The following is a 56,987-nucleotide window of genomic DNA, read 5'->3' as shown; positions in this document are numbered from 1 at the left end:
TGGGCTGACCACCTCGAAGCCGAGCTCTTCAGCGACCTGGGCCATCCGCTTGTCGTAGGTCACCACCTGCTCGACAGCCTCTTCTCCTTCGGCTTCATCAGCCAGCAGAAGCGCGGTGCCGAGATGGATGGCGTCGAGCGACTTGAGTGCCTGCTTGATGTCCTTCGCCGACTCGACGACTTCAGGAAGGATGCCCATGAAATGGACGTCTGAACAGACTCGTTCGACGTCAGCCGGATCAAGGTCCAACCGCACGCAGAGCCGAGCCAGCTCGATGTCGAGGAGGTCTGACGAGATCAGCCGATCGCCACGCTCCAGGACTTCGTCCAGGTGGTCCTCCAACGCCGGCCTGTCGGCATGGTTCAGCAGGATTCGACACAGCGCCGAGGTGTCGACGTAGACCAGCATCAGATGCTCTCCTCGCGCAGCTCTGCAAGGACCTCGTCCGGGTCCTCGTCCCGCGAAACGCCTTTCACGGACCTCCACCCCCCGCCAGTGCCCGTCGGCATGCGGACCTGACCGAGAGCCACCATCTGGTCGAACCTGCTCTTCGGAGCGGGCGAGATCACCGCGATCGGACGGCCGTGATCCGTGACGAGTAACGACTCGCCATTCTGGACGCGCCGCAGCACCCGGCCCGTCTGCTGGTTCAACTCCCCCACGCGAACTTCGCTCATACATTTACGCTAACTCGGCTCGTAGAACTTTTCTACAGAGTCGACCGGCGTTAAGGCGCCGCTAGCTTTCTGGCTGATCGAGGTAGAGACAGAAAGGGTGGCCCTCGGGGTCGAGCATGACGCGTACGTCGGCCTGGGGTTGGAATTCTGCGAGCTGCGCACCCAGGTCAACGGCGTCCTCGGCTGCCGCGGTCACGTCGGTGACTCCGATGTCCAGGTGGACCATCTGTTGCTGGGCTTCGGGCTCGCTCGGCCAGACCGGCCGCCGGTAGCGGCGGTCGAACGCGAAGGCGAGGTTGCTGTGAGTAGCGTTGCCTGACGGATCACGGATGAGGACGGTGGCGTACGTCGGTTCGGAGCTGCTGACCTCCCAGCCGAACAGGTCCGCATAGAACTTGGCAAGTGCGAGCGGGTCGGTGCAGGCGAGGTTGACACCGATCCATCCTGTGGTGCGGTGTCCCGAGCCTGTCGAAGGGTCGGCGATCGTCATGCCGCTCACGCTAGACCGGATTCCGGACGCAAGGCTTCCGATTAGCGGGAACCATACGGCCGTCAGGGGCTTGGGAGCACGGCAATCTGGGTACCGCGCCAGGCATGACTGACGCCACCACCTATCGGTCCATGACAGCAACGACGCTGCAGACCGCAGCGACGGTCGTGGCCGCAACGTTCCTGCTCGTCGGAGTGCTCGGGTTCATCCCGGGTGTCACCACCGACTATGACTCGATGACCTTCGCCGGCCACGAGTCCAACGCCCTGCTCCTCGGCATCTTCCAGGTGTCGATCCTGCACAACATCGTGCACCTCCTGTTCGGGATCGCCGGGCTCGTCCTGGCCACCTCGTGGCGCGGAGCCCGCGCCTACCTGATCGCCGGCGGGGCGATCTACATGGTCCTGCTGATCTACGGCGTGGCCGTCGACCACGGCAGCAGCGCGAACTTCGTACCCGTCAACAGCGCCGACAACTGGCTTCATCTGGCGCTGGGCGTGGGGATGCTGGCGCTCGGCCTGGGACTGGGACGAACAGCAGATCGACCCGGCGCACTCTGAATGGAACGCACGAGCGTGTGGCTGGCCACGGCCGAAAGGCCGCGGTCCGCCACCCCGGAAACGGGTCGGAAGGCTGATCTCGCGGTCGATGTGGCCGTGGTGGGTGGAGGCATCGTCGGAATGACGACCGCCCTCCTCGCACAGCGGCGCGGCCTCCAGGTCGCCGTGCTGGAGGCGGCGACCGTGGGTGGCGGCACCACGGGATACAGCACCGGAAAGGTGACCGCGCAGCACGGGCTGATCTACGCCGAGCTGGTCGAGCGGCACGGCGAGGACGACGCCCGGCTGTACGCCAGCGCGATGCGCGCCGGGGTCGAGCAGGTCGCCGATCTCGCCACGGAGCTGGAGATCAGCTGCGACCTGACCCGAGCGCCGGCGCTGGCCTATACCCGGCAGCCGGACCAGCGCTCCCGGATCGAGGACGAGGCGAGCGCCGCTGCTCGGCTCGGGCTCCCCGCCCGGGTGACCGACCGAACCGACCTGCCCTTCGATGTCGAGGCCGCGGTTGCGTTCGACGACCAGATCCACTTCCACCCCCGCAGATACCTGGCGGGCCTCGCCGACGCGTTCACCGCGGCCGGCGGGCAGCTACGCGAGGGACCGCGGATCATCGACATCGATGAGCAGAGCGACCGAACCGTCCAGCTCACCACCCACGCCGGGACGGTGGTGGCCGACAAGGTGGTCGTCGCTTCGCTGCTCCCGCCCGGCCTGCTCGGCGGCTACTTCGCGCGAACCAGACCCTCCCGCTCCTACGGGTTGGCGGTCCGCCTGCGCCACCCGGCGCCGACCAGCATGGCGATCGGCATCGACTCGCCCAGCCGCTCGACCCGGCCGTGGCTGGACCCCGGCCCGAACGGCCTGATCGTGGTCGGCAACGGCCACGAGACCGGTGCCGAGCCCGACACCGAGGCGATGTACGCCGACCTCGAGAGCTGGGCCCGCACCACCTTCGACGTCGAGGCGATCGACTACCGCTGGTCGTCGCAGGACTACTTCACCCCGGACCGGTTGCCCTACGTCGGCCACCCACCGACGAGCGAGATGATCCTGGTGGCCACCGGCTTCCAGAAGTGGGGCCTGAACAGCGGGACCGCTGCCGCGATGATGCTCGCCGATCTTCTCGCCGGCACCGACAACCCGTGGCTACCGGTGTTCGACGCCAGCCGGATCGGCGACGTCCGGAGCGTCGGCCGACTCATCAAGGACAATCTGAAGGTCGGCGAGGAGCTCGTCGCCGGCCGCCGCCAGGACCCCGAGGCCCGCCCCGTCTCCGAGCTGCAACCGGGCCAGGGCGGCCTGGTCGACCTCGACGGCGACACGGTCGGCGGCTACCGGGACCCGGCGGGCGCCTTGCACACGGTGAGCGCCAGGTGCAGCCACCTCGGCTGCCCCCTGCACTGGAACCAGGCCGAGACCAGCTGGGACTGCACCTGCCACGGCTCCCGGTTCTCCCCTGACGGCTCCGTCCTGGACGGGCCCGCCGTCAGACCGCTGGACCAACCCGGCACCCACGGTCCCGATCCGGCTTGACCTCAAGCCGACATGAGCACCGACGCTGGTGCCATGAAGTTCACCGACACGCAGCTCCGCTACCTCCGCACCCAGCCGCTGGGCAGGCTCGCGACCCTCGCCCCCGACGGCGGCCTGCAGAACAACCCCGTGGGGTTCACGATCGACGAGGAGCACCGGATCGTCATCGGCGGCTACGAGATGGGCCGGTCACGGAAGTTCCGGAACGTCCAGAAGTACGCCAAGGTGGCCTTCGTGGTCGACGATCTCGGGTCCACCGACCCGTGGAAGCCGCGAATGGTCGAGATCCGCGGCACCGCCGAGGCGCTCACGGACGTGGACCCGCCGATGCAGGGGACCTCACGCGAGGTCCTCCGGATCACGGCGGACTCGATCAGGGACTACGGACTCGGTGACTGACTCAGCGCTTCCGGAACAGTCGCGGCGGCACCAGCGAGAGCGGGTTGATCGCCGCCCGGATGCGCTGCCACCTCGTGCGTGAGTCGGACATCGATGATCGAAGCGTCCCGACCTGCTCCCAGAAGGCTGCGACCTCATCGTCCTGCGGCCCGGCTTCGCCGAACATGGTGGTGTCGGTGAGCAGCGCCAGCCCGGGCGCACCGTCCATGCCCGGCGACGCGGACAGCGCCGAGGCCTGCTCGCGGCGGGTGGCGCCGACGGGCACCCCCACCCCGAAGTCACGGGCGTGGTCGAGCGTCTCGCGCCAGCCACCGGAGAGACGGGCGACCGGAGTCCCGCGCGTCCGCCGTCGATGTCGCCGCCAGATCTTGGCGCCGATGATCGCCCCGCACAGGGCTGCGATGAGCAGCAGCGGGATGCCGACGTACGTGAAGACGGCGATCAGCCAGCCCGGCAGCGTGAACCCGTCGGGCCGGGAGTTGGCCTTCTGGTTGACAGACTCGTCCAGCGGGTCGCCGGAGGTCGCGGGCGGACGTACGGGCGCCGGCGGCGGGACGACCTTGCCGGTGACGAGCTCCTCGGGCTGAGGGGCGTTCTGCTCGGGCGGCTTCTCGGTGTTCATGAACTCGGACCAGTCCAGGGTGGCCCAGGACCCGTCCGACATCCGCAGCTCGACCCAGGCGTGCATGTCCTTGCCCTGGACGACGCCGTCGGAGCCGACGACGGCACCCAGGACCACCCGGGCCGGGACGCCGACCTGGTTGGCCAGGATCGCCATCAGCGCGGCGTACTGCTCGTCGTTGCCGGCGAGCTGGCCGCCCTTGGCGGTGAAGTCGGCGAGACGACGCAGGGAGTGGCCGGCCGGGTACTGCTGGTTGGGCGGCTCCCCGTCGGTGTAGGTGCCCTCCTCCTTCAGCTTCTCCGCCACCGCCAGAGCGTTGGTGATCGGCGAGTCACCACCACCGGCGTACTCGGCGGCGAGCGCCTGGAACTGGGCGGCCTCGTCGCCGATCGGCGACCCGCCCGACCAGGTCTCGCTCTTCTCCCCGACCTTCTCGTCGGCGACCGAGGCGGTGAAGGAGTATGAGTCGCCGGGCTTCAGCGCCGACGGCAGGACACCGGTGGACGTCGCCAGGTTGTAGCGGAACGAGTCGGCGTCGGGACCGTCGAACGAGATGTGCGTCAGCGCGGTCGGCAGCGGCACCCAGACGCCGCCGAAGTCCTCCCCGATCGTGATCGTGCCGCGCACCTGCTTGCCGTCGGCGAGCGGGTTGCGCAGCGTCGAGCTGATCTTCTGGAAGGTGTCGTCGGGACCTTCGGTCTCGCCGGAGTCGTTGGCCGCGCGCCAGACTGTGCCGTCGTACGAATCCATCGCGGCGACCCGGACCCGGGTGCCCTCGGGCAGGCCCGAGACGGTGAACAGGTCCTTCTCGTAGAGCCGGCGGTCGTCCTCGGGCGTCTGGTAGCCCTTGGTGTAGACGCGGAAGCCGGCCAGGGGCGACGGGTACTGGCCGACGTTGAAGGGCGGCTCGATCTCGCCGCGCAGCACGGTGCGCTCGGGCGCGAGACCCGGGAGCAGCGGCCCGGCGAGGAACGCCAGCCCGGCCGCGCCGAGGCACAGGCCGGCTCCGATCGCGGTCCGGGAGAGGCGTCGGCCGCCGGCGGCGAGGGCACGAGCCCGCATCCCGCGGATGCACAGCCAGGTGATCGCGATCGCTCCGAAGAGCGCTCCGAGCAGGGCGGTCTTGGACGGGTCCTGGACGCCGAGCAGGATCACGCCGGCCATCAGCGCGAATGCGACGAGCACCGGCGGCAGCGCCGCCTTCATCCGCACCGCCAGCGCGAAGCCGACGCAGCCGGCGACGAGACCGAGGATGTAGGGGATCGTCAGCAGCGCCCCGCCGTCGACCGGCGGCAGCGTGGTCAGCAGTCGCTTCCAGCCGTGCACGGAGTTGTCGGCGAGGGTGCCGATCGTGTCGGGGACCGGGAGGAACGAGAGGTCGCCGATGCCATGCAGCGCGACCGCGCCACCGAGCACGAAGAAGGCGGCCAGGAGCCCGACGGCCAGCACGACCACCGGCTGCCCGCGGCCGACGAAGGCGATGAGGATCCCGAGCAGCAGCCCGGCGACGCCGGCGACCAGGTAGGTCCAGCCGGCGTAGGTGTCGTCGAAGCCGAGGAAGGCGATGGTGCCGAGAAGGAACAGGAGGAGGGCGTCGACGGCGTGGTGCTTCTTCATCCGGACAACCCCTTCGACAGCACGATCGGCAGCTGGTCCAGGTCGGGCAGGGTGAGCATGGGCAGGTCGGCGACGGCCTTGAAGCCGGCGCGCTGCGAGGAGTCGACCCGTACGGCGACGGTGGTGGCATCGACCGAGAACTGGCCGGCCGCGCGCTGCAGCGCGACGAACTCCGGGTAGCGCCCGGTCACCAGCATCACCAGTGACGCGTCCGGCGCCTGCCGGGCCGCCTCGGCGGTGATCTCGATCAGGTTGGTCTGTTGCGGCTTCGCCCGGGAGCAGGCGTCCAGAGCCGTACGTCCTCCCCCGCTCGCGGCGGTGGCGCGCACCATCAGTACGTCGCCGGTCGCGAACGAGACGTCGAACTCGTCCAGGATCCCGCGGCGCAGCAGGGAGCCCGCGATCGACATCGCGGTCTCGTACTCGTCCTCGCTGTCGTAGGACATCGGCGAGGAGTCGACGATGACCACGATGTGGGAGCGGCGGGTGTCGAGGAACTGGCGCACGAGCAGCTGCCCGTGGCGTGCCGAGGAGCGCCAGTGGATGTGGCGCAGGTCGTCGCCGGGGACGTACTCACGCAGCGCGTGGAAGGCGAGGTCGCTCATCGAGGTGTTCTGTGCCGTGGATCCCTCGAGGTCACGGACCAGACCGACCCCGAAGGGCTCCAGGTGGGTGGTGCGCGGGTGGACGAACACCTCGGTGCGGTCGGTCCACTCCTGCACGCGCCGGAAGAGCCCGAGGGGGTCGCCGCGCACCGTCCGGACGGGACCGACGTCGATCACGCCGCGGCGCTGGGTCGGCACCACGAACAGCTCGGTGTGCTCGGCGCCGGGGAGCAGCATCGGCAGGTCGTACGTCACCCCGCCCGCTCCGATGGGGAACTCCAGGCTCGTCGAGACGAGCGGACCGCGCGCCTCGTTGCGGGCCCGCAGCTCGCCGGTCAGCGCCTGGCCCACGGCGACGCGCGGCGGCTCGACCACGGTCGCCACCGCGAGCCGGGTGCGTCCGATCATGAAGAAGGCCGCACCGATCACGAGGAACAGCGCAGCCATCGCCACCACGGCCGCCTCGATCCAGCCGAGCGCCGTCGCGGCGACCCAGGCCAGCGCGCCGAGGAGCAGCACACCCCAGCCGATCGAGGTCACCGTGCCGAACCACGGACGGACCCGGTCGGCGACGAACGAGTAGACCGAACCCGCCCCGGACGCTACCGGGGCGAGTCGTTTCCGCAGGTCAGCAACGGTGTTGCGGACACTGAGCCTGCTCATCTCAGGCGACACGCTCAGTGGGAGCCGGGACCGAGGTGAGCAGGTCGCCGATGACGTCCTCGACCGTGATGCCGTTGAACATCGCCTCGGGGTCGAGGATCAGGCGGTGGCAGAGCACCGGCTCGGCGAGCGACTTGACGTCGTCGGGCAGCACCTGGGAGCGGCCCTCGGCGAGCGCCCACACCTTGGCGGTGCGCACCAGGGCGAGGCAGCCACGCATGGAGGCTCCGAGGCGTACGTGCTTGTGGCGACGCGACTCGTCGACCAGTGCGGAGACGTAGGCGACGATCGCGGGGTCGATGTAGACCTGGTCGGCCATCTCGGCCATCTGGGTGACCGTCGGGGCGGTGATGATCGGGGTGACCAGGGTGGCGCGGTCACGGACCGAGGAGTTCATCAGCAGCTCGACGGTGGCGTTCTGGTCGGGGTAGCCGACCGACGTCTTCATCAGGAAGCGGTCCAGCTGCGCCTCGGGCAGCCGGTACGTCCCGGCCTGCTCGATCGGGTTCTGGGTCGCGATCACCATGAACGGCCGGCCGACCTCGCGGGTGGCGCCGTCGACGGTGACCCGGCCCTCCTCCATGACCTCCAGGAGCGCCGACTGGGTTTTCGGGGAGGCGCGGTTGATCTCGTCGGCCAGCACGATCGAGTGGAAGATCGGGCCCGGGTGGAACTCGAAGGCGCCCTTGCCCTGGTCGTAGACGGTCACACCGGTGACGTCGGACGGGAGCAGGTCCGGCGTGAACTGGATGCGGGCGTGCGACCCCTGGACCGTGTTGGCCAGCGCGCGGGCGAGCTGGGTCTTGCCCGTGCCGGGGTAGTCCTCGAGGAGCAGGTGGCCCTCGGAGAGCAGCGCGGTCAGCACCAGGCGGATCACGTTGCGCTTGCCCAGCACCGCCTTCTCGACGTTGTCGGCAAGCTTCTCGAAGGTCTCGTGGAACCAACGAGCCTGCTCGGTCGTGACGGTCATTTCTTCTCTCCTACCACGTAACGTTCTTCGAAAGAGTGGGTCGACCCGACGTCGAGCAGGTCACCCTGAACGGAGTGTTCGCGCCGACCCAGCCCCGGCCGCTGCCCGAGCCCTTGCCATTGCTCCCGATGGTCACGTTCCACCGCGAGGTCGTGGAGTTGGTGCTGCACTCCCAGGTCTTGCCCGGGAAGGCGAGGTCGGTGATCGTCGAGCCGACGTACCAGCAGGTGCCGCCACAGGCGACGTCCGGCTCCGGACACGATGCACCCGTGCACTCGCCGGCCTTGTTCACCTCGAGGATCGGGTCAGGCGGCGGATCGGTCCGCACCGTGACCGAGTCGGACTTGCTCGCCCGCGGCGAGTCGCTGATGGTCACGGTGTAGGTGTAGGACGTGTCCCAGTTCGGCGCGGTGTCCGTGCCCGAGCGGCTGCCCGCGCCGGTGCCTGTGCCGAACTGCGCGACCTCGGTTCCACCACGCTTGACGGTGACGGTCGCGGCCTTGCCGTTGGGGTCGTAGCTGACCCGCCAGTTGACCTTGTTTCCGTCGACGCTCGCCGAGATCGACGGCGTGCCCAGCGGACCGTAGGTGGTCACGTTCTTCGATGACGGGGCGCCGCAGGAGTCGCCGGCGCCGGTGCCACCGGAGGAGTCGTTGCAGGCGCGCAGCTGGACGGTCGTCGAGGTGCCGTTCGTGAAGCCGGTGATCGTCTTGGTCTGCTGACCGGCGCCCTCGGGCGGGTAGGTCCAGCTGCCGCAGGAGGAGCCGTTGCGCACGCACTCGACCCGGTTGGTCTTGCCGTGCGAGGCGCGCGGCGTGAAGACGATCTCGGCCGTGCCGTTGGCCCCGGTCGGGGTCGCGCTCGCGAACGAGACCGCGTCGGGTGTCGCGGCCGCCTCGACCTTGCCGCCGGCGGAGTAGCTGGAGATGTGCGCCTCCGGCGAACCACCGGCAGTGGTCTCGCGCGGCGAGGTCGCCTCGGCGTTGCGGGCCCTGACGGCGTACGTGTAGATCGTGCCGTCGTTGGCCACGTCGTCGCGGCAGCTGGTCTCCGTCACCCAGGAGCAGACGATCTTCTCGCCGGTGCCGCCGGTGCGGCGTACCTCATAGGTGACCGGGGCGGGGCCGTTGGCCGCGACCGGGCTCCACGAGACCGTCACGGCCTTGCCGGAGTTGTTGGCCGTGTTGGCCCACTCGAAGGTCGGGGTCGCCGGGGTGTCCGGCTTGCCGGCACCCATCCCCTCGACGGTCGCCGTCGGGCCCTTGTTGGTCTTGACGCCCTTGTCGTTGAGCGGCACCACCGTGAACTGGACCGGATCGCCGTTGGAGCTGACCGCCGCCGCGTAGGTCGTCTGACCTGCGGAGATGTCCTTGATGCCGCCGCCGGGCCAGCTGATCCGGTACTTCTGCACGTCCGAGCAGTCGCACGGCGCCGGCTTGCTCCAGCTCAGCTCGACCTGGTGGTCACGCTGGCGGGTGACGCGAAGGTTCTGCACCGGACCGGTGTAGGCGTCGGGCTCACCCTCGGCCGAGTTGCTCCACTCCCGGCTCGGGCCGACGGAGTTCACCGCGCGCACCCGGAAGTCGTAGACGACGCCGTTCTTCAGGCCGGTGATCCGGCACGAGGTCGACGGGCAGTCCTGGACGTGGTCGCCGTTGGCCTCCACCTCGTAGCGCTGGATCGGGTCGTCGCCGTTGTCCTTCGGCGCGTTCCACGACAGCGCGACCACGTTGGAGAGGAAGTCGGATGTCGTACGCAGCCCCGTCGGCGCGCCGGGGACGTCGATGACGTCCACCTCGATGACGCCGGTGGCCTTGACCCGCTTGGAGTCCTTGCCGGAGTCGCTGACCTCGATCGCGTAGCGGTAGTGGCCGTGGCCCTCCTCGGGCGTGTTGAAGGTGATCTTCGAGCCGCTGGCCTTGCCCATGTCGGGCGAGTCGCCGTCGACCGGGTCGAGCTTGGTGACCACGATCTCCTGCGACTCCGACGGCACCGGTGTCTGCAGATAGTCGGCCAGGTCGATGGCGACCGTCTTCCCCGCCTCGGTCTGCAGCGGCTTGATCGGAGAGAGCGACGGGGCCGGCAGCGCGATGACGGTGACCAGGAGCTGTCCGGTCGCGTCCGTGCCCTCGACGCCGATCTCCAGGGCGCCCTGGGCGCCGGCGTCGGCGTGCTCGGCGGTGAGCCGCAGGCCACCGTCCTCGGGCTTGACCTCGACCCCGTCGAGCCCGTCGCCGACCTCGGCGGTGAAGTCGAGGTCGTCGGCGTCGCCCGGGTCGGCGGTCCACACGTGGCAGATGGCGGCGATGTCGACCAGTGCGCCGTTGCCGCTCTCCGGGACCTCGACCGGGGTGCTCGGACAGTTGATCTCCGGCTCCTCCTTGCCGATCTGGACCGGCAGCGAGATCACCGAGAGGTGGGCGTCGGCGGAGGTGATCTTCTCGCGGTCGGCGACCTCGAACGTGAGGGTCGCCGGACCCTTGGTCTCACCGGCGGTGACCTTCACGGTCGTCGCGGTGGTGTCGCCGGTGTTGAGCATGCCCTCGGGAGCGGCCACGATCTTGTCGGTCGTGGTCAGCACGACCGGGTCGCCCTCGGGGTCCTCGACGTAGTCGGTGATGTCGACGTTCTTCGTCTCGCCCGGGTTGAGCTGGAGCTCGGAGCCCGGCTTCAGGTAGGGGGCGTCCTTGGGACGCGCGGGGACGTAGATCGAGCCGACCGCCTGGGCGCCGTCGGGGTCGGTGACCCGGTAGGTCCACACCCGGGTGTTGTCGCCGACCGGCAGCGTGACCTTGCCGTCGTCGATCTTCGGCTTGGACTCGTCCTCGCCGACCGACGGACCCTTGACCGCGTCGACGGTCAGGTCCTCGAGCGAGTCGTCGATGTCGGTCACCTTGGTCATCACGTCGACGGTGGTGGTCGACGAGTCGCCCTCGGGATGGGCGACCACGATCCCCGCCATCGGCGGGTTGTCGTAGCCCTCCTGATAGCGGATCGCGAGCTCGCCGGTGTCCTCGTGGAGACCCGTGGTGGCGCGGTAGGGAACGTGCTGGAACGGCTCCCCGGAACCACCCTGGACGGTGACGATGCCGTCGGAGCGCTGCTTGACGTTGGAGCCCTCGGTCGCGTCGGTCGAGGCCAGGTGCAGCTCGGTCCCCGGCGTACGCAGGTCGTTGGCGAGCACGTCGTAGGTCAGCTTCTTGGCGGGGTCGAGCGTGACCAGGTCATCGACGGCGACCGGCCGCTGGGGCGCGCCGGGCGCCACGACGGCGACCCGCACGGTGCCGGTCGCGACCGCACCGAACGGGTCGCTGACCTCGTAGGTGAACTCGTCGGTGCCGGCGGCGTTGGGGAAGGCCTGGTAGGTGATCGTGTTGGCGCCGTGGGCCAGGACGCGGCCGTAGGAGGGCGCGCTGTTGATCCTGGTCACCGAGACCGAGTCGCCGTCGGGGTCGGTGCCTACCGTGGGCAGCCGCAGCGTGACCTCGTCGCCCTGGACCACCCGCGACTCCAGCGCCTTCGGCGCGGGCGCGGAGTTGTCCGCCTTCTTCTTCGGCAGCGGCTTGACGTGGATGCGGATGTTGCCCGAGGAGTGCTCCGCAGAAGGGTCGCCGGTGTTCTGCACGACGTAGCGGACATCGACGTCGACCGGCCCCTTCACGTCGTCGGGGGCGACGTAGCGGACCCGGTTGCCGTCGATGTAGGCCTCGCCGACCGTGGGCTGGCCCAGCACCTGCAGCTGGCCCTTGGTCTCGATGGTCTGGTCGACGACCAGACCGACCGGGTCACCCGAGGGCGTCGAGTCGTTGTCGAGGACCGGGATCGAGACGGAGTCGGCGGCCCGGACCGTGGCCTCGTCGTCGACCGCCTCGGGGGCGTTCTCGGCGCCGCGCAGCGCCGGTCGCTGGCTCACCGTCACCGATCCCTCGGCCTCGGCCGCGCCGTTGCTGATCGTGTAGCGGATCGCCTGGGTGGACGGGTCCATGTCGGGCTTGGACGCCTGGATCCGCAGCCAGCGCCCGTCGAGCACGGCGACCGTCAGGTCGCTGTCGCCGACCGGCTCGGCATGGGTCACGGCGAGGAGCCGGCCCCGGGAGTCGTAGTCGTTGGCCAGGACGTCGAGGGTGCGGGTCGAGGTGCCGAGGACGGCGGTCGTGTCGGGGGTCGCGATCGGCTCGTCCGCCGCCTGGGAGGCGGGTTTGACGTCGACGCGAATCTTCGCCGCGGCGGGTTTCGCCGCCCCGAAACCGGCGTTGTAGCTGAGCTGGTAGGTGCCCGGCGAGCTTCCTCTGGCCCGCACCACGCCGGTCTCCCGGTCGGTGCTCACCTCGAGGCCGCCCTTGGGCGGAACGTCGCCGGCGAGGGTGAGGGTCGCGTCGAGGTTGGACGGATCGGCGCCGGGGATGTCGTTGTCGAGCGGGCGGATCGTCACCCAGGAGCCCTGGGTGCCCTCGGCGACGTCGTCCTTCGGCTCCGGGGAGGCGGTGGTCGCCCCGGCGACGATGTTGATCCGCACCTTGTCCTTCGACGGCTTGCCGCCAGTGCTGACCTGGTAGCCGAGGTTCTCGCTGCCCGAGGCGTCCGCGGCAGCGGTGTAGCGCAGCAGCCCGTCGGGGGTCACGCTGGCCTTGCCCTTGGACGCGGTCGGGGACTGGGCGGTGACCGGGTCGCCGTAGCGCTCGTCGCGCCAGTCGCCGACGACCGGGATCTCCACGGTGCCGCCGGCCGCGACGGTGTAGTCGGTCGGCGTGTAGTGCTCACGCAGCGTCGGCTTGCCGGTGCCGCCCGAGCCCTCGATGCTGAGCTCGACGCTGGCGTCGTCCTGACCGGCCTTGCCCTTCATCCCGTCGTCGACCGTGTATTTGAAGCTGGTCTTCTTCCCCTGCGCCGACTCGGGGGCGGTCACCAGGACCGACTGCCGGTCGGGGGCGATGGTGGCCTCGACGCCCTTGACGGAGGCCTCGCCGACCGAGACGACACTCAGGATCGAGTCCTTGGCCGAGGAGTCGTTGTCGAGGACGTGCAGGACCGTGGTGCGTCCGGCCCGGGCACCGAGCTGGTCGTCCTTGGCCTTCGGCGCCTGGGCGGCCTTGGTCTGCTGCTGCTGCTTGTCCTTCTTCTGGTTCTGCTTCTGGGTCTGCGGCTGGAACGCCTCCCAGTTGGAGATCTTCTTGATGTCGGCGCCGTCGATCTCCCAGACATCACCGTTGCGCAGGTCGTTGAGCACCAGCTGGCCACGGTTGACCCGGAACTCCAGCTCGGCGGCCGGGCCGAGCGTCGGGATCTCGCCCAGGATCGGCTCGCCCTCGCCGCACTGGGTCACCACCGAGCCGGTCGAGCCGTTGGCCCAGGCACCGAAGATGCAGTCGCCGAGACGTACGGGGGCCGCCGGGTCGCCGGCGGACTCGGCGATACGGCGGATCTCACCCTTGCGCAGGTCGACGGCCTTGAGGCCCTCCCCGTCACCGACGAGGACGTCCTTGGCCTTGACGGAGGGCTGCTGGAGGACCGCGCTCTCCGCGGTGTCACCGAAGTCGACGGCGATGTCGGAGCCCTTGGAGGCGCCGAGCAGCCAGCCGGCCTGGTCAAGGGTGATGACGTCGTCACCGACGACGGTCGCCGAGGTCGGTGTCTCCGCGTACTCCGGAGCCTTCGGGAGCTTGGTCTCCTCGGGGTCGGCGAACCGCTCGCCGTCCGGGGCGAAGGCGGTCAGCGTCCGCTTGGCGGCCGAGACGGCGTACGCGGTCCCGTCGGTGCCGATGGTGAGCACCGCGTCGGCGCCGACCGTCTCGGTGGGCTTGGTGGAGCCGGAGAGGTCGGAGAGGTCGCCGACGCCGGCGGTCGGGTCGACGGAGGTGAGCCAGACCTTGCCGGTCTTCTGCTCGGCGACGCCGATGGTGTTGCCACCCATCACCACGCGACTGTCCTTCACGGTCACCGCGTCGTCGTCGATGCCCTCGGCGAGCTTGGTGTTGACCGGCGTGATGGTGCGGGCGTCGCGGTCGACGGAGGCCACCGCGATGCCGTTCTGCACCACGTCGAGGCCGGCACGCTCGGACCTCAACCCGGTCTCGTTGCCCGCCCAGACGACACCGTCGAGCTGGGCGACGGGGCGGTTCTGGCGGCCCAGGGTGCCCCAGGACTGGTTGGTCACCCAGATGCCGCCGTCGTCGAGATCGGCCTTGTGCACGGGGTAGCCCGTCGACTGGATCGCATAGACGGTCAACCCGCTCGCAACGACGGCAAGAGCTGCCCAGGACGCAATGGAGGTCCGATGACGCCGCATCCACCCGGGCGCCATCCCGAAACGTGCCACCAAGACTCTCCCCAAGTCCTTCCATGCCAAATGGCCAGCCGACGCGAAAAGCCTGGCTTACTCTAGGCGCGCCTCAGGGTAAGAAGCCACACGAACTAGCCAAACGTGGCACACGGCTCAGTGAACACGCTCACCGATACCGTACGGGATGTTCTAAAGTGTCCGCTTCCAGCACCACTATTTCGCATCCTGCCTGGGATGTCTCGATACATGGCTCCGCAAAGGAACAGCATGACCGCTTACCCAGCCCTGCGTGCCGCGGGGGCGACTGATGTCGGCCGGGTCCGCGAGGTGAACGAGGACTCGTTCGTCATGCTGCCCGCGGTGGCCGTCGTCGCCGACGGGATGGGCGGTCATGCCAGTGGCGACGTCGCCAGCGCTCTCGCGGTGGAGACCTTCCAGAGCCGCTTCGCGACCATCTGCCCGGTTCCCGAGGACATCCAGGACGCCGTCCACGCCGCCAACTCCGCGATCACCTCGGAGGCGGCTCGCAACTCCGAGAAGCAGGGCATGGGTACGACCTTGACCGGCGTGGCGCTCGTCGAGTTCGAGGGCGCTCCCCATTGGCTGGTGTTCAACGTCGGCGACTCGCGCGTCTACCGGCTCTCGCCGGCCGGCGTCACGCAGGTGACGATCGACCATTCCGAGGTCGCGGCCATGGTCGAGGCGGGCATGATCACCGCCGCGGAGGCCCGCGTCCACCCGCTGCGCAACGTCATCACCCGGTCGCTCGGCACCTACCCGTCTCCCGAGGCCGACACCTGGCTGATGACCGTGGCGCCGGACGACATCTTCCTGCTCTGCTCCGACGGCCTCACCGGCGAGCTCGAGGACCACGAGATCCATGAGATCGCGTCCAAGACGCTCGGTGTCGGCGGAAGCATCGACAACCTGGCTCAGAGGCTGGTGGACGCTGCGGTTGCTTCGGGTGGGCGCGACAATGTCACTGTGGTACTCGTGACACCCCCGCCCTCGCTCTTCGCCGTCCCGACGGAAGTCGACGCCTCCTCGTCCCATGAGTGATACCGCTACCTACTGTGCTGGGCACTGGCTCGCGTTGAAGGGCGACCAGTGCTGGGCGCTCGTCCAGCTCGGGCCCGGTGACCCGCGGGTCACCGGTGTCCAGGCAGCGCTGGCCGACCCCCACCCGGTCGACGCGATCGCCGGTCTGCTCTCCGCCGACGGGCCACGCGCCCCCGGCTTCGCGCTGGTCGGGCGCGAGGGCCCACGGGTGCGGTACGCCGTACGCTCCCCCGCCAAGGTGACCGCCGTCGTCAACGAGGTGCCGGTCTTCATCGACGGCATCGACGTCGCCGGCAGGTGGGCCGACGGCCACTTCGCCGCCGTCCCCGAGCGGGCCGAGCTCGCCAACGGGGCCTGGGGCGGGATGGAGGAGGACCAGCCGCTGGTCGACACCGCCCACGCCCGCTCGCTGGACGTCGTCTTCGACCCCAACTTCTATGTCCAGGTGCAGCAGCACGTCGACTCGACCATGGCGCCGCCGCTGGACCACACCATCCGGCGCTCGGACCTGGCCGCCGCTCCGCCGCCCGCCGCGCCTCCTTCGGCGATGCCGAGCGCCCCGTCGTTCCAGAGTCCTCCCCCGTCGCCTGTGCCGCCGCCACCGGTGGCGCCGTCCCAGCCCGCGCCCGAGTCCAAGAAGGGCATCATCGACGGGCTTCCGTGGCGGAAGAAGGGCGCCAAGAAGCCCGACCCGAACGCGTGGGGTCCGCCGGACCGGCAGCCCTCACCTCCGCCCGCGACGCCGCCCGCGCCGCGGCCCACCGCGCCTCCTCCGCCGATGCCCGCGCCGGCGCCGGCGCCGTCGCCCACCCCGCCCAACGACATGGCGACCCGGGTCCGCGACGTCGCGACGCCGACCCCGGTGCCCCCGGCGGGCGGGCCGACCGTGTGGGCGGTCTACTGCCCGCAGGGCCACGCCTCGCCGCCCTACTCCCCGACCTGCCGCATCTGCCGGATGGCGCTGCCGCCGCACCAGCAGCCGGTCTCGGTCCCGCGCCCCGCGCTGGGCCAGCTCAAGCTGGGCGACGGCCGAGTCGTCATCCTGGACCGAGGTGCCGTCTTCGGGCGGTCGCCGCGCGCCGATGCCAGTGGCAACACGGGGGCTGGTGGCGTACCTCCGCATCTGGTGAAGGTGATGCTGCCCGACATCAGCCGTCTGCACACCGAGGTGCGCCTGGAGGAGTGGCAGGTGCTCGTCCGCGACCTCGGCTCCGCCAACGGGTCCTACCTGACCCTGCCCGGCGGGCGTCCGCAGCAGATGCGGCCGATGGAGGAGTACGCCCTGGAGCCCGGCGCCGTGGTGAGCCTCGCCGGCTCCATCAACCTGACGTACGAGGTCTTCGGGTGACCCAGACACCACACCCCGAGCTCGGTCCCGAGCTGCCGGGGATGACCTGCCTGGGCCGGCTCGGCTCGGGCGGCTTCGCCGACGTCTACCTCTATGAGCGCCACCACCCGAAGGTCCGGGTCGCGGTGAAGCTGATGCGGTCCTCCGACCTCGCCGAGGCGCAGCGGGCGCAGTTCGCCGCGGAGGCGGCGGTGATGGCCGAGCTGGCCGAGCACCCGTTCATCGTGCCGGTGCACAGTGCCGGCGAGACGCCGGACGGCCGCCCCTACCTGGTGATGGGCTACTACCCCAACGCCGACCTCGGTGCCCGCGTACGCAACAACCCGATGAAGGTGCAGGACGCGCTGCGCTTCGGGATCCAGATGGCCTCGGCCGTCGAGACCGCACACCGCGCCGGGATCATCCACCGCGACATCAAGCCGTCCAACATCCTGCTCTCCCGCTACGACGTGCCCGGCCTGGCCGACTTCGGTATCGCCGGCCGGCCGCGCGACGACGAGGGCGATATCGGGGTCTCGCTGCCGTGGTCGCCGCCCGAGGTCCTCACCTCGGCGTCCAACGGTTCGGTCGCCTCCGACGTCTACTCGCTGGCCGCGACCGTCTGGCACCTGCTCGTGGGCCGCTCGCCGTTCGCGGAGCGGGGCAACAACTCCGACCGCGCGGTCTTCTCCCGCATCCTGCACACCGCGCCGCCGGCGACCGGGCGCCCGGACGTGCCGCCCTCGCTCGACCGCGTCCTCCAGCAGGCGATGGCGAAGGACCCGGCCTACCGGCCGAGGACGGTCCTCGACCTGGCCCGGCACTTCCAGCGGATCGAGCAGGAACTGCGGCTGGGACGCACCGAGGTGCAGGTCCTCGACCGCGATGCCGGCGGCAGCGGGTCGTTCCCGGTCGTTCCCGGCATTCCGGCCGCGCGGGGTGAGGGTCCGACCACGGGCTCGGGCCGTTCGCGTCTCCCCTCCCCGCCCTCCGACCCGGAGATGGAGAAGGCCACCGAGCTCAAGCCGCCGTCCCAGGTGATCGCGCAGGCGCCGATCACCCAGCCGCCGGCCTCGCTCGCGTCGGCGCCGGTGGCGGATGCCGGCTCGGCCTCGGCCGACCGCACCCGGTTCAGCTACCCGCGTACGGAGGAAGGCCCCTCGGTCCTCACCGGCGCGCGCCCGTCGGAGAGCCGCAGCAAGACCCCGGCGATCATCGGCGTCGTCGTCCTCTTCCTCATCGCCGCCGCCATCGGCATCGTGCTCTCCCGCGGCGGCGAGGACGAGAAGCCCGACGAGGTCCCGCCCCCACCCGTCGAGACCGACCTCCCCGGTGTCACCGGCCCGGCCGCCCCGGGCAAGGTCAAGGGCACGCTCAAGGGCAACCGCGCCGTCTTCACCTGGTCCGGCGTGCCCGGAGCGACCGGCTACAAGTGGGTCGGCGACAACTCCACCAGCGGCAACGTGGACCGGCCCAAGGCGGTCGTACGCCTCGACGGCGCCACCAAGGTCTGCATCCAGGTCCGCTCCCTCGGGGAGAACGGCAACGTCTCCCAGGGCGCAGCCCAGGCCTGCGTCAGCAAGTAGCCCGGCGCAGGCGATACTGGGCGCATGCCGAACACCCCTGTGGCCACGTCAGCGAAGCTGGCGGACGGACGCGAGATCTGGTTCTTCGACGAGCAGCCGACGCTGCGGTCGGTGCACGACGAGCGGCCGCTGGAGCCGCGGGCGGGCGGGTCGCAGCTGCGCTGGGATCGGCTGACCGCGACCTGGACGGCGGTGGCGGGGCACCGGCAGACGCGTACGTTCAAGCCACCCTCGGACGAGTGCCCACTGTGCCCGTCGGTCGATGGGCGGCTGACCGAGATCCCGGCCGAGAGCTACGACGTCGTCGCCTTCGAGAACCGGTTCCCGGCGCTCTCGACGGTCGCGGTCGGCGAGGCGACCGGGGAGCCGTTCGTCTCCCAGCCGGGGCGTGGCCGGTGCGAGGTCGTCTGCTTCACCAGCGACCACGAGCAGAGCTTCGTGGACCTTCCTCCCGAGCGGGTGCGGACGGTGCTCGCTGCGCTCGCGCACCGCACCGAGCAGCTGACGGCGATGCCGGAGGTGGCGTACGTCTTCTGCTTCGAGAACCGCGGCGAGGAGATCGGGGTGACGTTGCAGCACCCGCACGGGCAGATCTACGCCATGCCGGTGCTGCCGCCGCGGATCGAGTCCCTGGTGAACGCCGCCGACGCCCATCGCGAGGCGACCGGCGAGTGCCTGCAGTGCGCGGTGCTCGCCGACGAGATCGCCGACGGTTCGCGGATCGTGGCCGAGAACGGGACGTTCGTGGCGTACGTGCCCTATGCCGGCCGCTGGCCCTACGAGATCCGTGTCGTGCCGCGGCGCCACGTGGGCTCGCTACCTGGGCTGACCGCCGACGAGATGGACGACCTCGCCGCGCTCTACCAGGAGTGCCTGCGGCGGATGGACGGGCTCGACGACGCCGGCCCGGTGCCCTACATCGCCGGCTGGCAGCAGGCTCCGACCGGACGCGAGGACACCTGGCACCTGGCCGCCGAGATCTTCACCATCCGGCGGGCTCCGGGGCGGCTGAAGTACCTGGCCGGCATCGAGTCCGGCGTGGCGCTCTGGGTCAACGACATCCCGCCGGAGACCGCCGCCGAGCGGCTCCGCGACGCTCTCTAGAGCCCCTGCCAGTCCGGCTTCCCGGCGTAGACCTCGCGGTAGTAGTCGCGGCGTACGAGCCGGGAGGCCGCGGCCTCGTCGAGGAGGACCGAGACGTGGCCGTGGAGCTGCAGGACCGACGCCGGGCAGGTCGCCGAGAGCGGGCCCTCGACCGCGGCGGCGACCGCCTCGGCCTTGCCCTCGCCGGTGGCGAGGAGGAGCAGGTGGCCGGCTCGGGTGATGGTGCCCAGGCCCTGGGTGAGTACGTGGTGCGGCACCGCTTCGGGTGAGCCGAAGAAGCGCGCGTTGTCCTTGCGTGTCGTCGCGGTGAGGGTCTTGATCCGGGTCAGCGAGGCCAGCGACGAGCCGGGCTCGTTGAAGGCCAGGTGGCCGTCGGAGCCGATGCCGAGGATCTGCACCTCGATCCCGCCCGCGGCCACGATCGCCGCCTCGTAGCGCTCCCCGGCCGTCGGCAGCGTCTCCTCGGTCGGGTCGGGTCCGTGGACCCGCTCCGGCGGGATGCCGATCGCGTCGGTGAACTCGCGCCGGATGGTCGCCAGATAGGACTGCTCGTGCCCGTCGGGCAGGCCCACGTACTCGTCCAGGTTGAACGTCTCCACACCCTCGTAGGACGGCCCGCGACCGTCCCGGGCGCGCCGGATGAGCTCCTCGTACGTCGCCAGCGGCGTCGAGCCGGTGGCCAGCCCGAGCACCGCGGGGGTGCCGGCGGCCGCCCGGCGGCGTACGACGTCTTCGATCGTGTCCGCGGCGAGGGATCCGACCTCGGCGGGGGTGTCGAGGACAACTACTTCCATGTCAGTCCTTCGTCGGGGTGATCAGGGCGGCGCCGATGGCGGCGACCGGGGCGGCCGAGACCACCCGCAGGCGCGAGGCGAGCTCGAGGGAGGCGAGGAAGGGCGACGTCTCGGTCTGCCGGACCAGCGCGAGCGCGATCGCCTCCCGCAGCGGCTCGCCGACCGTCGCGACACCCCCGCCGATGACGACGCGTTCGGGGTCGACGGCGAGAGCGAGGGAGCGTACGGCCGCGGCGACGCCGTCGGCGAAGCGGTTCCGCACGATCACGGCCGCCGGGTCGCCCGAGGAGGCTGCGGCGAAGAGCGCCGCGGCGGGGTGGCCGGTGGCCGTCGGCCAGGCCGCCGCGAGCGCGGCACCGGAGGCGACCAGCTCGAGGCAGCCGCGCTGGCCGCACCCGCACACCGGGCCCTCCGGGTCGACCGGGAGGTGCCCGACCTCCCCGGCAGCGCCGTGGAAGCCTCGGCGGAGCGCGCCGCTGAGGTAGAGGCCGGCCGCCAGGCCGGTGCCGAGCGAGAGGTAGACCAGGTCATCGACGTCCTCGACGGCGTGCGCGCCGAGGGTCGCCGCGTTGGTGTCGTTCTCGAGGGTGACGACCGCTCCGGTGCGGGCGCCGAGCAGCTCCGCGAGCGGGAAGGCGTCGCCGTCCAGGCCCAGGTTGACCGCATGCTTCACGGTGCCGGCGCGGGTGTCGACGATGCCGGGGATGCCGACCCCGATCGAGCGGATCTCGCCGCCGTCGAGCGCGTCACGCAGGCTCGCGACCACCGCGGCCGCACTCTTGACGACGCCCTCGCCGCCGGGGGTGGTGGCGGCTCGGTCCTCGGCCAGCACCGCCCCGTCGGCACCGATCGCGATGCCGTGGATCTTGGTGCCGCCGATGTCGAGGCCTACCCGTGCGCCGTTCATCGGTTCCAGCCCGATCGTCGCAGCACCTCGGTGACAGCGGCCACGCCCGGCAGGGAGAACCCCTGTGGACATAGTCGTGGCACGCCCCTCCGGTCGTACGCCCCGGGCCACCCCCACTCCACCAGCACCGCGACGCCCGGGAGCTCGGCGACGGTCCGGCCGACCTCGGGGCGGCGGTGCGCGTCACGTACCTGCACGATGAGGGGTGCGTCGGGGAGGTCCGGGAGCGGGTCGCCGGGACGGATGACGATGTCCGGCGGCAGCCCCCACGGCACGTCGCCCACGGCGATGTTGGCCTCGGTGTCGACGGTCACGACCTGGGCTCGGGCGAGGTGCGGGATCTCGCTGATGTCGTCGCTGGCCGTCGCGAGCGCCCGGCGAGCGCCCTCGACGGAGCTTTCCTCGAACCGAGGGTCGAGCGCACCGTCCGGTCGCTGCTGCGCGTCGGCGAGGTCGGCGAGCAGCCGGTCGATGCGGGCGACCGCGTCTTGGAGCCGCTCCAGCGGCAGCTCACCGGCCTCGACCGCGCCCACGATCGCGGCGGTCGTCTCGCGGACCAGCGAGGTGGGCTTGTCGGGGCCGAGGAGGAGCAGGTCGGCGCCTGCCTTGAGCGAGAGCACCGCCGCGGCCGGGATTCCCCGGCTCGCCGAGGCGCCGGCCATGTCGAGGGCGTCGGAGACGATCGGACCGTCGTAGCCCAGCTCGCGCAGCAGTCCCAGCACCGGCGCGGAGAGCGTTCCGGGCAGCTCGGGGTCGAGGGCCGGCACCACGATGTGGGAGGTCATCACCGAGGCGGCGCCGGCCTCGGCGGCCGCCAGGAACGGGACCAGCTCACGGCTTCGCAGGGTGTTCAGAGAGGCATCGAGGATGGGCAGCGCGACGTGGCTGTCCTGGCCGGTGTCGCCGTGGCCCGGGAAGTGCTTGACGCAGGCGGCGACCCCGGTCGACTCCAGGCCCTTCACCCACGCGGCCACGTGCTTGGCGGCCACGCCGGCGTCGTGGGAGAACGACCGGGTCGCGATCACCGGGTTGTCGGGGTTGGAGTTCACGTCGGCGACCGGTGCCAGGTTGAGGTTGATGCCGGCTCGCGCCAGCCGCAGCCCGACCGCCCGGCCGGTCTCCTCGGTCAGCGCCAGGTCGTCGGCCGCGCCGAGAGCGGCGGCGCCGAGCACCGAGGAGCCGGTGAGCGCCTCCAGACGGGTGACGTCCCCGCCCTCCTCGTCGATGGTGATCACCGGCGCCCAGCCGCCCTCGGCGGATGCGGCCCGGATCTCGGCCGCCAGGCCGCGTACGGAATCCTCACCGGCCTCGGTGTTGGGGCCGAAGAGGCAGATCCCGCCCAGACCCTCGCGGAGCAGCTCGGCGTAGCCGGGCGGCAGGGTCGGGCCGGCGAAGGCGGAGACCTGGACGCGCAGCGCCAGGGTCTCGACGGTGGTCGGGGACGGCATCACGACACCCCCAGCTCACCGGCGAGGACCAGCACCGCGGCACCGACGATGACGACGTCCTCGCCGAGCGTCGACGTACGGAACTCCAGCGGCTCGCCGCTGACCGGCATCGTCCGCTCGCGGATGATCCGGTCGGCGGTCTCGCGCAGCGGTCCGTCCAGGAGATCGGCCGGCCCGGAGAGGACCAGCTCGTGAAGATTCAGGGTTCCGACCACAGGGGCCAATGCCTTTCCAAGATGTTCGCCGGCTTCCACGAGCGCATCGTCGTGGGCTGTCTCGAGGCGCTCCCGCAGGCGCGGCACCGCGAGGAAGGTCTCCAGGCAGCCCTGGCGGCCGCATGCGCACCGCGGGCCCTCGGGGTCGACGGTCACGTGCCCGACCTCACCGGCGGCGTCGACGAACCCGTGCAGCAGCGCCCCTTCGAGCACCAGCCCGGCACCGACACCGGTGCCGACCCGGATGAGCATCAGGCCGCCGTCGCCGGACTGGCCGAAGGTGTACTCCCCCAGCACTGCGGTGTTGGCGTCGTTGGCGACGTACGTCGGTCGGCCGGTCTCACGACGCACCTGGTCGGCCAGCGCGACATCGGTCCAGCCCAGGTTGGGCGCGGCGACCACGGTGCCGTCTGCCGCGACGACACCGGGACTGCCGATCCCGATGCCGAGGATCGGCCGGTCGGTGCTCGCGATCAGCTCGGTGACCAGCTCCTTCACGAGGCGTACGGCCTCGCTTCCGGTGCGGCCCTCGCGGCACCTGGTGGTGCGATGGACGACATCGCCGGTCAGGTTGAGCACGGCTCCGGCGACCTGGTCGTCACCGGAGACGTCGATGGTCACGATGTGCGTGGCGTCGGCGGCGAGACCGACCAGCATCGGCGGCTTCCCGACCCGGCTCTCCACCGGCGCGCCGAGCTCCTCGACGAGCCCGTCCTCGAGCAGGCTGCCCACCAGATCGGAGACCGTCGCCCGGGTCAGACCGGAGGCTCGAGCCAGGTCGGCGCGGCTCGCCGGACCCACCGCGAAGAGGTGCTGGAGCACCAGGGATCGGTGATGCCGCCGCGCATCTTCCTGCAGCAACTTACCGATCGGCCGCAACGTACGACGTCTCGCCTTGGACATGTTTGTTAGTCCATCGTACTTATTAATGCTGCGTCAAGTCGACACGACATTTTCCTCGCCGAGAGGTCACATTCTGACGCCGAAGGGTCAGCTTCTGCCATCGAGACGTCACCTTTCGGAACGCTCGAGGACAGAAACCGACCTTTCGGCGGGTCAGATGATGGCGGCGAGCTGGGCACGGGTCGGGACGTACGGCTCGATGCGGAGGACCATGTGGGCCTCCTCGGGGGTGCGGTTGCCCTTGCGGCCGTTGCACTTGCCGCACGCCGCCACGGTGTTCATCCACGTCCATCTGCCGCCGCGTGACTGTGGCAGCAGGTGGTCGATGGTGCGGGCGTGGCCGCCGCAGTAGGCACAACGATGCTGGTCGCGCTTGAGCACTCCCTCGCGGGAGTAGCCGGCCGGCCGGTACATCCAATGCATGGCGATATAACGGACCAGCCGCACCGCCTTGGGCCATGGATGTGGCCCGATCATCTTGTCGCCCTGTTGCTCGTGAACCACCGCCACCTCACGGAACAGCATCCGCACGGCGTGCTTGAACGAGACCCTTCCGAGCGGCTCGAAGGAGGCGTTATACAGGGTCACGGCGCCCATGGTCGTGGTCATACTCGGTTACCTCCCAGGAGAGTCGGATAGAGATCGCGTGCAGATCGGACAGAAACAAAAAGGGCCGCCCCGACGAGACAGACATGTCTCGCAGGAGCGGCCCGGAGTGATCCGGTGCGGCTATGCACCCAGGTCACTGTCGGCTCCCGCGGGCATGAGGGTCGCGCTCGTGCGCAGCGGTCAGCGACCAGGCCGCCGGGGCGGTGGTCGAGTGCTGCGTGCTCATGCGTGGGCCCTTCAATTGGTCAGGTGGATTTCGCCCGGTGGTGAGACCGGGTGATACCAGGATAGAGCGAACACCCTCCAGCTACCAACGGTTTTCCCAGGTCAGGAGCGTGTCTTTCCGGTTAACTACGCCCGACGTACGCCGTTTGGCCGTGTTAGCGCGGCCCGGTCCGCCTCTCGGAGCCTCGGGATCAGCGCCTCGCCGACCCGGGCCACCTCGGTCCGGTAGGGCGTGTCCGAGAGGACGAAGTGGGACACGCCGAGCTCCTGGTAGCGGCCGAGCGCGGCGGCGACGTCGTCCGCGGAGCCGACCAACCAGGTGGTTCCGGCGCCGCCGCCTCCGTACTTCCCAGGAGCGGTGTAGAGGCACTCGTCGAGCACGTCGCCACGGTCGGCGAGGTCGAGGAGCCGGCTCTGCCCGACCGCCGCCCGGCCCGACCGGCGGAACTCGCGGTCCCCGACCGAGTCGGCCATCCGGCGTACCTTCTCCTCCGCGTCACGCCAGGCCTCCTCGCTGGTGTCGCGGATCAGCGTGGTGATCCTCAGCCCGAACTCCAGGGGCGCGAGGTCGCGGTCCAGCGACCGTTCGAGACTCCGCAGGCGCTCGACCCGCTCGGCGATGCCGTCCAGCGGCTCGCCCCAGAAGAGCTGTACGTCGGCCTCGGTCGCGGCCACCGTCTCGGCTTCCGAGGACGCGCCGCCGAAGTAGAGCCTCGGGTGCGGACGGTTCTCAGTGGCGTACGGACGCGGGGTGATGGTGGAGTCGGCGACCTGGAAGTGGTCGCCGTCGAAGGTCACGTTCTCCTCGCTCCACAGCCGCCGCACCAGCCGCATGAACTCCTTGGTCCGCGCATAGCGGGCCGCACGTGAGTCCTCGCGGTCGCCATAGGCGGCCAGGTCGTCCTGGCCGGAGACGATGTTGACGCGCACCCGACCACGACTGAGCTGGTCGAGGGTGGCGGCCGAGGTGGCGAAGTTGGCTGGGCGCCAGTAGCCCGGGCGGATCGCGATGAGCGGCTCGAAGGTCGTCGTACGCGCAGCCAGGGCCGTCGCGACGGTGAAGGTGTCCGGCCTCCCCCAGCTGGTGCCGAGCAGGGCACCCGTCCAGCCGGCCTTCTCGACCGCCTCGGCGAGGCCGACCTGGTAGTCGAGGGTGCCGTAGCCGTCCTCCGGCGACGCGGTGTCGCCACGATGGCCGGTCTCGACGAAGTTGGGCAGATACCAGAGGAGCTCGGGGTTCGTGGGGGCGTTCATTCCAGACTCCTTCATATTGTCTATTGAATTAATAGGCTAACGCACTTGGTGTCGCTCCTCGGGACAGGCTCAGCCACTGAGCCAATTCCTGGGTATCGTCCGCTCCATGGGCCTGACCTCCGCTGAGCTGATCGACCTCGTTCTCGACCCCGGCACCTGGACGTCCTGGGACATCCCGCCCGTCCACGGCGAGGTCCCCGAGGCGTACGCCGCCGACCTGGCGCGCGCCCGGGAGCGGGCCGGGACCGACGAGTCGGTGGTCACCGGCGAGGCCCGGATCGCCGGGCGGCGGGTGGCCGTGGTGCTCTCCGAGTTCCGGTTCCTGGCCGGATCGATCGGGCGCGCCTCGGCTGAGCGGCTGATCGCGGCCGTGGAGCGGGCGACCCGCGAGGGGCTGCCGCTGCTGGCCGGCCCGGCGTCGGGCGGGACCCGGATGCAGGAGGGTACGCCGGCGTTCGTGCAGATGGTGCGTATCGCCGAGGCGGTCACCCGCCACAAGGCCGCCGGGCTCCCCTATCTCGTCTACCTGCGCCACCCCACCACCGGCGGCGTGATGGCCTCGTGGGGATCCCTGGGACACGTCACCGTCGCCGAGCCCGCGGCACTCCTCGGGTTCCTCGGCCCGAAGGTCTACGAGGTGCTCAACGGCCGACCATTCCCCTCCGGCGTCCAGGTCTCGGAGAACCTCTTCGCCCACGGCCTCGTCGACGGCGTCGTACCTCCCGACGAGCTCGCCGGGCTCGTAGACCGCGTCCTGACCATCCTCGACCTCCGGCCCGAGAAGCCACCCACGTCCGCCGAGACGTCGCTCGCGTCGGCCGAGACGTCAGCTGGTGACGCTTCGGCCGACGGGGCCGACTTCTCGGCGGTCGACACCTGGGACGCGATCACGCGGTCCCGCCGCGCGGACCGGCCGGGGGCGCGGGCGCTGCTCCGGATCGCCGCCTCGGACGTCGTACCCCTCAACGGCACCGGGCAGGGCGAGCGAGACCCGGGCCTGATCATCGCGCTGGCGCGGTTCGGTTCGGCGCCGTGCCTGGTGCTGGCCCAGGACCGGCGCGAGCAGGCACACCAGCCGCTCGGCCCGGAGGGACTGCGCGAGGCTCAGCGCGGGATGAAGCTCGCCGCCGGGCTCGGGCTCCCCGTCGTCACCGTCATCGACACCCCCGGCGCGGCCCTGTCGGCGGAGGCGGAGAACGGCGGCATCGCCGGCGAGATCGCGCGTACGTTGGGGACTCTCGTCAACGTCGAGACCCCGACGCTCAGCCTGATGCTGGGCGAGGGCAACGGTGGAGGCGCGCTCGCGTTCCTCCCCGCCGACCGGGTGGTCGCCGCCCAGCACGCCTGGCTCTCCCCGCTTCCCCCAGAGGGCGCGAGCGCGATCGTGTACGGCGACTCCGACCACGCCGCCGAGATGGCCGAGGCCCAGCGGGTCCTCGCGGTCGACCTCCAGCAGATCGGCGTGGTCGACCGGATCGTCGCGGAGTCCCCCGACGCCGCCGACGAGCCGGAGACGTTCTGCCGCCGGGTCGGAGAAGTCCTCGAGGACGAGCTGCTCGGGCTGCTCGCCTCCGGGCCGGGCGAGCCGACCGCGCGGGCTGCTCGCTACGCGGGCTGAGGCGCGGCGCCGCGCACGCGAGGTGACGCCGCGTTACCCCTTGCGCTCTGACTGAACACGTGTTTAGCATTAAACATGCGTTCAGCCCCTACCGACCCGACGACCCGTGAGCGAATCCGCGACGCGGCGGTGGTGCGCTTCGCGCGTGACGGTTTCGGTGCCTCGGTCCGCTCGATCGCCACCGACGCAGGAGTGAGCCCGGCCCTGGTGATCCATCACTTCGGCTCCAAGGACGAGCTCCACGCCGAGTGCGACGAGGCGGTGCTCGCCGAGATCCGGGCGGCGAAGAACGAGACGATCGACGAGCTGGCCTCCGGGCAGAGCATCCTGCACAGGTTCGCCGCCGCGGACGAGTACGCACCGATGCTCGGCTACGTCCTCCGCTCGCTGCAGGACGGCGGACCGGTCGGCCGCACCTTCATCGAGCAGATGATCGAGGACGCAGTCGGCTACACCGAGAACGGAGTCGAGGCGGGGCTGATCAAGCCGAGTCGCGACGAGAAGGCCAGGGCTCGCTATCTGGTCCTCTCCGCCCTCGGCTCCCTCATGCTCGAGCTCACCCTCAACCCGCCCAAGGACCCGAGCGACATCAGCGGCATGGTGCGCAGCTTCCTGTCCACGAGCTACCTGCCGATGATCGAGCTCTACACCCAGGGCGTCTTCACCACCCGCCGGATGCTCGACGAATACCTGCTCTACGTCCCGGACCCGCCGCAGGACGCCGCCACGGAGCCCCCGTCTGCATGACGCCAGGCCCGTCGGCGTACGTCCTCCTACCCTCCCAACGCGGAAGTGAGTTCCCATGTCCGACACCATCCCCGCGGTCGAGATCGCGGGTCTGCACAAGTCCTTCGGTTCCTTCAAGGCTCTCGACGGCCTCGACCTGACCGTCCAGCCCGGCCAGGTGGCCGGCTTCCTGGGCCCCAACGGCGCCGGCAAGTCCACCACCATCAAGGTCCTGCTCGGGCTGCTGCGCTCCGACGCCGGCACCGCCCGCCTCTTCGGCGGCGACGTCTGGCGTGACGCGGTCGAGCTGCACAAGCGGATCTCGTACGTCCCCGGCGACGTCAACCTGTGGCCGAACCTCTCGGGCGGCGAGTGCATCGACTACCTCACCCGCCTCAAGCCGGGCGGCGACAAGGCGAAGCGCAAGGCGCGGAAGGCCGAGCTGCTGGAGCGGTTCGACCTCGACCCGACCAAGAAGGCGCGTACCTACTCCAAGGGCAACCGACAGAAGGTCGCCCTGGTCGCGGCGCTGCTCGACGAGTCCGACCTCTACATCTTCGACGAGCCCACCTCCGGTCTCGACCCGTTGATGGAGGCCGTCTTCACCGAGTACGCCCGGGAGGCCAAGGCCGAGGGCTCCTCGGTGCTGCTCTCCAGCCACATCCTCAGCGAGGTCGAGAAGGTCTGCGACACCGTCACCATCATCCGCGCCGGGGTCGCCGTCGAGTCCGGCACCCTCGAGGAGCTGCGCCACCTGACCCGCTCCTCCGTCGTCGCCACGGTCGGCGGCGACCCGTCCGCGCTGCGCGGCCTGCACGCCGTCAACGACCTCGAGACCAGCCAGAACGGTGCCGGCACGCGGGTCGCGTTCGACGTCGACAACAGCGCAGTGGGCGAGGTCATGAAGACCCTGACCGACCTCGACGTACGCGGCCTGACCATCACGCCGCCCTCGCTCGAGGAGCTCTTCATGCGCCACTACGGTGACGTCATCGAGTCCTCCGGCGCCGAGAAGGACGCCTCATGAGTGCCGTCGCGACCGTCGTCCCGCGGCGCACGGCCCTGTCTGACTTCACCGGCACCGGCCACCTGATCTGGTTCATGCTCCGGCGCGACCGGATCCGGATCGCGGTGTGGACCGTCCTGATCGCGCTGCTCTACCTCGCCTCGCTCGCGCCGGGCGGGGAGTACTCCGTGCTCGACGACGACCCGGAGGCGCGGGCCGCCCGGGCGGTCACCCTGGGCAGCCCCGCCATGATCGCCATGGCTGGGCCCGGCTATGGCCTCGACAACTACACGACCGGGGTCGCGGCTGCCAACGAGCTCATCCTCTGGGTAACGATCTCGCTCGCCGTGATGACGATCCTGCAGGTCGTACGCCACACCCGCGCCGAGGAGGAGTCGGGCCGCTCCGAGCTGATGCGGGCCGGCGTCCTCGGGCGACACGCGCCGTCGATCGCGGTCATCGTCGAGGTCTTCCTGACCAACGTGCTCGTCGCGACCGCCAGCACGCTGGCGCTCGTCGGGGTCGGGCTCGACCCGGTCGACTCGGCGGTGATGTCGTTCGGGATCGCGCTCGCGGCGCTGGTCTACGGCGCGGTCGCGCTGGTGACGTCGCAGGTCTCGGAGAGCAGCGGCGGGGCGCTGGGCATGGCCTTCGGCGTCCTCGGTGTCACCTACGTGGCCCGCGTCATCGGCGACATCCAGGAGCCGCTGGGCAGCCCGCTCTCGTGGCTCTCCCCCATCGCCTGGGTGCACCAGACCCGCGTCTTCGTCGACACCCGGATCTGGCCGCTCGGGATCGCGGTGGTGGTGGCGTTCGTGCTCCTCGTGGTCGCCGCCATCCTCGGCTCCCACCGCGACTTCGGCGCCGGCATGGTGCAGGTACGCCGCGGCCGGGCCGACGCCTCGCCGATGCTCTCCGGCCCGGTGGCCCTGGCCTGGGTGCGCCAGCGCGCCGGCCTGATGTGGACCACGCTCGGTCTGGCGGCCATGTGGTTCGCGACCGGCTCGATCCTCAACGAGGTGCCGAACATGGTCGAGGCCATGGGCGACAACCCGCTCTACGAGGAGCTCCTCGAGGGCTCCGGCGACCAGCTCGTACGGACGTTCGCCGCCTTCATCGGCGCCTACTCGGCCTTCGGGGCCGCGGCGTACGGGATCATCATGACGCTCCGGGCCAAGGCGGAGGAGGACGCGACCAGGGCCGCGCTGGTGCTCGCCAAGCCCGTCGCCCGGTTGCGCTGGCTGCTCTCGGGCACGCTGGTCGCGACCGTGGGGTCGCTGGTCGTGCTGTTCAGCGGCATCTGGGCGATGGCCCTCGGTGCGTACGTCGTCGGGCTCGACTCGATCAGCTTCGCCGACTTCACCGGCCTGGCTCTCGCCTATGTGCCCGCGGTGCTCGTGCTTCTCGGGTTCACGCTCGCCCTCTACGCCTGGGTCCCCCGCGCCTCGGGGGCCGCCTGGGCCCTCTTCGGCTGGATGTTCGTGGTCCTCATCCTGGCCGACATGCTCGACCTCCCCGACTGGCTCCGCGGCCTCTCGCCGTACTGGTGGGTCGAGAACACCCTGGTCGACACCATGCCCGCCAGCCACACCCTCGGCCTGCTGGGCGTCGCGGTCGCGCTGCTCCTGGCCGCCCTCGTCGGCTTCCGCCGCCGCGACATCCACGGCTGACGCCTGCCGAGAAGTCACGTACGCCGGTCGAGTGGGCATCTCAGTGCCCACTCGACCGGCGTTGCTGACGTCTCGGCGGGTCAGACCTACTGGGCGGCGCCGAGCACCTGAAGCCGACTCAACGCAGCGTCGAGCTCGTACACCTCGACGGGCCAGCTCGCTCCGCTGTTGACGAACTGCGCGTACGCCTCCGGGCCCATCCAATCGGCGAGGTTGCCGATGCGGTCCTCGACGTAGACGTCGACGTTGTAGACACCGCCGACCGACCCCTTCGGAATCGTGAGGTAAGTGGTCCAGACTCCGTCTCGAACCGTTCCTGACGTACGCGTGACCGACTCTTCGCAAGCAACGTCGACGTAGAACGGATCCGACGCGGGCGTTCCGGACCGCTTGAGGCAGATGCTGACACGATCCACTCCGGACTTGGCATCGCGGACCCGGGCCGACACCTTGACCGTCTTCGACGCCGTCCGGACGTCGATGCTCGTCGGCGTAAGCGCTGAGATGCTCACCGTAGGTGCATCGGAGTCAGGATCCGTGTTGGTCACGGTCAGGATGTCGCGAGTGAGCCCGACCTCGCGCCCGTGACGATCGGTGACCCACAACTGCAGTTCCATGGGCCCGGCAGGCGTCCACCGAGGAACGGTGAGCATGTACTCCCACCACCCGTCTCGGGTGCCGCCAGACACGAGGGACATGGTGGCCATGTAGATGGAGCCATTGACAGAAGAGGCCATGAAATGGCCCTGGATCCGTTTGACTCCGCTGAGGTCGTCAGTCGCGTGCACGCGCACTCTGACCTTCGCGTCGGCAGTGGTGGTGTCTACGGTTGACGGAGCAGCCGAGACGGACACGATCTGCGGCGGAGCCTTGTCGTAGCCACACCCGCTCAAGATGTCGTAGATGTCGTAGTAGCAGGTGTTGGTGCCGGCGTTGCCGTGGACATCGTCCAGCCCGGTCCCTCCGGACAGCTTGTCGTTGCCGTCGCCGCCGTTGAGGGTGTCGGCGCCGCTCTCGCCCCAGAGCCGGTCGTGGCCCGGGCCACCGTTGACGGTGTCCAGGTGGTTGTTCCCGTGGAGCTGGTCGTCGCCGTAGTTTCCGGCAAGCCCGTCGATACCGTCTCCGCCGGAGATCGAATCGTTGCCATCGCCGCCGGTGATCGTGTCGAAACCTGAGCCGCCGGAGATGGCGTCTCCGCTCGTCCCACCATTGATGCTGTCGCCGGCACCGCCGCCGTAGATGCGGTCCGCCCCTGCTCCGCCGGAGATCACGTCGAAGTGGTCGCCGCCGGAGATGACGTCGCCGCCGTCCTCGCCCCAGATGTTGTCCTGCCCGGTGCCGCCGTTGAGGCTGTCCGATCCGCCACCACCGTGGATCCAGTCCTCACCGCCACCGGCGAGCACCCGGTCGGCGCCGTAGCTGGCGTAGACGTGGTCACCGCCCGAACCGGCGTCGACCAGGTCATCGCCGCCCTTGGCGTAGATGATGTCGCTGCCACCACGCCCGCAGATGACGTCACGGCGAGACGTGCCCTTCAGGACATCACCGCCGGACGTACCGACGATCGTGCAACGTACGCCGGTCGAAGTTGTCGCCGCACTTGCGGGACTCGCCACGAATACGGTCGCCGAGGCGGCCGTCGCGACGATCCCGGCAAGCAGCGTGCGCCCCGTCAGGAGCACCATTCCTGCCTCCAGAAGATCCTCAGGCCCGCGTCAGCGCGGGCCTGAGGATGGTCCCAGATCGATACCCCTCGAGGTAGCGAATTCGAGGTTCTGTGGAGCGATTGTCGAACGGGTCAGAACAGGAGAGCCGTGCTCGGGTCTTCGACGATCCTCGCCACGTCGGCGAGGAAGCGGGAGCCGGCCTCGCCGTCGATGTGGCGGTGGTCGAAGCTCAGCGCGAGAGTGCAGACGTCGCGGGGCTCGATGTGCTCGTCGTCGCCTTCGCCCACAACCCAAGGTTGGCGCTTGACCGCGCCGACGGAGAGGATCGCGGACTCGCCCGGGTTGATGATCGGGGCGCCGCCGTCGATGCCGAACGGACCGATGTTGGTGATCGTGAACGTCCCGCCGGTCTGGTCGGCCGGCGGGGTCTTGCCGGTGCGAGCGGTGGCGGTGAGCTCGTTGATCGCGGTGCCGAGCTCGACCAGGGACATCCGGTCGGCACCCTTCACGTTCGGCACCTGGAGACCCCTGGGGGTGGCCGCGGCGATGCCGAGGTTGACGTACTCCTTGAAGACGATCTCCTGGGCCGCCTCGTCCCACCACGAGTTGATGATCGGCGTACGTCGCATCGCCAGCAGCGACGCCTTGGCCACGATCAGCAGGGGGCTGACGCGGACCTCGGCGAAGTCGCGGTTGGCCTTGAGGCCGGCGACCAGCTCGGAGGTACGTGTCACGTCGATCGTCGTCCAGATCGTGACGTGCGGCAGGGTGAACGCGGAGTCCACCATCGCCTGGCCCATCTGCTTGCGCAGGCCCTTGATCGGCTCACGGCGCTCACCACCGACCGGCGCTGCCGGCTCCGTCGACGACGCTGGGGCGGCCGTCAGATTCTCCAGGTCGGCGGTGGTGATCACCCCGTCATCCCGCTCCGGGGTGACGGTCGCCAGGTCCACACCCAGGTCCCGCGCGAGCTTGCGGGCGGTCGGCTTGGCGAGCACACCGGTGCCCGCGGCGGCTGCCGGCGCGGAGACGGTGCGGTTGCGGCGTACGACTGCGTCTTCCTTGGAGCCGTAGCCGACCAGCGTCAGCGGCTTCTCGGTCTCGTCCGGCTCAGGAGCTGACGTCTCGGCCGACGCAGCTGACGCTTCGGTCGACGGGGCCGACGCCTCGGCCGACGGGGCCGACGCTTCGGTCGACGGGGCTGACGCCTCGACGGAGTCGCCGATGCGAATGATCGGGGTGCCGACCTGGACCTCGGTGCCGACCTCGACCAGAAGCTCCTGGACGACCCCGGCATAGGGCGAGGGGAGCTCGACGACGGACTTGGCGGTCTCGATGTCGCAGACGGGGTCGTTGACCTTGATGACGTCACCGACCGCGACGTGCCACTCGACGATCTCGGCCTCGGTGAGGCCCTCGCCGACATCCGGCAGCTTGAACTCGTTCACCATGCCAGGCTCCTGTCGACGGCATCGAGGACCCGGTCGAGGTCGGGGAGGAAGTACTCCTCCGCCCGCGCCGGCGGGTAGGGCGTGTCGAACCCGCCGACCCGCAGGACCGGCGCCTCCAGCGAGTGGAAGCACTGCTCCGTGATCCGGGCGGCGAGCTCGGAGCCGAGGCCGAGGTTGACATGGGCCTCGTGGACGACGACGGCCCGACCCGTACGCCGCACCGACTCATAGACCGGCGCCATGTCCAGCGGCGAGAGCGTGCGCAGGTCGATCACCTCGACCGACTTGCCCTCCCCCGCGGCCGCCTCGGCGGCGGTCAGCGCGGTCTTCACGGTGGGCCCGTAGGCCAGCATCGTCAGGTCGGTGCCGGTGCGCGTCACCCGTGAGGCGAACAGCGGACCAGGCGTGGCGTCGACATCGACGTCGGCCTTGGTCGAGTGGTAGAGCCGCTTCGGCTCCAGGAAGATCACCGGGTCGGGATGGGAGATCGCCTGCTGGATCATCCAGTAGGCGTCGACCGGGTCCGAGCAGGCCACCACCTTGAGACCAGGGGTGTGCGCGAACTGCGCCTCCGGCGACTCGCTGTGATGCTCCACCGCGCCGATACCGCCGCCGAACGGGATCCGGATGACCATCGGCATCGCGACCCGGCCGCCGGAGCGGTAGTGGAACTTGGCCACCTGCGACACGATCTGGTCGTAGGCCGGGTAGACGAACCCGTCGAACTGGATCTCCACCACCGGCCGGTAGCCCCGCAGCGCGAGCCCGACCGCCGTGCCGACGATCCCCGACTCCGCCAGTGGCGTGTCGATGACCCGGGCCTCGCCGAAGTCCTTCTGCAGCCCGTCGGTGATCCGGAAGACACCACCGAGCCGGCCGATGTCCTCGCCCATCAGGACGACCTTGTCGTCGTCCTCCATCGCGCGCCGGAGCCCTGCGTTGAGCGCCTTCGCCAGCGTCATCTTCGTCATCGGGAGGCCCCCTCGTGCTCGAAGGAGGAGAGGTACGCCGCGTAACCGTCACGCTGCTCCCGCAGCTCGTCGGGCAGCTCGGTGTAGACGTTGTCGAAGAGGCGTACAGGATCGGGCTCGGGGAGCGAGTGGATCCCGGCGCGGAGGCGCTCGCCGAACTCCTCGGCCTCGGCCTCCACCTTGGCGAAGAAGGAGGTCGAGGCGCCGCCGCCGCGGCGCAGGTAGGCCTCGACCCGGGCGATCGGGTCCTTGAGCTTCCAGGCCTCGACCTCGTCGGAGACCCGGTAGCGGGTCGGGTCGTCGGTGGTCGTGTGGGCACCCATCCGGTAGGTGTAGGCCTCGATCATCGTCGGCCCGCCGCCTTCGCGGGCCCGCTTGAGCGCCGACTTCATCACCTCGTAGGTCGCCAGCACGTCGTTGCCGTCGACACGGATGCCGGGGAAGCCGAAACCCTGGGCGCGCTTGTAGAGCGGCACCTTGACCATCTGCTCGACCGGCTCGGAGATCGCCCACTGGTTGTTCTGGCAGAAGAAGACGACCGGGGCGTTGTAGGAGGCGGCGAAGACCATCGCCTCGTTGACGTCGCCCTGTGAGGAGGCACCGTCACCGAAGTGGGCCACCACGGCGGTGTCGCGGGTCGGGTCGCCGGTGCCGACGAGGCCGTCCATCTGGACACCCATCGCGTAGCCGGTCGCGTGCAGGGTCTGGGCGCCGATGACGATCGTGTAGAGCCCGAAGTTGTGCTCGGCGGGGTCCCAGCCACCCTGGTCGGTGCCCCGGAAGAGTCCGAGCAGCTGCATCGGGTCGACGTCGCGGCACCAGGCCACACCGTGCTCGCGGTAGGTCGGGAAGACGAAGTCCTGGGGCGCGAGCGCGCGGGCGGCGCCGATCTGCGCCGCCTCCTGGCCCAGCAGCTGTGCCCACAGGCCCAGCTCGCCGTGGCGCTGCAGCGCGGTGGCCTCGACGTCGAGGCGACGGGTCAGCACCATGTCGCGGTAGAAGCCGCGTACGGCCTCGTCCTCAGGTCGGTCGGGTGAGAACTCGAAGTCCGGGTGCGAGACCCGTTCTCCCTCGGGGTTCAGCAGCTGCACCATGTCGGTGTGGCTGGGACTCGGATCCAGAAATTCAGTCATCACGCTTCCTTCACACGGGGTGGGGTTGCCACCGCTGGCTACGCCGATCACGGGCTTGTGATCCGTGGCACATCGGCATAGCCACACGGTACCCGCCCACGGGGAGGAACGGGCTCGAGTGAACGCGAAGAGACGGTAGACACCTAAGCAAGCGCTTAGTAAGTTTGGCGCACGCGATCGCCCCAGCTCCAAGAGATGAGGAACCGATGACTCGATATGCCCGAGTGGAGTCGCTCAAGAGCGACCTCGGCGTGGCTGACCTGGTGGAACTCCCGACACCGCAGCTCGACGAGGGTGAGGTGCTGGCACGGATCGAACGCGTCGCCCTGACGACGAACAACATGACCTACGCGGTCTACGGCGACACCCTGGGCTACTGGAATCTGTTCCCGGCAGAGCAGGCCGGATACGGCTGCATGCCGGCATGGGGGTACGCGGAGATCGTCGAGTCGAGGGCCTCCGACGTCCCCGTGGGGACGCGGATCTTCGGCTACTTCCCCATTGCGACCCATCTGACGATGCGACCCACGACGGTCACCGCCCGCAGCTTCGTCGACGGCGCCGAGCACCGCACCGGCACGCCCCAGGTCTACAACCTCTACGAGCTCCAGACGGGAGAGACCGACCCGCGACAGGACAGCCTCACGGCCATCTTCCGCCCCCTGTTCATCACCTCCTACACCGCCGCGGACTACCTGCGCGACCGCGACTTCTTCGACGCCGAGCAGTTCGTGATCTCGAGCGCCTCGAGCAAGACGGCGTACGGCGCCGCCTACTGCCTCGCCGACTCACCAGCACAGCGGATCGCGCTCACCTCCGCCCGCAACATCGAGTTCGTGAAGGGCCTCGGCCACTACACAGCGACTCATGAGTACGCCGATCTGACAGCCATCGACAGCACCAGACGGACGGTGTATGTCGACCTGTCAGGCGACGGTGACCTGCGCCGCCGGGTGCACGAGCACTTCGGTGACCGGCTCGCGTTCGACTGCCTCATCGGGTCGACCCAAGCCGACGGCTTCCCCGAGGCCGACGACAGCCTCGTGGGACCGGCTCCGGTCTTCTTCTTCGCCGCCCTCCAGCTCGACGCCTACAAGGCCGAGGGCCAGTCGCGCGCGTTCATGCAGCGCTATCGACGCGACGAGCGAGCCTTCCTCGAGCGCGTGGGAGGAACGGAGCAGCCATCGATCGAGCTGCTCGAGCACACCGGCCTCGAGGACGCCCCGGCGGTGATAGCCGGGTTCCACGACGGCTCGACGGACCCGGCCGTCGGCCACGTCTTCCTCCCCAACGCGGGCTGATTCCCTGTCGAGGGTCGGAATTTCTGTGGTCGCGACCGTCCGGCGCGGCGAGGCGAGCGGCTAGCCGATGACATTCACAACTGAGTCGTCATTTGTACTGCTCATAGACCGCGTGAAGACACTCCCTGAGCTCCTCAGGCGGTACGTCTGGCGCGGAGAATCCCCCGCGAGGGTCGAGCGTGGCAGCGTACCCACGCTCATGGAGGCGCTCGACGACCTCGCCATCAAGCCCTTGGAAGAACCTTTGAACGCGCCATTGCACCGCTTCAGAGATCAGCTCCTTGCATGATGGGTCGAAATACGCCTCTTGACCTGAACTCAGGTCGCCGCGCAATTCGAAGGAACCGCGCTCTCTCGAGATCCTCACACCATGCCGCCCAAAGCCGAGGTTCGCTCTGACCTCATCGGGGAGAAGGTCGCGACTCTCAACTGCCACTCGAAAGCGCCTCCCGTCCGTGCGTCTCGTCCCAGCCCGAGAGGTCGGGGCCGGCGGGGACGATCTGCGTCGGGTTCAGGTCGGTGTGGACGACGTAGTAGTGCTGCTTGATCTGGTCGAAGTCGAGCGTCTCGCCGATCCCTGGGGTCTGGTAGAGGTCGCGCGCGTAGGCCCACAGAGCCGGGAACTCGACCAGCTTCTGCCGGTTGCACTTGAAGTGGCCGTGGTAGACCGCGTCGAAGCGGGCCAGCGTCGTGAACAGCCGGATGTCGGACTCGGTGAGCTGGTCGCCGACCAGGTAGCGCTGCCCGGAGAGCCGCTCCTCGAGCCAGTCGAGAGCGGCGAAGAGACGTGAGTACGCAGCGTCGTACGCCTCCTGGGAGCCGGCGAAGCCACACCGGTAGACCCCGTTGTTGACCTCGGTGAAGACCCGCTGGTTGACCTCGTCCATCTCCTCGCGCAGCGCCCGCGGCCACAGGTCGGGCGCGTCGTCGGCGAAGAAGTCGGTCCACTCGTGGAAGAAGTCGTGGGTGATCCACGGGAAGTCGTTGGTGACGACCTTGCCGGAGGCCTCCTCGACGATCGCCGGCACCGTGATGCCGCGCGGGTAGTCGGGGTAGCGCTTGAAGTACGCCTCCTGCAGCCGCTCGATACCGAGCACCGGGTCGACGCCGCCGGGGTCGAGGTCGAAGGTCCACGACCGGGCGTCGTGCGTCGGGCCGGCGAGGCCGAGGGAGATGACGTCCTGCAGCCCGAGCAGGTTGCGGACGATGATCGCCCGGTTGGCCCACGGGCACGCGGCGGCCGCGACCAGCCGGTAGCGGCCCGGCTCGACCGGCCACAACGGCACGTCGCTCGGCCCGAACTCGGGCGTCCGTGCGTCTCGCGTGATCCGGTCCGGGATGTAGTTCATGTCCCGGTTGAACTCGGTGCCCGGCTGTACGTACGTCGCCTTGTCCTGCATGGGCTCACTCTAACGTTCTGGTTGAATCCTGAAGCGAATCAGAGGAACGTCCAGGCGAGACCTGCCGCCTCCAGGATCAACCAGAACCGCAGCGCACGAGAGATGAGCACCGTGAGCGTGAAGATCGGCAGGTTGAACCGCAACGCGCCGAAGAGCACCGACATCACCGCGAGCGGCGGAAAGCCGGAGAGGCCCGACGCGGCCAGGAGTGCGGTGGCCAGAACCGGGCGGCCCGAGGTCCGGGCGTACCAGCGGTCATAGGAGCCCTGCCACTTGGGCGACTCGAGCTTCTTCCTGATCCAGGGGATCTGGGTGGAGCCACGACCGGCGTAGTACCAGACCACCTTGCCGCCGGTCTGGCCGAGCCCGGCGACGAACCCGAGCACCGGTGGCCACCAACCGGAGTTCTGGGCGACGACGGACAGGTACGCCTCGGCGTTCATCACCGGGATGAGCGCAGAGCCGAGGCAGAAGAGCAGGGTGCCGATCAGAAGTCTCATCTGGGCACGGGTATGCCGATCCTGAGGAGCCGTCCCAGCGAGACGCACTTCATGATCAGCAGGGCCGTGGCGATCGCCAGCCCCAGCCACATCCAGCCGGTGACCAGCAGCAGGATCGCGAAGAGCCCGGAGTTGAGCGCCTTGCCGGGATGGGACCAGTTCCACCGCCACAGCGTCCGGTCGATGACGTAGAAGTAGTTCGGGCTCTTGATCGGCCAGGCCAGGTAGGCGATCGAGAGGAAGCAGTCGATCACCATGAACTCCGCCAGGTAGACGAAGATCGCCGGCGACAGGTCGGGCTGCAGGAACGCCAGCCCGACGTAGAACGCCGCCGCGCAGAGACGGTCGGAGAAGATGTCGAGCACGCCGCCGATCCGCGTCTCCTCGTCGCGCCACCGGGCGACCGCCCCGTCGAGGCTGTCCCCGGCCCAGTAGACGACCAGCGCGATGACCAGGAGCGTCAGGCTGCCCTGCGACGCAGCGCTCGCCGACAGCACCACCGAAGCGATGGTGCGTACGAACGTGATCACCGTCGCCGACGTCCACAGCCGTTCCGACTCGGGCCGGGCGCGCTCCTTGGCGTCGAGGACGACGGCGGTTTCGATCATGGTCCGGAGCATAGAGTGCCGATGGGCGCAGTCCGGTGGAATCGACCCGCGGCTCAGCGCTGTTCGCGGACCAGGGAGGCCACGAAGTCGAGCTTGTCCAGGACCGCGGGCGGGATGACGAACGGATACAGATCGTCGTGGCCCATGGACCGGTTGATGACGTTCAGCGCGGCCGAGAGGGGCACCCAGATGTCGGTGACGACCTGCCGGAACGGCATCTCGGCGGGCACCGGGTCGGCGAGCCCGTACGCCGCCGCAGACCCGAGCGTGTCGCGGATGTGCAGGTAGTGGGCCCAGGTCTCGGCGAAGTCCTCGAAGGGGTGCATGGTGGCGTAGGTCGAGATGTAGTTCTCGGTCCAGCCCGCGGGTGGCCCTTCCGAGTAGTGGCGCTGGAGCGACTCCTCGTAGGAGACCGACTCGTCGCCGAAGATCTCGGTGCAGCGCTCCATCAGCTCGGGTCCACGGACCAGCTGCCACTCGTAGTAGTGGCCGACCTCGTGCCGGAAGTGGCCGAGCAGCGTGCGGTAGGGCTCGTCGAGCGTCGCCCGGACGTGCTCACGGTAGGCATCGTCGGACTCGGCCAGGTCGATCGTGATCACGCCGCCGTCGTGACCGATGACCACGTCGGGGGTGGACGCGACGCCGTCGCTGGCCAGCAGGTCGAAGGTGAGCCCCTCGGCCGGGTCCTCGGCCTTGGTGCGGATCTCCAGACCGAGGTTGTCGAGCTCGACCACGAGGTGACGTTTCGCCTGTTCGGCGAGGGAGTACTGCTGCTGGACGAACTCGGGCGCGGCGTCGTTGGGCCGGGTTCGGGTCAGCTCGCAGGCGAAGCAGATGCCGCCTTCGATGCGGGCCAGCCAGGTGCATCCCGTCTCGAGCGTGTTGGCGCAGACCCACCAGATGTAGCCCTCGCTGTCGACGTACCTGCCCTCGGACGAGACCGGAACGATCGCGCGCTCCTCGCGGGAGTAGGCGAGCCGGGTGCCGCACGAGACGCACGCCGAGTTCTCGAAGTAGAGACGGTTGCCGCACTCCCGACAGGTGAACGCTTCCATGTCACCAATCATCGGCCGTCTCAGGCCGTCCCCCAGCTCTCGACGCGCCACTCGCCGTCCTCCCGGACGAGGACCACGACCATCGACTCGTCGGGTACGGAGCCGTCCTCGGCCGTGTAGGAGACCCTGACGGTGACCTGAGCGGCGTCGCCGTACATCTCCGGCTCACCGAAGACCATGTCCCGATTCACCGCGCGCGGGTTGGGGTCGGCGTAGGTGCGCTTCCCCTCCGCGGCGTCGATCATCGCGCTGGCACCGCCGCCGTCGAGAAGCTCGTCGCCCTCGTCGGAGGCCAGCTCGTAGAGGGTGGTGACCGACGTGGTCTCCATGAACTCGCGGGTGACCTCGGCCGGCGTCGAGCCGCGCGCCAGCAGCCAGAGCGTGAGCGCGGTGAGAGCCGCGACGACCACCAGCACTCCGGATATGCGTACTCCGCGACGCCAGCGGCTGCCGCGGGTCACGATGCTCGCCCGCTGCGGAGGCTGTCCCACGAGCAACACCGTAACTTCACTCCTGCTGGTCGGGGGCCACATCGACAGAGACGGTCAAGGTCGAGGTGGTGGCTTCGGTGTAGATGACCCCCTTCACAGGAGGCACATCGGCATAGTCACGTCCCCAGGCGACGCTCACGTAGCGATCGTCGGCCCTGGTGTCGTTCGTCGGATCGAGGGCGAGCCACTGGCCCGTCCCCGCGCCGCTGCGGTCCGCCCCGTAGTGGGGCACCCACACCTCCACCCAGGCATGGGAGGCATCGGCTCCGACGAGCCGCGGCTTCCCCGGCGGAGGGGTGGTGGCGAGGTAGCCGGAAACATAGCGGGCCGCGAGCCCGTGCGCTCGAAAACAGGCCAACATCAGGTGAGCGAAATCCTGGCAGACACCACCCTCGGCCTCGAAGATCTCCGGAATCGTCGAGGTGACCGTCGTGGCCGTGCCGTCGTAGTCGAATCCGGCATGGATCCGGTGCATCAGATCCTCCGCCGCCTCCACGATCGGTCGCTGTTCGGTCAAGGAGACGGCACCGAAGTCGTACGCCTCCTGGGTGTGCTCAACCAGCGGCGACGCCACCGCCAGGTCGGTCGCCCGCCAAGCGCCGGGGATCGTCGGGTCGACCAGCGGCCGCGCCCGCTCCCACGGCTGGTCGAAGCTCGTCTCGTCATAGACCGGGGTGCTGACCTCCACCTCGGAGACCGCCGTGATCTCGAGCAGCCGATGCGGCTCGAGGACCTGGAAGTACGTCACCGTGTTGCCGTAGAAGTCGACATCGCTCGACTGGTCCGCGGGCGTCGGCGTGACCTGAACCTCCGCCTTCTCGACATGCTGGTGAGGCAGCTCCCGCGGCGTGACGTTGGCGATCCCGAACGAGTTCGTCACGTCCTCGTCATAGGAGTAGGTCGTCGTGTGGCTGACCCGGTATCTCACCCGCCGGATGCTATCCCGAGCACTGCCACGTCGCCGGGGTCGATGAAGACTCGTCCCTCGAATTCGCGATCCCCGTCGATCCACCGCACGCGAACGGAGCACCCTCCACGGCGGGTCTCCGCTTCCCCACCCACATCACACGCCGACCGCTCGGCGGCGCAGGGAACGACTCCTTCTGGTGATCCGACGCGCTGCTCATGCCACCAACCTACGACGCCTCCCCGGTCCCGGGGTGAACGAATTTTCGTTCACCTCTCGGCACTCTGCCGACTCAGATTGCCGGGCCCCAATTTCCAGAATGCCGTTCGCTCAGAGGGACTCTTTGTGCATCACGACGAATCCTGGCCAGTCCGACTGGCGGAGTCGCGTCGCCAGGCGCTCGGCTTCCGCCTCGTCGACCGCTTCCAGGTCGCTGTGGCTCAGGCCGCTTCGCCCCTCAAACTCACCATCCTTGTCGATCCACCGCACCCGCGGCGCACGGACGAGGCCGCGGAGCTCGACAACCCGCCCCGGATGGTTGCGGGTCAGTCCCGATGCGTAGTCGTACGCCGCCTGCCCCTGGACCCACGGGACGACCTGCCCCTGGCGCCAGGGCCCGTAGTAAGGGTCCCAATCGTCATCCCCGGGCACCGGCCCAACCCACTGGACCAAGTCACCGACGCGGAACGGCGAAGGCTTCGACTCGCCCACGTCATCGTGTGGAACCCCGTTCCAGCGAGGGCTGTCGCGGACGGTGCGCACCAGGTCCTCGAACTCGGCATCGGAGACCACCCGAAGGTCTTTCACCTGGTAGACCGCGTCAGGGCAGTACCAGCCGTCCTTGTCGAGCCACGACACGAACGTCCAGCCGTCGGGCAAGTCCTCCACAACGACACCCGGCAGCGCCCACGGAACACCTTCGAAGGTGGGCCGCTTCGCTGCCCAGACGACACGTCGACCGCGCGGCGGATGGGGGGAAACCTTCTCGTGCTCGCGATCAGACGTGCTGCCCATGCCACCAACCTACGCTCAAGTGAGGGATTGCGCCGGGAGGGCGTTGAGGGGTTGCGGGGCGGGGCCGGTGGCGAAGTGGACGTCGCTGATTGCGTCGGCGAGGCGGACGAGCTGGGCCTGGACCTGGTCGAGGAAGGACTCCAGGTTGGGGCGGCCGACTCCGCCGATGGCGACGAGGCCGGCGACCTCGGTGCGGTCGAGCATGTCGGTGATGTCGTCGAGGAGCCGCTCGGGGCGGGAGGAGCCGGTCGAGCCGGGGAGCTTGGTGAGGTGGAGGCGCAGCTCGTGCAGGCAGAAGGCGAGCGAGCGGGGGTTGTCGCGGTCCATGATGAGCAGGTCGAGCACTCCCCCGGTGCGTACGTAGCCCCGGTAGCGGCGGCGGTGGGTGACCGCGGACTCGGCGGAAGCGAGGACGGCATTGAGCACGGCCCGGTCGACCTCGATCCCCCTCCGCACCGTGGTCGTCGCACGGAGCAGATGACAGACCTGCATCGAACGCTCGAGGAACCGTCCCAGCCGGATCGAGTGGTAGCCCTCGTCGCGGATCATGCTCGCCACGATCCCCTGCATCGCCAGGATGCCGTGCAGCATCTCGGCACCCGACTCGGCGATCTGCAGCGAGTGCGGGTTGACCCGGAGCTCCTCGGCGGCCCGGTCGGTCGAGGAGAAGATCCGCCACATGTCGGGGCTGAGCTGGTCGCGTACGCCACTGAAGGCCTGTCGCATCCCGGCCAGCGACTGCGCGGCCGACCCCGGACGGTCGGCATCCAGCAGCATGGACCGGAACTCGGCGTCGATATCGGCGTCGGCGTGGCCGTGCCCGCCCAGCCGGTCGAGCGCGCTCAGCATCACCTCGAGGCTGATGCCGCCGGACGTACGCGGCCTGGTCCTGAAGTCCTCGGCGAGCACGTGCGTGGCCAGGATGAGCCGGATGAGGTCCTCGGCACGCTCCGCGTAGCGCCCCGACCAGTACATGTCCTCGAGCGCACGCGGGACGAGCACCGTGACCGAGCGCGAGTGGGTCATCGGGAGCACGTCGGCCAGACCCTGGTCGGCGTCCTGCGGCGACTCCTTGAGCACCCAGACGTCCTTGCTGCACGGCGGCAGCCCCGTCTCGTCGGCCCGGATCGAGGCCAGGCCACCGACCAGCGGCCGGTAGGCAGAGCCGTAGCGGAGCGAGAACGTACGCAGCGTCAGCGGCCGGCCGACCGCACCGTGCCCCTCGGCCCAGGTCGGAGCCTGGGAGAGCGTGATCCTCTCCTGCCCGACATGGCGGTAGGGATCGGCGGCGATCCTGGCGGCCAGATCCTCGGGCGTTCCGTCGACGATCGTCCCTTCCAGCGTCCGCACGACCAGGTCGCCCGCGGCCAGGCGCCGCTCGACCTCCTCGCGCTGGGCGGGGTCACCACACCACCAGGTGCCGAGCGACGCCAGCCGCAACGGCTCCCCGAGCAGCGCCTCGCAGGCGGCGGGGAGGTAGGGAACCAGCCCCGGGTTCTCGAGTACGCCGGCCCCGAACCCGTTGACCACCCGCACGTTGCCGCGGCGTACGGCCTCGATCAGGCCGGCCACGCCGAGCTGGCTGTCGCCGCGGAGCTCGAGCGGGTCGGACCAGGTCGCGTCGACCCGGCGCAGGATCACGTCGACCCGCTCCAGCCGGTCGCCGTGGCCACGCATGAGGACCTCGCCGTTGCGCACGGTCAGGTCGGCGCCCTGGACCAGCGGGAAGCCGAGCGTCGAGGCGAGAAAGGCCTGGTCGTAGGCGGTCTCGGAGTGGGTGCCCGGGGACAGGACGACGACTCGCGGATCGGCCTGGTCACCGGGCGCCGACTCCAGCAGCGCGCTGCGGAGAGCCGCGAAGTAGGGCTCCATCCGGTGCAGCCCGGCATCGCGGTGCAGCTCGGGGAGCACCCGGCTGATCACCCGGCGGTTCTCCATCGCGTAGCCGATCCCGCTCGGCGCCTGGGTGCGGTCGGCGAGCACCCGCCACTCACCGTCGGGGGTACGGCCCAGGTCGGTGGCGGCCAGAACGAGCGGCCGCGGGTCGTGGTTGCTGGCCCGGGCGGCGACGCGATGGAAGCCGTGATGGCCGAAGACCACTGCCGCCGGAACGATCCCGTCCTGGAGGAGACGCTGCGGGCCGTAGAGGTCGACGAGGATCGCGTTGAGCAGCTCGGCGCGCTGGGCCAGCCCGACCTCGAGGATGCGCCACTGCGCGGGGTCGATGACGAGCGGCACGGGGTCGAGCCGCCAGGGCTCGGGTCTGGCGCCGGGACGCAGGTAGGTGACCCCGTCGTCGGCGAGGAACCGCTCGACGTCGTGGCCGATCCGGCTCAGCGTCGCCGGCGTGATCGAGACGGCCGTCTCGGCCATCGGCTTCCACGCGGGGCGCAGGGTGCCGTCGGGCCCGACGACCTCGTCGTAGGGCTGGTCGGTCGCGTCGAGGAGGCCGAGGGCGTCGGCGTACTCGCGAAGGACGGTCACCGCACCACCCGTCGGAGATCCAGGGTGTGCGGGTTGTCGGGAGTGGTGCCGCGGGCCGCGCGCTCACGCATCTCCGCGACGTCCAGCCGGCCGGAGGTGTGGCCGCGCGCCTCGAACCTGCTCGCGCGGCGCGCCTCGGCCTCGTTGGCGTTCACCGGCGGGTGGTCGTAGCTGCGGCCGCCCGGGTGCACGACGTGGTAGGTCGCGCCGCCGAGGCTGGTCTCGGAGGCGATGTCGACGACGTCGAAGTGCAGCGGCGCCTGGACGTCGATGCTGGGATGGAGGCTCGACCACGGGCTCCACGCCTTGAACCGAACGCCGGCATAGAACGTGTCCGGCACAGGAGTGGGGGTCAGCGGCACCGGAACACCCTGACACGTCACCAGCTGCCGGTCGAGGTCGATCCCTCTCGCCGAGATCTGAACCCGCTCGACCGATGAGTCGACGTAGCGTGCCGTGCCCGACTCGGTGGCCTCCTCCCCGAGGACGTTCCACGGCTCGATCGCCTGCCGCAGCTCGAGCTCGATGCTGGTCATGGGATCCACGGCGACCCGCGCGAGCCCGATCCGTGGAAAGCGGAACTCGGCGTACGCAGCCAGCCACTGCGACTCGAACGGGATCCCGTGGCGGCGCAGGTCGGCCACGACCTCCTCGATGTCGCGCAGGCACCCTTGCGGGAGCAGGAAGTCCTCGTGGAGGGCACTGCCGTGGCGGACCAGGGGCGCCTCGTACGGCTCCTCCCAGAACCAGGCGACCAGGCTCCGGACCAGGAGCGACTGGAGGAGCGCCATCTGCGGGTGCGGCGGCATCTCGAAGCCGCGGAGCTCGAGGAGGCCGAGGCGTCCTCGGGAGGAGTCCGGGGAGTAGAGCTTGTCGATGCAGAACTCGGCGCGGTGGGTGTTGCCGGTCAGGTCGGTGAGCAGGTGGCGGAGGGCCCGGTCGATCATCCACGGGCGGGGTTCGGGGTGATCACGAGTGATCCGGGCGACCTCCTGGAGCGCGATCTCCATCTCGTAGACCGCCTCCGGGCGGCCCTCGTCGAACCGCGGCGCCTGGCTGGTCGGGCCGATGAAGCGGCCGGAGAAGAGATAGGAGAGGGAGGGATGGCGCTGCCAGTAGCGGATCAGGCTGGCCAGCAGGTCGGGGCGTCGGAGCAGGGGGCTGCGCTCGGGGCTACGTCCGCCGAGGGTGAGGTGGTTGCCGCCGCCGGTGCCGGTGTGGAGCCCGTCGAGATCGAACTTCTCGGTGGACAGCCGAGCCTGACGGGCCTGCTCGTAGAGCGTCGTGATCAGCTCCCGCTGCTCCGCCCAGGTGGCGGTCGGCTGCACGTTGACCTCGATCACGCCGGGGTCCGGGGTGACCGTCAGCCGCGCCAGCCTGGCATCGGGCGGCGGACCGTAGCCTTCGAGCACGACCTGCGTGCCCTGGTCGGAGACCGCCCGCTCGATCACCCGGAGCAGGGCGACGTAGTCCTCCAGCCGGTCGGTCGGCGGCAGGAACACATGGACCAGCCCGTCGCGCTCCTCGATCGCGAGCGCGGTGGTCGGCGCCTCGTCGGGATCGGTGACGGTGACCTGCGGGATCTCCGGGTCGAGCGGCGCTTCCGCGGTCAGGTACGACGGTTCACCCTGGAACTCCGGGTCGTGCCAGGAGATCGAGTCGAGCGGCAGCCGCAGCCCGACCGCCGAGGTGCCCGGCGCGAGCACCAGCCGCCCGCGCCGGAACCGCCACTGCGGGCTCGTCCACTCCCCGTCGTTGGTGTTGATCGGGATCACCCAGCCGACCGGCTCGGTGACCTCCTTGTCGAGCTCGGTGACGTTCAGGTCACCGCGATCCGCGGCGTCGTCCGGCCTGGGGCCGTCGGGCTGACGCACCTCCTGGGCGATCTTCGCCAGCGGATCCTCGTACGCCGGAAACACCTGCTCCTCCGGAAGCCCCAGAATCCTGGCAATGCGAAGCGCAACTGCCGAAGCGTCACCCCGGCCGGCCGAAGCGTCACTTAGGTCGGCCGAGTCGTCAGCGGGTGACGTCTCGGCCGACGTACCTGACGTCTCGGCCGACGCACCTGACGTCTCGGCGGGGGGCCAGGGGTCGGCGAAGAGGGTCTGATCGCTCCACAGCGGCTCGCCGTCCGTACGCCACTGCAGGTCGATGTTCCAGCGCGGGAGGGGCTCACCGGGGTACCACTTGCCCTGGCCGCGGTGGACGATCCCGCCCTTGCCGTAGACCTTGCGCAGGCGCTCGGCGAGGTCAGCGGCGAGCTCGCGCTTGTGCGGCCCGTCGGCGTCGGTGTTCCACTGCGCACTCTTCTGATCGTCCAAGGACACGAAGGTCGGCTCGCCGCCCATCGTCAGCTCGACGCCGGCTGCCTGGAGACGCTGGTCGACCGCCTCGCCCAGGGCGTCGATCCGGTCCCACTCCTGGCCGGTGTAGGGCAGCGTCACCCGCGGGTCCTCGTGGATCCGGGTGACCTCGTTGGCGAAGGAGAAGGTGACCTCGACCGGGTCGGTGGCCCCCTCGATCGGGGCCGCGGAGGACGGGTGCGGCGTCGCCGAGAGCGGGATGTGGCCCTCGCCGGCGAACAGGGCCGAGGTTGGGTCGAGGCCGATCCAGCCGGCTCCGGGGACGAACACCTCGCACCACGCGTGCAGGTCGGTGAAGTCCTCGGTCGGGCCGGAGGGGCCGTCGAGCGACTCCTGATCGGCGGCCAGCTGCACCAGATAGCCGGAGACGAACCGCGCCGCCAGGCCGTACTGCCGAAGCAGGGACACCAGCAGCCACGCGGAGTCGCGACACGACCCGATGCCGAGGCGCAGGGTCTCGTCGGGAGTCTGTACGCCTGGCTCCATCCGCACCGAGTAGGCGACGTCCGAGTTGACCGCCTGGTTGACGCTCGCGAGGAAGTCGACGGTGCGGACGCCGTCCTCGGGCAGCGCCGGCAGCTGCTGCCGCCAGGCATCGGCCGCCGTCGCCGACTCCACGTCGCGGAGGTAGGGCGCCAGATCGGCCTTCAACTGCGGCTCGTAGTCGAAGGGGAAGGTCTCGGCGTACTCCTCCACGAAGAAGTCGAACGGGTTGATCACCACCATGTCGGCGACCAGCCCGACGGTGACCTCGAGCTTGTCGGTCTTCTCCGGGAAGACCAGCCGTGCGAGCCAGTTGCCGAACGGGTCCTGCTGCCAGTTGATGAAGTGCGCCGCCGGCATCACCGACAGCGAATAGGCCTCGATCGGGGTCCGGGTGTGGGGCGCCGGGCGCAGGCGTACGACGTGCGGGCCGACCCCCACCGGCTGCGCGAACTCGTAGGTGGTCCGATGTTCGAGCGCAACCTTGATCGACATGGGGTCAAGACTGACCGATCGAGGTTGCACCGGGGTAACGAACCGCCGCCGCGCTCGAAATGCGGCTTAGCACGACGGCGGATCGACGGGATCCGAATTCGCCGATTGGTAAACCCATTTCGCCCGGACTAAATGCCGGGTTTCACACCCAGGAAATTACCCATTCGCCAGTTCGAACAGCTCTATTACCCCCGGAGGTACATCGGAAACAGGCCGATCCACCAGGCGCCGCAAGCGATATCGCGCCCGCTTATCCCCGCAGGTCGGGCATGAACACCGAACCGATTCGCTTGGAACAAGACTGGGATTTCAACGCCAGTTGAAGTGCGAATCGATGAGTTTACGCCACTCAAACCGGCTTTGGTATAGGAAATGATCAATTCAGGAGTGTTCTTGACATTATGACTCAAATCGCTTCAGGATTCATCGGGCAGGACCCAACAGCAAGCTAAGGAGATTTCGTGAATTCTCGGACTCGAATCGCCGCTGTCGTCGCTGGACTCGCACTGGCCACGGTCGCCGCACCAGCCATGGCCAGCCCCGTTCCACCACCGATCCCTGACCCTCCGGTCCCCGGCACTCCCGGCCCTCCGGTTCCGGACGTGCCCGACACCCCGGAGACCCCGGACGTTCCCGACACTCCGGACGTGCCCGACACTCCGGAGACCCCGGACGTGCCCGACACCCCGGAGACCCCGGACGTACCCGACACCCCGGACGTTCCGGAGACCCCGGACGTTCCGGAGACCCCGGACGTGCCCGACACACCGGAAGTCCCCGACACGCCGGACGTACCGGACACACCGGTCCCTGACGTACCGGAAGGCCCCGGGATCCCGGAGACTCCGGACGTTCCCGTGCCGGACGTTCCCGTTCCGGACCGCCCGGCCGCGGACGTTCCTGCCGCAGACGTTCCTGTCCCGGAGGTCCCGGTCCCGGACGTTCCGGTCCCGGACGTCCCCGTTCCCGACGTTCCCGGCGTCCCTGGAGTTCCCGGCGTTCCCGAGCTCCCTGGCGTCACCGACAGCCTGCTGGGCATCGTCAACAGCCTCCCGGTCGTCGGGCCGGTCCTGACGGACCTGCTCAGCTCGATCCTCGGGAAGCTCCCGGTGCCGTAAAGGCGTACACCACCATCACCCGATCAGCAGAGGTCCAGCAGCGTCGACGCTGTTGGACCTCTGCTATTTCGCCGAGCAGGGCCGGAGCTCAGCCCTTCGGGAACGAACCCGCGAGCTCGATGAGGCGGGTGTTGGCCTCGGCCTCGCCGATCGAGACGCGTACGCCCTCGGGTGGGTAGGGACGGACCATCAGGCCGACCTCGTCGGCGGCCGCGGCGAACTCGGCGCAACGCTCGGGAGAGCCGAAGGCGAACCAGACGAAGTTGCCCTGCGCGTCGGGGATGTCCCAGCCGGCGGCGCGGACGCCCTCGACCACCCGGGTCCGCTCGGCCACCACGTCGTCGACGCGCGCCAGCAACTCGGTCTGCCGCTCGAGCGAGGCGACGCCGGCGGCCTGGGCGACCACGTTGACGCCGAAGGGCAGCGCCATCGCCCGCAGGGTGGCGGCGATCGGGGCCGGGGCGAAGGCGTAGCCGACCCGGAAGCCGGCCAGCCCGTAGGCCTTGGAGAACGTACGCAGCACCACCACGTTGGTCCGCGCGCGGTAGGTGGCGATGCCGTCGACGGCGTCGTCCATGCGTACGAACTCGGCGTAGGCCTCGTCGACCACGACCAGCACGTGCTCGGGCACCTTCGCGAGGAAGGCATCGAGCTCGGCCTGGGTGACCGAGGTGCCGGTCGGGTTGTTGGGCGTGCAGACGAAGACGACCTTCGTCCGCGCCGTGATGGCCGCCGCCATCGCGTCGAGGTCGTGATGACCGTCCCCGGTGACCGGCACCTTCACCGCGGTCGCGCCGGCCGCGAGCACCGCGATCGGGTAGGCCTCGAAACTGCGCCAGGCGAAGACGACCTCGTCCTCGGGACCGCAGTAGGCCGAGACCAGCTGGAAGATCAGCGCCACGGCGCCGGTCGAGAGAGCGAGCTCCTCGGCCGGCACCTTGTAGGCCGTCGCGAGCGCCTCGTACAGCTCCGTGTTGCCCGCGTCGGGGTAGCGGTTGACCCGTCCCGCCGCCTCGGCCGCGACCTCCACCACGCCGTCCAGCGGCGGGTAGGGGTTCTCGTTGGACGAGAGCTTGTAGGTCACCAGACCGGGCCGCTCGACCGGCGGCTTGCCCGCGACGTACGCAGGCATCGCGGCGACACTGGGGCGGGGCTGTGGGGTGCTCATATCGTGAGATCCTAGGTCGGGATGACCTCGCCGCCGTAAACCACGGGAACGTCGCGGCCGACCACGATGTCGAGCGGGTTGGTGACGCAGCGCACCGACCCGCCACCGAGGTGGAGCTCGCTCATCTCCACGATCCGGATCGTGAAGCCCCAGCCCTCGAGGACGGGGCGGATGCGGTCCGGGCAGGACGGCATCACGATGGTCCGGCCGATCACGATCGAGTTGGCGGCGAAGGTGCTGAGCGCCTCCTCCTCGGTGATGAACAGCGGCTCGGGGACCAGGTCGACAAGCGCCTGCGCCGACTCGGGAGCGAGCGCGTCCGGGCAGATGATCGCGCGGCGCTCGTCGAGCGGGCAGAAGGCCAGGTCGAGGTGGTACATCCCCGAGTGGGTCGTCCGTACGCCCAGGACCCGCACGCCCATCTCGGTCGCGAGCGTCTTCAGCGCCATCTCGTCGGTGCGCGGCCCGGTGCCGGCGACCAGGTGGCCGGCGAACGGGAAGACGTCGCCCGCCTCGAAGGTCGGTCCGACCCCGTCCTTGCCGACGTACGCCGTCCCCCAGCCGTTCGCGGCGAACCACTCGACCGCGGAGTTCGTCTCGTTACGGCGCTCGGGGAAGCGCATGTGGGAGAGGAGCACGTGCCTGCGGCCGTCCGCGAGGGTGGTCGCGAAGCCGAGGTTCATCGCGTAGACCATGTCGGGGCTGTCCTCGCGCGGCGCGATGACGTCGACGCGGCCGCCGAGCTCCTCGATGGTGGCCTTCAGGGTGTCCCACTGCGCGCGAGCACGGACGGGATCCGGCTGGATCTCGGTGTCCATGAACGGGTTGATGGCGTAGTCGATGCGGTAGTGCGTCGGCTCGGTCATCAGGTAGTGACGGCCCCAGCTCAGCGATGTGCTCACTCGTACCCCTCTCAGGTCTGATCGTCGGATTGCCTGATTGACTGATTGTCAGACAATCCTGTGCCGTTAGGTTAGAGCACGAACGGTCATCACCGGAAGCCGACGCAGATAGGACAATGGGTCCATGTTCGAGTCGCTCACCCTGGACGAACCCGCATCGACGGTCGACCGCGTCGCCGACGAGCTCCGCCGGGCGGTGTTCGAGGGCGAGCTCGAGTCCGGCACGCCGCTGCGCGAGCACGGTCTCGCCGAGTCGCTGGGCGTCGGTCGCTCCACGGTCCGTGAGGCGCTGACCATCCTGGTCGCCGAGGGCCTGGCCACCCGCGCACCCAACAAGGGCGTCGCCGTCGCCACCCCCGAGGCCGCCTCGGTACGTGACGTCTGCGCCGCCCGCTGGGTGCTCGAAGGGGCCGGGGTACGCAACTGGCGCAGCGCCTCCGCCGAGGCGCGCCGGGCCGTGCACGAGTCGCTCGATGCGTACATCTCCGCGGTTCACTCCGAGCGCTCGACCTACCGCGAGCTCAACGAGCGCCACCTCGCCTTCCATCTCTCGCTGGTGGCTCTCACCGGGTCACCGCGGCTGGTCGCGATGCAGGAGCATCTGGTGCTCGAGCTCAAGCTCTCGCTCGCCCAGGTCGACCGCATCCGCCGCAACGCCCACGACCAGGCCGAGGACCACGCCGCCCTCGTCCGCCTCCTCGACGCGGACCGCATCGACGACGCCGAGCAGTTCCTGGAGAAGCACCTCTCCGACGCCGCTCACGCCATCTGCAAGGCGCTCCGCCTGGAGCAGTGACCCCGGGGTAACACAGTCGCCACACCTCGCGCGCGCCCCTTATGTACGTCCTGCGGAGCCTGACACACTCACGAACATGCGCATCGTCACCTGGCTCATCACCAACGCCATCGCTCTGGCCGTGGCGACCTGGCTCGTCGGCGGGATCTACTTCGACGGCCCGACCAGCGGCATGGAAGAGGTCAAGCAGAAGCTGCTCCCGCTCCTGATCGTCGCCCTCGTGCTCGGTCTCGTGTCGTCGTTCGTCAAGCCGATCGTGACGTTCTTCACGTTCCCGTTCATCCTGCTCACCCTGGGCCTGCTCCTGCTGGTGATCAACGCGGCGATGCTCGGCCTGACCGCGTGGGTCCTGGGCCCGACCGGGGTGGGCTTCCACGTCGACGGGTTCTGGGCGGCGGTCCTCGGTGGCATCATCATCTCGATCGTCGGCTGGGGCGTCGACCGCGTCTGGCCGGAGAGCGACGAGTGAGGCCCAGATTCCACATCCGCCACGCGTTCTTGGCGGAAATGTAAAACTCGGGCCATGAAGATCGCGGTCGTCTGCCTGGGCAACATCTGCCGTTCTCCGATGGCGGAGGTGGTGCTGCGGGACCGTCTCGACGGTGCCGGGTTCGATGACGTCGAGCTCGTCTCCGCCGGCACCGGCGGCTGGCACGCGGGCGAGAAGATGGACCGCCGGGCGGCTGCGACGCTGCTCGAGGCGGGCTATGACCCCGAGCGTCACCGTGCCCGACAGTGGCCGGTGGGGGACCCCGAGACGTACGACCTCGTGCTCGCTATGGATGCCGACAATCTGGCCGATCTGGCTGGTCAGGCACCGGGGAGCGGGCTGCGGATGTTCCGTGATTTCGATCCCGAAGGCCCCGGCGACGTGCCCGATCCCTATTACGGTGGTGTCGAGGGATTCCGGGAGGTGCTGGCGATGGTGGAGCGTACGAGTGATGCGATCGTTGCATCCGTCGCCTCGGCGAGGCCCGGTTCGTGACCCGTCAGCCCGCGGTCGCCCGTCGTGCCGAGCAGCTGCTCGGGGCGGCGGTGGTGAGCACGTCTCCGGTCGCGGGCGGTGACATCTCGACCGCCACCAAGATCCGGCTCAGTGACGGCTCGCTGGTGCTGATGAAGGCGCTCTCCCCGCCGCGTGACGACTTCGTCGCCGCCGAGGCCCGCGGGCTGCGCTGGCTGGAGGAGTCAGGGGCCGTGAAGGTCCCCGAGGTCCTCGCCGCCGAGCCCGACTGCCTCGTCCTGCGCTGGATCGAGCCCGGCCGGCCCAACGCCGAGACAGCCGAGGAGCTCGGCCGCGCGCTCGCGCGCCTGCACAGCACCCCGGTGTCGGGTTTCGGTGCCGAAAGGGACGGATTCATCGGCCGGCTGCCGATGCCCAACAAGCCCGCGGACACCTGGGCCGAGTTCTATGCCGTACGCCGCCTGCTCCCCTATCTCAGGGCCGCGCGCGACCGTGGCGCCATCGACGCCGCCGGCGCCGAGCGCGTCGAGCAGGTCGTCGGGAAGCTGCCCTCGCTGATCCCGGAGGAGCCGCCGGCCCTGCTCCACGGCGATCTCTGGAACGGCAACGTGCTCTGGGACCGGAGCAGCGAGGCCTGGCTCATCGACCCCGCGGCGTACGCCGGTCACCGTGAGGTCGACCTCGCCATGCTCGCGCTCTTCGGCCTGCCCCACCTGGAGCGGATGATGTCCGCCTACCAGGACGCGACCCCGCTCGCCGAGGGCTGGGAGGACCGCCAGGGTCTCCACCAGCTGTTCCCGCTGCTCGTGCACGCGGCCATGTTCGGCGGTGGCTACGGCGCCCGCGCCGCCACCGTGGCCGCTCGCTACTTCTGATTCCCTGGGAAACCAGAAAACCCCTGGTTACCCAGGGGTTTTCGGATGGCGGTGACGGTGGGATTTGAACCCACGGTAGGTCTCCCTACACAACATTTCGAGTGTTGCACCATCGGCCGCTCGGACACGTCACCGCCGAATAAGTTACAACCTCGGGTGGTCTTCGCCGAAATCGGGGCCGCCTCGCTGGGATCCGAAGAAGTCCTCCAGCAGCGCGCGCTGTTCCTCGGCCATCAGCCCGGCGACGACCTCCGGCCGGTGGTTGAGCCGGCGGTCGCGTACGACGTCCCACAGCGAGCCGACCGCGCCGGCCTTGTCGTCGAAGGCGCCGAAGACGATCCGCTCGACCCTGGCCAGGACCGCGGCGCCGGCGCACATCGTGCACGGCTCCAGCGTCACCACGAGCGTGCAGCCCTCCAGACGCCACTCGCCGCGCGCCTTGGCGGCCTCGCGCAGTGCGACCACCTCGGCATGTCCGGTGGGGTCGGCCTCGGCCTCACGTATGTTGCGGCCCCTCCCGATCACCGCGCCGGACGGGTCGACGACGACCGCGCCGATCGGTACGTCACCGGTCGCCAGCGCAGCACGACCCTCATCGAGAGCGGCCCGCATCGGGGCCTCCCAGCGGTTGGCTGGGGTCACGCCGGCATGAGGCCGACGGCGTCGTCGAAGGCCTCGCCGCAGCCGATCGCCCGGGCGATCTCGGAGAGCGTCTCGTCGGGGTAGAGGTCGTCCTCGAACATGTCGTCGAGCAGCATGCCCATCTCGACGGCGCTCATCCCGAAGTCGGCGAGGATGCCGAGGTCACCGGCGGGATCGGGCTCCTCCTCGTCCTCGACCTCTTCCGGCAGCGGAAGCCCGAGCACGTCGAGGGCCGACGCCGCCAGCTCCCACTCGTCGGCCGCGGTCACGTCGGAGAGCAGCACCTTGGTCGCTGCCCCGTGGACCCGGACGATCACGAAGAAGTCCTCGTCGATCGCCGCCATCGCGATCGCGCCGCCATCGCCTGGGAAGCGGTGGAGCGCGTGCGTCAGAGTCTCGACATCGGTCAGGAGGTCGTGAGCGAGTTCGCGCACGACCCAGGCGCCGTCCTCGCGATACATCGCGACGGCGAAGTCAACACCCTCGATCTGCTCCAGCTGATCAGACACACGACCAGAGTGACACCGAAACCGCCGTGGGTCTAGGGGGAATTGATGACCTTAGGACGAAGCGATCGTAGGGTTCAGCCCATGGAGACCCTCGTTGTGGACCACCCTCTCGTCGCCCACAAGCTCACCACCCTGCGCAACAAAGAGACCGACTCGTCGACGTTCCGTCGTCTCGCCGACGAGCTCGTCACGCTGCTCGCCTACGAGGCGACCCGCGGGGTGCGGGTCGCCCCGGTCGACATCGTCACCCCGGTCGCTGCGACCCAAGGCGTACGCCTCACCGACCCGCAGCCGCTGATCGTGCCCATCCTCCGGGCCGGTCTCGGGATGCTCGACGGGATGATCCGGCTGCTGCCGACGGCGGAGGTCGGCTTCCTCGGCATGGTCCGCAACGAGGAGACGCTCGAGGCGACGACGTACGCCGAGCGTCTCCCTGCCGACCTCTCCGGTCGCCAGTGCTACGTGGTCGACCCGATGCTCGCCACCGGTGGCACCCTCGCCGCGGCGATCGACTTCCTGGTCAAGCGCGGCGCCGACGACATCACCGCCGTCGTGCTTCTCGCCGCTCCGGAGGGCGTCGCCGCCCTGGAGAAGGAGCTCGAGGGCATCGACGCCCCCGTCCGCGTCGTCACCGCCGCGATGGACGAGAAGCTCAACGAGAAGGGCTACATCGTCCCCGGCCTCGGTGACGCCGGCGACCGGCTCTACGGCGTCGCGGGCTGAACCACCGCTAGGCGGAGGCGTGTCGAGACCAACACGGTCCCCTCTGCGCTCGATCGGACCGTGTTGGTCTCGACACGCCTCCGCCTAGCGGCTCCGGCGG

Annotated in this window: 50 protein-coding genes and 1 tRNA gene (2 of these 51 only partly in view); 19 read left to right on the top strand and 32 right to left on the bottom strand. The window is 69.8% G+C overall.

All coding sequences use genetic code 11. From position 1 onward, the window contains the following. Positions 1-8, top strand: partial view of a PucR family transcriptional regulator gene (locus ABT304_RS22415; RefSeq protein ID WP_160026557.1) — the end only. The gene continues 1,174 nt to the left of window position 1, outside the view; only the last 8 of its 1,182 coding nucleotides appear in the window; the start codon falls outside the window, past its left edge; its stop codon occupies positions 6-8. Here the strand turns inward: ABT304_RS22415 and ABT304_RS22410 are convergent. The 3 genes from ABT304_RS22410 to ABT304_RS22400 all read right to left on the bottom strand — a co-directional run. Next, on the bottom strand, positions 1-408 hold the 5' portion of the coding sequence (locus ABT304_RS22410) for a type II toxin-antitoxin system VapC family toxin (RefSeq protein WP_350718583.1). The gene continues 12 nt to the left of window position 1, outside the view; 408 of the gene's 420 nt are visible here — the first part of the coding sequence; the start codon lies at positions 406-408; its stop codon lies off the left edge, out of view. The genes ABT304_RS22415 and ABT304_RS22410 overlap by 20 nt on opposite strands. Beyond that, complete coding sequence (locus ABT304_RS22405; protein WP_350718581.1) at positions 408-677, bottom strand: type II toxin-antitoxin system Phd/YefM family antitoxin; 270 nt, start codon at positions 675-677, stop codon at positions 408-410. Before ABT304_RS22405 ends, ABT304_RS22410 begins: the two co-directional genes overlap by 1 nt. 61 nt (positions 678-738) lie before the next feature. After that, on the bottom strand, positions 739-1,167 hold the full coding sequence (locus ABT304_RS22400; RefSeq protein ID WP_350718580.1) for a VOC family protein: 429 nt from the start codon (positions 1,165-1,167) through the stop codon (positions 739-741). 104 nt (positions 1,168-1,271) lie between these two features. On the opposite strand from ABT304_RS22400, the gene ABT304_RS22395 reads away from it, so the two are divergent. From ABT304_RS22395 to ABT304_RS22385, 3 genes are all read left to right on the top strand, one after another. Next, the gene (locus ABT304_RS22395; RefSeq protein WP_350718578.1) at positions 1,272-1,727 is read left to right on the top strand and encodes a DUF4383 domain-containing protein; all 456 of its coding nucleotides are present in this window, start codon (positions 1,272-1,274) and stop codon (positions 1,725-1,727) included. A 120-nt stretch (positions 1,728-1,847) separates the two neighbouring features. Continuing rightward, the gene (locus ABT304_RS22390; protein WP_502890408.1) at positions 1,848-3,260 is read left to right on the top strand and encodes an FAD-dependent oxidoreductase; all 1,413 of its coding nucleotides are present in this window, start codon (positions 1,848-1,850) and stop codon (positions 3,258-3,260) included. 33 nt (positions 3,261-3,293) lie between these two features. After that, entirely contained in the window at positions 3,294-3,659 is a 366-nt protein-coding gene (locus tag ABT304_RS22385) for a PPOX class F420-dependent oxidoreductase (protein WP_350718574.1), read from the top strand. A 1-nt stretch (position 3,660) separates the two neighbouring features. Here ABT304_RS22385 and ABT304_RS22380 read toward each other — a convergent pair whose 3' ends face one another. From ABT304_RS22380 to ABT304_RS22365, 4 genes are read right to left on the bottom strand one after another with little or no spacing between them, the layout of a single operon-like run. Beyond that, on the bottom strand, positions 3,661-5,898 hold the full coding sequence (locus tag ABT304_RS22380; RefSeq protein WP_350718572.1) for a transglutaminase TgpA family protein: 2,238 nt from the start codon (positions 5,896-5,898) through the stop codon (positions 3,661-3,663). Further along, positions 5,895-7,166: a DUF58 domain-containing protein gene (locus tag ABT304_RS22375; protein WP_350718570.1), complete on the bottom strand. Its 1,272-nt coding sequence runs from the start codon at positions 7,164-7,166 to the stop codon at positions 5,895-5,897. The genes ABT304_RS22380 and ABT304_RS22375 overlap by 4 nt, the downstream gene beginning before the upstream one ends. Position 7,167: 1 nt before the next feature. Next, positions 7,168-8,136, bottom strand: a complete 969-nt coding sequence (locus tag ABT304_RS22370; protein WP_160026549.1) for an AAA family ATPase — start codon at positions 8,134-8,136, stop codon at positions 7,168-7,170. Between the two features lie 10 nt (positions 8,137-8,146). Further along, the gene (locus tag ABT304_RS22365; RefSeq protein WP_350718568.1) at positions 8,147-14,452 is read right to left on the bottom strand and encodes an Ig-like domain-containing protein; all 6,306 of its coding nucleotides are present in this window, start codon (positions 14,450-14,452) and stop codon (positions 8,147-8,149) included. A 231-nt stretch (positions 14,453-14,683) separates the two neighbouring features. Here ABT304_RS22365 and ABT304_RS22360 point away from each other — a divergent pair, with 231 nt between their 5' ends. Genes ABT304_RS22360 through galT form a run of 4 tightly spaced genes read left to right on the top strand, consistent with a single transcriptional unit; the run spans position 14,684 to position 19,492 of the window. After that, positions 14,684-15,475, top strand: coding sequence for a PP2C family protein-serine/threonine phosphatase (locus ABT304_RS22360; protein ID WP_160026547.1), 792 nt, complete (start codon positions 14,684-14,686; stop codon positions 15,473-15,475). Next, positions 15,468-16,823, top strand: coding sequence for an FHA domain-containing protein (locus tag ABT304_RS22355; protein WP_350718566.1), 1,356 nt, complete (start codon positions 15,468-15,470; stop codon positions 16,821-16,823). The genes ABT304_RS22360 and ABT304_RS22355 overlap by 8 nt, the downstream gene beginning before the upstream one ends. Continuing rightward, complete coding sequence (locus tag ABT304_RS22350) at positions 16,820-18,388, top strand: serine/threonine-protein kinase (RefSeq protein WP_350718564.1); 1,569 nt, start codon at positions 16,820-16,822, stop codon at positions 18,386-18,388. The genes ABT304_RS22355 and ABT304_RS22350 overlap by 4 nt, the downstream gene beginning before the upstream one ends. 24 nt (positions 18,389-18,412) lie before the next feature. Continuing rightward, positions 18,413-19,492 carry a galactose-1-phosphate uridylyltransferase gene (gene galT / locus ABT304_RS22345; protein ID WP_350718562.1) on the top strand — a complete coding sequence of 360 codons (1,080 nt, stop codon included), beginning with the start codon at positions 18,413-18,415 and terminating at the stop codon, positions 19,490-19,492. Here the strand turns inward: galT and nagB are convergent. The 6 genes from nagB to ABT304_RS22315 all read right to left on the bottom strand — a co-directional run bounded on the left by nagB (position 19,489) and on the right by ABT304_RS22315 (position 25,847). Next, the gene (nagB, locus tag ABT304_RS22340) at positions 19,489-20,286 is read right to left on the bottom strand and encodes a glucosamine-6-phosphate deaminase (RefSeq protein ID WP_350718560.1); all 798 of its coding nucleotides are present in this window, start codon (positions 20,284-20,286) and stop codon (positions 19,489-19,491) included. The genes galT and nagB overlap by 4 nt on opposite strands. A gap of 1 nt (position 20,287) precedes the next feature. After that, positions 20,288-21,193: an ROK family protein gene (locus ABT304_RS22335; RefSeq protein ID WP_350718558.1), complete on the bottom strand. Its 906-nt coding sequence runs from the start codon at positions 21,191-21,193 to the stop codon at positions 20,288-20,290. Next, a complete protein-coding gene (locus ABT304_RS22330) occupies positions 21,190-22,641 on the bottom strand; it encodes a glycoside hydrolase family 3 N-terminal domain-containing protein (protein WP_350718556.1) in 1,452 nt (483 codons plus the stop codon). The genes ABT304_RS22335 and ABT304_RS22330 overlap by 4 nt, the downstream gene beginning before the upstream one ends. Next, positions 22,641-23,759, bottom strand: coding sequence for an ROK family transcriptional regulator (locus ABT304_RS22325; protein WP_160026540.1), 1,119 nt, complete (start codon positions 23,757-23,759; stop codon positions 22,641-22,643). The genes ABT304_RS22330 and ABT304_RS22325 overlap by 1 nt, the downstream gene beginning before the upstream one ends. Before the next feature lie 153 nt (positions 23,760-23,912). Continuing rightward, a complete protein-coding gene (locus ABT304_RS22320; RefSeq protein WP_350718554.1) occupies positions 23,913-24,368 on the bottom strand; it encodes an HNH endonuclease in 456 nt (151 codons plus the stop codon). Between the two features lie 351 nt (positions 24,369-24,719). Beyond that, positions 24,720-25,847 (bottom strand): LLM class flavin-dependent oxidoreductase, encoded by a 1,128-nt coding sequence (locus tag ABT304_RS22315; protein WP_350718552.1) that lies wholly within the window; start codon positions 25,845-25,847, stop codon positions 24,720-24,722. A gap of 106 nt (positions 25,848-25,953) precedes the next feature. Between ABT304_RS22315 and ABT304_RS22310 the strand changes: the two genes are divergently transcribed. The 4 genes from ABT304_RS22310 (at position 25,954) to ABT304_RS22295 (ending at position 30,867) form a co-directional block, all read left to right on the top strand. Then, positions 25,954-27,465, top strand: coding sequence for a carboxyl transferase domain-containing protein (locus ABT304_RS22310; protein WP_350718550.1), 1,512 nt, complete (start codon positions 25,954-25,956; stop codon positions 27,463-27,465). 75 nt (positions 27,466-27,540) lie between these two features. Continuing rightward, positions 27,541-28,212 (top strand): TetR/AcrR family transcriptional regulator, encoded by a 672-nt coding sequence (locus tag ABT304_RS22305; protein ID WP_350718548.1) that lies wholly within the window; start codon positions 27,541-27,543, stop codon positions 28,210-28,212. A 55-nt stretch (positions 28,213-28,267) separates the two neighbouring features. Beyond that, positions 28,268-29,218 (top strand): ABC transporter ATP-binding protein, encoded by a 951-nt coding sequence (locus ABT304_RS22300; protein ID WP_350718546.1) that lies wholly within the window; start codon positions 28,268-28,270, stop codon positions 29,216-29,218. Next, positions 29,215-30,867 carry an ABC transporter permease gene (locus tag ABT304_RS22295; protein ID WP_350718544.1) on the top strand — a complete coding sequence of 551 codons (1,653 nt, stop codon included), beginning with the start codon at positions 29,215-29,217 and terminating at the stop codon, positions 30,865-30,867. Before ABT304_RS22300 ends, ABT304_RS22295 begins: the two co-directional genes overlap by 4 nt. 86 nt (positions 30,868-30,953) lie before the next feature. On the opposite strand, the gene ABT304_RS22290 is transcribed toward ABT304_RS22295, so the two are convergent. The 4 genes from ABT304_RS22290 to pdhA form a co-directional block, all read right to left on the bottom strand. After that, positions 30,954-32,552, bottom strand: a complete 1,599-nt coding sequence (locus ABT304_RS22290; protein ID WP_350718542.1) for a calcium-binding protein — start codon at positions 32,550-32,552, stop codon at positions 30,954-30,956. 113 nt (positions 32,553-32,665) lie between these two features. Then, a complete protein-coding gene (locus ABT304_RS22285; RefSeq protein ID WP_350718540.1) occupies positions 32,666-33,985 on the bottom strand; it encodes a dihydrolipoamide acetyltransferase family protein in 1,320 nt (439 codons plus the stop codon). Continuing rightward, on the bottom strand, positions 33,979-34,956 hold the full coding sequence (locus ABT304_RS22280) for an alpha-ketoacid dehydrogenase subunit beta (protein WP_350718538.1): 978 nt from the start codon (positions 34,954-34,956) through the stop codon (positions 33,979-33,981). Before ABT304_RS22280 ends, ABT304_RS22285 begins: the two co-directional genes overlap by 7 nt. Next, entirely contained in the window at positions 34,953-36,089 is a 1,137-nt protein-coding gene (gene pdhA / locus ABT304_RS22275; RefSeq protein ID WP_201451197.1) for a pyruvate dehydrogenase (acetyl-transferring) E1 component subunit alpha, read from the bottom strand. The genes ABT304_RS22280 and pdhA overlap by 4 nt, the downstream gene beginning before the upstream one ends. Positions 36,090-36,295: 206 nt before the next feature. Here pdhA and ABT304_RS22270 point away from each other — a divergent pair, with 206 nt between their 5' ends. Beyond that, entirely contained in the window at positions 36,296-37,390 is a 1,095-nt protein-coding gene (locus ABT304_RS22270; protein ID WP_350718536.1) for a DUF2855 family protein, read from the top strand. 88 nt (positions 37,391-37,478) lie between these two features. Here ABT304_RS22270 and ABT304_RS22265 read toward each other — a convergent pair whose 3' ends face one another. From ABT304_RS22265 to ABT304_RS22220, 10 genes are all read right to left on the bottom strand, one after another. Next, positions 37,479-37,826, bottom strand: coding sequence for a hypothetical protein (locus ABT304_RS22265; RefSeq protein ID WP_350718534.1), 348 nt, complete (start codon positions 37,824-37,826; stop codon positions 37,479-37,481). After that, on the bottom strand, positions 37,816-38,790 hold the full coding sequence (locus tag ABT304_RS22260; RefSeq protein WP_350718532.1) for a glutathione S-transferase family protein: 975 nt from the start codon (positions 38,788-38,790) through the stop codon (positions 37,816-37,818). The genes ABT304_RS22265 and ABT304_RS22260 overlap by 11 nt, the downstream gene beginning before the upstream one ends. 38 nt (positions 38,791-38,828) lie before the next feature. Beyond that, positions 38,829-39,290 (bottom strand): hypothetical protein, encoded by a 462-nt coding sequence (locus tag ABT304_RS22255; protein WP_350718530.1) that lies wholly within the window; start codon positions 39,288-39,290, stop codon positions 38,829-38,831. Next, the gene (locus ABT304_RS22250) at positions 39,287-39,898 is read right to left on the bottom strand and encodes a CDP-alcohol phosphatidyltransferase family protein (protein WP_350718528.1); all 612 of its coding nucleotides are present in this window, start codon (positions 39,896-39,898) and stop codon (positions 39,287-39,289) included. Before ABT304_RS22250 ends, ABT304_RS22255 begins: the two co-directional genes overlap by 4 nt. A gap of 53 nt (positions 39,899-39,951) precedes the next feature. Next, positions 39,952-40,953, bottom strand: coding sequence for a zinc-binding metallopeptidase family protein (locus ABT304_RS22245; protein WP_350718526.1), 1,002 nt, complete (start codon positions 40,951-40,953; stop codon positions 39,952-39,954). A gap of 20 nt (positions 40,954-40,973) precedes the next feature. Next, positions 40,974-41,444 carry a nuclear transport factor 2 family protein gene (locus tag ABT304_RS22240; protein ID WP_350718524.1) on the bottom strand — a complete coding sequence of 157 codons (471 nt, stop codon included), beginning with the start codon at positions 41,442-41,444 and terminating at the stop codon, positions 40,974-40,976. Positions 41,445-41,460: 16 nt separating this feature from the next. Then, positions 41,461-42,372 (bottom strand): transglutaminase family protein, encoded by a 912-nt coding sequence (locus ABT304_RS22235; protein ID WP_350718523.1) that lies wholly within the window; start codon positions 42,370-42,372, stop codon positions 41,461-41,463. A 309-nt stretch (positions 42,373-42,681) separates the two neighbouring features. Further along, a complete protein-coding gene (locus ABT304_RS22230; RefSeq protein ID WP_350718521.1) occupies positions 42,682-43,365 on the bottom strand; it encodes a hypothetical protein in 684 nt (227 codons plus the stop codon). 15 nt (positions 43,366-43,380) lie between these two features. Then, positions 43,381-45,849: a circularly permuted type 2 ATP-grasp protein gene (locus tag ABT304_RS22225; protein WP_350718519.1), complete on the bottom strand. Its 2,469-nt coding sequence runs from the start codon at positions 45,847-45,849 to the stop codon at positions 43,381-43,383. After that, positions 45,846-49,190, bottom strand: a complete 3,345-nt coding sequence (locus tag ABT304_RS22220; protein WP_350718517.1) for a transglutaminase family protein — start codon at positions 49,188-49,190, stop codon at positions 45,846-45,848. The genes ABT304_RS22225 and ABT304_RS22220 overlap by 4 nt, the downstream gene beginning before the upstream one ends. Before the next feature lie 461 nt (positions 49,191-49,651). On the opposite strand from ABT304_RS22220, the gene ABT304_RS22215 reads away from it, so the two are divergent. Beyond that, on the top strand, positions 49,652-50,308 hold the full coding sequence (locus ABT304_RS22215) for a hypothetical protein (RefSeq protein ID WP_350718515.1): 657 nt from the start codon (positions 49,652-49,654) through the stop codon (positions 50,306-50,308). Positions 50,309-50,396: 88 nt separating this feature from the next. Here ABT304_RS22215 and hisC read toward each other — a convergent pair whose 3' ends face one another. Both hisC and ABT304_RS22205 read right to left on the bottom strand, forming a co-directional pair. Beyond that, positions 50,397-51,476, bottom strand: a complete 1,080-nt coding sequence (gene hisC / locus ABT304_RS22210) for a histidinol-phosphate transaminase (protein WP_350718513.1) — start codon at positions 51,474-51,476, stop codon at positions 50,397-50,399. A gap of 11 nt (positions 51,477-51,487) precedes the next feature. Further along, positions 51,488-52,378, bottom strand: a complete 891-nt coding sequence (locus ABT304_RS22205; protein WP_350718511.1) for a dimethylarginine dimethylaminohydrolase family protein — start codon at positions 52,376-52,378, stop codon at positions 51,488-51,490. 124 nt (positions 52,379-52,502) lie between these two features. On the opposite strand from ABT304_RS22205, the gene ABT304_RS22200 reads away from it, so the two are divergent. From ABT304_RS22200 to ABT304_RS22185, 4 genes are all read left to right on the top strand, one after another. Next, the gene (locus ABT304_RS22200; protein WP_350718509.1) at positions 52,503-53,174 is read left to right on the top strand and encodes a GntR family transcriptional regulator; all 672 of its coding nucleotides are present in this window, start codon (positions 52,503-52,505) and stop codon (positions 53,172-53,174) included. 76 nt (positions 53,175-53,250) lie between these two features. After that, positions 53,251-53,643, top strand: a complete 393-nt coding sequence (locus ABT304_RS22195; RefSeq protein WP_160026516.1) for a phage holin family protein — start codon at positions 53,251-53,253, stop codon at positions 53,641-53,643. 54 nt (positions 53,644-53,697) lie between these two features. Next, the gene (locus tag ABT304_RS22190) at positions 53,698-54,159 is read left to right on the top strand and encodes a low molecular weight protein-tyrosine-phosphatase (protein ID WP_350718507.1); all 462 of its coding nucleotides are present in this window, start codon (positions 53,698-53,700) and stop codon (positions 54,157-54,159) included. After that, entirely contained in the window at positions 54,156-55,013 is an 858-nt protein-coding gene (locus tag ABT304_RS22185; RefSeq protein WP_350718505.1) for a fructosamine kinase family protein, read from the top strand. Before ABT304_RS22190 ends, ABT304_RS22185 begins: the two co-directional genes overlap by 4 nt. Before the next feature lie 46 nt (positions 55,014-55,059). Here the strand turns inward: ABT304_RS22185 and ABT304_RS22180 are convergent. The 3 genes from ABT304_RS22180 to ABT304_RS22170 form a co-directional block, all read right to left on the bottom strand. Further along, positions 55,060-55,147: transfer RNA gene (locus ABT304_RS22180), tRNA-Ser, on the bottom strand. Positions 55,148-55,157: 10 nt separating this feature from the next. Then, on the bottom strand, positions 55,158-55,625 hold the full coding sequence (locus ABT304_RS22175; RefSeq protein ID WP_160029375.1) for a nucleoside deaminase: 468 nt from the start codon (positions 55,623-55,625) through the stop codon (positions 55,158-55,160). A gap of 26 nt (positions 55,626-55,651) precedes the next feature. Next, entirely contained in the window at positions 55,652-56,164 is a 513-nt protein-coding gene (locus ABT304_RS22170; protein ID WP_160026513.1) for a tRNA adenosine deaminase-associated protein, read from the bottom strand. A gap of 81 nt (positions 56,165-56,245) precedes the next feature. On the opposite strand from ABT304_RS22170, the gene upp reads away from it, so the two are divergent. Next, positions 56,246-56,887, top strand: a complete 642-nt coding sequence (gene upp / locus ABT304_RS22165) for a uracil phosphoribosyltransferase (RefSeq protein WP_350718502.1) — start codon at positions 56,246-56,248, stop codon at positions 56,885-56,887. Positions 56,888-56,987 lie beyond the last annotated feature (100 nt).

The sequence above is a fragment of the Nocardioides sp. NPDC000445 genome (genome assembly GCF_040300245.1).
GTDB lineage: Bacteria > Actinomycetota > Actinomycetes > Propionibacteriales > Nocardioidaceae > Nocardioides.
The sequence above is the reverse complement of the archived record's forward strand: the minus strand, read 5'-3'. Positions and strand labels throughout refer to the sequence as shown.

Coding starts and splice junctions, on each gene's coding strand:
- ABT304_RS22400 (WP_350718580.1), bottom strand. CDS start 1,167: ATGACGATCGCCGACCCTTCGACAGGCTCGGGACACCGCACCACAGGA.
- ABT304_RS22200 (WP_350718509.1), top strand. CDS start 52,503: ATGTTCGAGTCGCTCACCCTGGACGAACCCGCATCGACGGTCGACCGC.
- ABT304_RS22305 (WP_350718548.1), top strand. CDS start 27,541: ATGCGTTCAGCCCCTACCGACCCGACGACCCGTGAGCGAATCCGCGAC.
- ABT304_RS22370 (WP_160026549.1), bottom strand. CDS start 8,136: ATGACCGTCACGACCGAGCAGGCTCGTTGGTTCCACGAGACCTTCGAG.
- ABT304_RS22385 (WP_350718574.1), top strand. CDS start 3,294: ATGAAGTTCACCGACACGCAGCTCCGCTACCTCCGCACCCAGCCGCTG.
- ABT304_RS22390 (WP_502890408.1), top strand. CDS start 1,848: ATGACGACCGCCCTCCTCGCACAGCGGCGCGGCCTCCAGGTCGCCGTG.
- upp (WP_350718502.1), top strand. CDS start 56,246: ATGGAGACCCTCGTTGTGGACCACCCTCTCGTCGCCCACAAGCTCACC.
- ABT304_RS22255 (WP_350718530.1), bottom strand. CDS start 39,290: ATGAGACTTCTGATCGGCACCCTGCTCTTCTGCCTCGGCTCTGCGCTC.
- ABT304_RS22360 (WP_160026547.1), top strand. CDS start 14,684: ATGACCGCTTACCCAGCCCTGCGTGCCGCGGGGGCGACTGATGTCGGC.
- ABT304_RS22330 (WP_350718556.1), bottom strand. CDS start 22,641: ATGCCGTCCCCGACCACCGTCGAGACCCTGGCGCTGCGCGTCCAGGTC.
- ABT304_RS22230 (WP_350718521.1), bottom strand. CDS start 43,365: ATGGGCAGCACGTCTGATCGCGAGCACGAGAAGGTTTCCCCCCATCCG.
- ABT304_RS22375 (WP_350718570.1), bottom strand. CDS start 7,166: ATGAGCAGGCTCAGTGTCCGCAACACCGTTGCTGACCTGCGGAAACGA.
- ABT304_RS22195 (WP_160026516.1), top strand. CDS start 53,251: ATGCGCATCGTCACCTGGCTCATCACCAACGCCATCGCTCTGGCCGTG.
- ABT304_RS22175 (WP_160029375.1), bottom strand. CDS start 55,625: ATGCGGGCCGCTCTCGATGAGGGTCGTGCTGCGCTGGCGACCGGTGAC.
- ABT304_RS22290 (WP_350718542.1), bottom strand. CDS start 32,552: ATGGTGCTCCTGACGGGGCGCACGCTGCTTGCCGGGATCGTCGCGACG.
- pdhA (WP_201451197.1), bottom strand. CDS start 36,089: ATGACTGAATTTCTGGATCCGAGTCCCAGCCACACCGACATGGTGCAG.
- ABT304_RS22295 (WP_350718544.1), top strand. CDS start 29,215: ATGAGTGCCGTCGCGACCGTCGTCCCGCGGCGCACGGCCCTGTCTGAC.
- ABT304_RS22250 (WP_350718528.1), bottom strand. CDS start 39,898: ATGATCGAAACCGCCGTCGTCCTCGACGCCAAGGAGCGCGCCCGGCCC.
- ABT304_RS22285 (WP_350718540.1), bottom strand. CDS start 33,985: ATGGTGAACGAGTTCAAGCTGCCGGATGTCGGCGAGGGCCTCACCGAG.
- ABT304_RS22335 (WP_350718558.1), bottom strand. CDS start 21,193: ATGAACGGCGCACGGGTAGGCCTCGACATCGGCGGCACCAAGATCCAC.
- hisC (WP_350718513.1), bottom strand. CDS start 51,476: ATGAGCACCCCACAGCCCCGCCCCAGTGTCGCCGCGATGCCTGCGTAC.
- ABT304_RS22245 (WP_350718526.1), bottom strand. CDS start 40,953: ATGGAAGCGTTCACCTGTCGGGAGTGCGGCAACCGTCTCTACTTCGAG.
- ABT304_RS22280 (WP_350718538.1), bottom strand. CDS start 34,956: ATGACGAAGATGACGCTGGCGAAGGCGCTCAACGCAGGGCTCCGGCGC.
- ABT304_RS22325 (WP_160026540.1), bottom strand. CDS start 23,759: ATGTCCAAGGCGAGACGTCGTACGTTGCGGCCGATCGGTAAGTTGCTG.
- ABT304_RS22260 (WP_350718532.1), bottom strand. CDS start 38,790: ATGCAGGACAAGGCGACGTACGTACAGCCGGGCACCGAGTTCAACCGG.
- ABT304_RS22395 (WP_350718578.1), top strand. CDS start 1,272: ATGACTGACGCCACCACCTATCGGTCCATGACAGCAACGACGCTGCAG.
- ABT304_RS22380 (WP_350718572.1), bottom strand. CDS start 5,898: ATGAAGAAGCACCACGCCGTCGACGCCCTCCTCCTGTTCCTTCTCGGC.
- nagB (WP_350718560.1), bottom strand. CDS start 20,286: ATGGAAGTAGTTGTCCTCGACACCCCCGCCGAGGTCGGATCCCTCGCC.
- ABT304_RS22270 (WP_350718536.1), top strand. CDS start 36,296: ATGACTCGATATGCCCGAGTGGAGTCGCTCAAGAGCGACCTCGGCGTG.
- ABT304_RS22310 (WP_350718550.1), top strand. CDS start 25,954: ATGGGCCTGACCTCCGCTGAGCTGATCGACCTCGTTCTCGACCCCGGC.
- ABT304_RS22220 (WP_350718517.1), bottom strand. CDS start 49,190: ATGTCGATCAAGGTTGCGCTCGAACATCGGACCACCTACGAGTTCGCG.
- ABT304_RS22405 (WP_350718581.1), bottom strand. CDS start 677: ATGAGCGAAGTTCGCGTGGGGGAGTTGAACCAGCAGACGGGCCGGGTG.
- ABT304_RS22190 (WP_350718507.1), top strand. CDS start 53,698: ATGAAGATCGCGGTCGTCTGCCTGGGCAACATCTGCCGTTCTCCGATG.
- ABT304_RS22320 (WP_350718554.1), bottom strand. CDS start 24,368: ATGACCACGACCATGGGCGCCGTGACCCTGTATAACGCCTCCTTCGAG.
- ABT304_RS22300 (WP_350718546.1), top strand. CDS start 28,268: ATGTCCGACACCATCCCCGCGGTCGAGATCGCGGGTCTGCACAAGTCC.
- galT (WP_350718562.1), top strand. CDS start 18,413: ATGCCGAACACCCCTGTGGCCACGTCAGCGAAGCTGGCGGACGGACGC.
- ABT304_RS22315 (WP_350718552.1), bottom strand. CDS start 25,847: ATGAACGCCCCCACGAACCCCGAGCTCCTCTGGTATCTGCCCAACTTC.
- ABT304_RS22355 (WP_350718566.1), top strand. CDS start 15,468: ATGAGTGATACCGCTACCTACTGTGCTGGGCACTGGCTCGCGTTGAAG.